This is a genomic window from Bacillus sp. 105MF, from assembly GCF_000374885.1.
GTDB lineage: Bacteria > Bacillota > Bacilli > Bacillales > Bacillaceae_G > Bacillus_A > Bacillus_A pseudomycoides.
On the sequence record NZ_KB895570.1, the window covers coordinates 1 to 56,079 of the forward strand.

General features: G+C 33.7%; 54 protein-coding genes and 8 pseudogenes. 41 read left to right on the plus strand and 21 right to left on the minus strand.

The genetic code is table 11. From position 1 onward, the window contains the following. Positions 1-168 precede the first annotated feature (168 nt). Entirely contained in the window at positions 169-531 is a 363-nt protein-coding gene (locus C564_RS0109645; RefSeq protein ID WP_018765170.1) for a MerR family transcriptional regulator, read from the minus strand. Between the two features lie 113 nt (positions 532-644). On the opposite strand from C564_RS0109645, the gene C564_RS0109650 reads away from it, so the two are divergent. The 3 genes from C564_RS0109650 (at position 645) to C564_RS0109670 (ending at position 3,091) form a co-directional block, all read left to right on the plus strand. Then, a complete protein-coding gene (locus C564_RS0109650; protein WP_006096864.1) occupies positions 645-1,406 on the plus strand; it encodes an SDR family NAD(P)-dependent oxidoreductase in 762 nt (253 codons plus the stop codon). 539 nt (positions 1,407-1,945) lie between these two features. Beyond that, the gene (locus C564_RS0109660) at positions 1,946-2,152 is read left to right on the plus strand and encodes a hypothetical protein (RefSeq protein ID WP_231382311.1); all 207 of its coding nucleotides are present in this window, start codon (positions 1,946-1,948) and stop codon (positions 2,150-2,152) included. A gap of 441 nt (positions 2,153-2,593) precedes the next feature. After that, positions 2,594-3,091 carry a DinB family protein gene (locus tag C564_RS0109670; protein ID WP_003207157.1) on the plus strand — a complete coding sequence of 166 codons (498 nt, stop codon included), beginning with the start codon at positions 2,594-2,596 and terminating at the stop codon, positions 3,089-3,091. A gap of 382 nt (positions 3,092-3,473) precedes the next feature. Here the strand turns inward: C564_RS0109670 and C564_RS0109675 are convergent, their stop codons facing one another. Continuing rightward, a complete protein-coding gene (locus C564_RS0109675) occupies positions 3,474-3,746 on the minus strand; it encodes a hypothetical protein (protein WP_018765174.1) in 273 nt (90 codons plus the stop codon). A 745-nt stretch (positions 3,747-4,491) separates the two neighbouring features. Here C564_RS0109675 and C564_RS0109685 point away from each other — a divergent pair. Both C564_RS0109685 and C564_RS37330 read left to right on the plus strand, forming a co-directional pair. Then, positions 4,492-4,872 (plus strand): BA_1872 family lipoprotein, encoded by a 381-nt coding sequence (locus C564_RS0109685; protein WP_018765176.1) that lies wholly within the window; start codon positions 4,492-4,494, stop codon positions 4,870-4,872. 30 nt (positions 4,873-4,902) lie between these two features. Then, a pseudogene (locus tag C564_RS37330) lies at positions 4,903-5,064 on the plus strand (IS6 family transposase); the annotation flags it as partial. Between the two features lie 258 nt (positions 5,065-5,322). On the opposite strand, the gene C564_RS0109690 reads toward C564_RS37330, so the two are convergent. Beyond that, positions 5,323-7,275, minus strand: coding sequence for a bifunctional metallophosphatase/5'-nucleotidase (locus tag C564_RS0109690; protein WP_018765177.1), 1,953 nt, complete (start codon positions 7,273-7,275; stop codon positions 5,323-5,325). 176 nt (positions 7,276-7,451) lie between these two features. On the opposite strand from C564_RS0109690, the pseudogene C564_RS33375 reads away from it, so the two are divergent. Further along, positions 7,452-7,873 (plus strand): annotated as a pseudogene (locus C564_RS33375) (IS6 family transposase); the annotation flags it as partial. A gap of 559 nt (positions 7,874-8,432) precedes the next feature. Here the strand turns inward: C564_RS33375 and C564_RS0109700 are convergent. Next, positions 8,433-9,491: an endonuclease/exonuclease/phosphatase family protein gene (locus C564_RS0109700; protein WP_018765179.1), complete on the minus strand. Its 1,059-nt coding sequence runs from the start codon at positions 9,489-9,491 to the stop codon at positions 8,433-8,435. Between the two features lie 155 nt (positions 9,492-9,646). On the opposite strand from C564_RS0109700, the pseudogene C564_RS37335 reads away from it, so the two are divergent. The 4 genes and pseudogenes from C564_RS37335 to C564_RS0109715 form a co-directional block, all read left to right on the plus strand. After that, positions 9,647-9,760: pseudogene (locus tag C564_RS37335) on the plus strand (IS6 family transposase); the annotation flags it as partial. Between the two features lie 181 nt (positions 9,761-9,941). Further along, positions 9,942-11,081, plus strand: coding sequence for a 1-deoxy-D-xylulose-5-phosphate reductoisomerase (locus C564_RS0109705; RefSeq protein ID WP_018765180.1), 1,140 nt, complete (start codon positions 9,942-9,944; stop codon positions 11,079-11,081). A gap of 217 nt (positions 11,082-11,298) precedes the next feature. Next, entirely contained in the window at positions 11,299-11,871 is a 573-nt protein-coding gene (locus tag C564_RS0109710; protein ID WP_018765181.1) for a histidine phosphatase family protein, read from the plus strand. A 188-nt stretch (positions 11,872-12,059) separates the two neighbouring features. After that, positions 12,060-12,443 (plus strand): hypothetical protein, encoded by a 384-nt coding sequence (locus C564_RS0109715; RefSeq protein ID WP_006097720.1) that lies wholly within the window; start codon positions 12,060-12,062, stop codon positions 12,441-12,443. Positions 12,444-12,651: 208 nt separating this feature from the next. Here the strand turns inward: C564_RS0109715 and C564_RS36130 are convergent. Both C564_RS36130 and C564_RS38025 read right to left on the minus strand, forming a co-directional pair. Further along, positions 12,652-12,735, minus strand: a pseudogene (locus C564_RS36130) (helix-turn-helix transcriptional regulator); the annotation flags it as partial. 5 nt (positions 12,736-12,740) lie between these two features. After that, a complete protein-coding gene (locus C564_RS38025; protein WP_018765182.1) occupies positions 12,741-12,869 on the minus strand; it encodes a hypothetical protein in 129 nt (42 codons plus the stop codon). 576 nt (positions 12,870-13,445) lie between these two features. On the opposite strand from C564_RS38025, the gene C564_RS0109730 reads away from it, so the two are divergent. From C564_RS0109730 to C564_RS0109800, 15 genes and pseudogenes are all read left to right on the plus strand, one after another. Then, complete coding sequence (locus C564_RS0109730; protein ID WP_003199325.1) at positions 13,446-13,640, plus strand: hypothetical protein; 195 nt, start codon at positions 13,446-13,448, stop codon at positions 13,638-13,640. Positions 13,641-13,693: 53 nt separating this feature from the next. Next, positions 13,694-13,978 (plus strand): annotated as a pseudogene (locus C564_RS34575) (DDE-type integrase/transposase/recombinase); the annotation flags it as partial. A 382-nt stretch (positions 13,979-14,360) separates the two neighbouring features. Then, complete coding sequence (locus tag C564_RS0109735) at positions 14,361-15,083, plus strand: response regulator transcription factor (protein ID WP_018765183.1); 723 nt, start codon at positions 14,361-14,363, stop codon at positions 15,081-15,083. Then, complete coding sequence (locus C564_RS0109740) at positions 15,080-16,474, plus strand: sensor histidine kinase (protein WP_018765184.1); 1,395 nt, start codon at positions 15,080-15,082, stop codon at positions 16,472-16,474. The genes C564_RS0109735 and C564_RS0109740 overlap by 4 nt, the downstream gene beginning before the upstream one ends. 86 nt (positions 16,475-16,560) lie before the next feature. Further along, complete coding sequence (locus C564_RS0109745; protein ID WP_018765185.1) at positions 16,561-17,475, plus strand: ABC transporter ATP-binding protein; 915 nt, start codon at positions 16,561-16,563, stop codon at positions 17,473-17,475. Further along, positions 17,475-18,215, plus strand: coding sequence for an ABC transporter permease (locus tag C564_RS0109750; RefSeq protein WP_018765186.1), 741 nt, complete (start codon positions 17,475-17,477; stop codon positions 18,213-18,215). The genes C564_RS0109745 and C564_RS0109750 overlap by 1 nt, the downstream gene beginning before the upstream one ends. Positions 18,216-18,227: 12 nt before the next feature. Continuing rightward, positions 18,228-18,974 carry an ABC transporter permease gene (locus C564_RS0109755; protein WP_018765187.1) on the plus strand — a complete coding sequence of 249 codons (747 nt, stop codon included), beginning with the start codon at positions 18,228-18,230 and terminating at the stop codon, positions 18,972-18,974. A 335-nt stretch (positions 18,975-19,309) separates the two neighbouring features. Next, positions 19,310-19,609: a TetR/AcrR family transcriptional regulator gene (locus tag C564_RS37340; RefSeq protein ID WP_018765188.1), complete on the plus strand. Its 300-nt coding sequence runs from the start codon at positions 19,310-19,312 to the stop codon at positions 19,607-19,609. A 9-nt stretch (positions 19,610-19,618) separates the two neighbouring features. Continuing rightward, on the plus strand, positions 19,619-19,918 hold the full coding sequence (locus C564_RS37345; RefSeq protein WP_018765189.1) for a hypothetical protein: 300 nt from the start codon (positions 19,619-19,621) through the stop codon (positions 19,916-19,918). Between the two features lie 12 nt (positions 19,919-19,930). After that, positions 19,931-21,217, plus strand: coding sequence for an MFS transporter (locus tag C564_RS0109765; RefSeq protein ID WP_018765190.1), 1,287 nt, complete (start codon positions 19,931-19,933; stop codon positions 21,215-21,217). A gap of 196 nt (positions 21,218-21,413) precedes the next feature. Beyond that, positions 21,414-21,833, plus strand: coding sequence for a VOC family protein (locus tag C564_RS0109770; RefSeq protein WP_018765191.1), 420 nt, complete (start codon positions 21,414-21,416; stop codon positions 21,831-21,833). A 281-nt stretch (positions 21,834-22,114) separates the two neighbouring features. Continuing rightward, positions 22,115-22,939 (plus strand): VanW family protein, encoded by an 825-nt coding sequence (locus tag C564_RS0109775; protein ID WP_018765192.1) that lies wholly within the window; start codon positions 22,115-22,117, stop codon positions 22,937-22,939. 605 nt (positions 22,940-23,544) lie between these two features. Further along, positions 23,545-23,742, plus strand: a pseudogene (locus C564_RS0109785) (DUF3238 domain-containing protein); the annotation flags it as partial. A gap of 154 nt (positions 23,743-23,896) precedes the next feature. After that, a complete protein-coding gene (locus C564_RS0109795) occupies positions 23,897-24,481 on the plus strand; it encodes a DUF3238 domain-containing protein (protein ID WP_003199348.1) in 585 nt (194 codons plus the stop codon). A gap of 67 nt (positions 24,482-24,548) precedes the next feature. Further along, entirely contained in the window at positions 24,549-25,175 is a 627-nt protein-coding gene (locus tag C564_RS0109800; RefSeq protein WP_018765195.1) for an FMN-dependent NADH-azoreductase, read from the plus strand. Between the two features lie 240 nt (positions 25,176-25,415). Here C564_RS0109800 and C564_RS0109805 read toward each other — a convergent pair whose 3' ends face one another. The 6 genes from C564_RS0109805 to C564_RS0109830 form a co-directional block, all read right to left on the minus strand. Then, positions 25,416-25,898, minus strand: coding sequence for a CcdC family protein (locus tag C564_RS0109805; RefSeq protein WP_018765196.1), 483 nt, complete (start codon positions 25,896-25,898; stop codon positions 25,416-25,418). A 13-nt stretch (positions 25,899-25,911) separates the two neighbouring features. Continuing rightward, positions 25,912-26,310, minus strand: coding sequence for a DUF2871 domain-containing protein (locus C564_RS0109810; RefSeq protein ID WP_018765197.1), 399 nt, complete (start codon positions 26,308-26,310; stop codon positions 25,912-25,914). Positions 26,311-26,365: 55 nt separating this feature from the next. Next, positions 26,366-26,740 (minus strand): HsmA family protein, encoded by a 375-nt coding sequence (locus C564_RS0109815; protein WP_018765198.1) that lies wholly within the window; start codon positions 26,738-26,740, stop codon positions 26,366-26,368. Positions 26,741-26,972: 232 nt separating this feature from the next. Beyond that, entirely contained in the window at positions 26,973-27,686 is a 714-nt protein-coding gene (locus C564_RS0109820) for an ABC transporter ATP-binding protein (RefSeq protein WP_003199354.1), read from the minus strand. Beyond that, the gene (locus C564_RS0109825) at positions 27,686-28,750 is read right to left on the minus strand and encodes an ABC transporter permease (protein WP_018765199.1); all 1,065 of its coding nucleotides are present in this window, start codon (positions 28,748-28,750) and stop codon (positions 27,686-27,688) included. The genes C564_RS0109820 and C564_RS0109825 overlap by 1 nt, the downstream gene beginning before the upstream one ends. A gap of 239 nt (positions 28,751-28,989) precedes the next feature. Continuing rightward, positions 28,990-30,402: a sensor histidine kinase gene (locus tag C564_RS0109830; RefSeq protein WP_018765200.1), complete on the minus strand. Its 1,413-nt coding sequence runs from the start codon at positions 30,400-30,402 to the stop codon at positions 28,990-28,992. An 881-nt stretch (positions 30,403-31,283) separates the two neighbouring features. Between C564_RS0109830 and C564_RS0109840 the strand changes: the two genes are divergently transcribed. The 5 genes from C564_RS0109840 to C564_RS0109860 all read left to right on the plus strand — a co-directional run bounded on the left by C564_RS0109840 (position 31,284) and on the right by C564_RS0109860 (position 39,243). Continuing rightward, complete coding sequence (locus C564_RS0109840; RefSeq protein ID WP_018765202.1) at positions 31,284-33,920, plus strand: collagenase ColA; 2,637 nt, start codon at positions 31,284-31,286, stop codon at positions 33,918-33,920. 1,096 nt (positions 33,921-35,016) lie between these two features. After that, positions 35,017-36,408, plus strand: a complete 1,392-nt coding sequence (locus C564_RS0109845; RefSeq protein WP_018765203.1) for an amino acid permease — start codon at positions 35,017-35,019, stop codon at positions 36,406-36,408. A 389-nt stretch (positions 36,409-36,797) separates the two neighbouring features. Then, positions 36,798-36,992 carry a hypothetical protein gene (locus C564_RS0109850; protein ID WP_018765204.1) on the plus strand — a complete coding sequence of 65 codons (195 nt, stop codon included), beginning with the start codon at positions 36,798-36,800 and terminating at the stop codon, positions 36,990-36,992. A gap of 341 nt (positions 36,993-37,333) precedes the next feature. Further along, on the plus strand, positions 37,334-38,770 hold the full coding sequence (pdxR, locus tag C564_RS0109855) for a MocR-like pyridoxine biosynthesis transcription factor PdxR (protein ID WP_018765205.1): 1,437 nt from the start codon (positions 37,334-37,336) through the stop codon (positions 38,768-38,770). Between the two features lie 50 nt (positions 38,771-38,820). Next, entirely contained in the window at positions 38,821-39,243 is a 423-nt protein-coding gene (locus C564_RS0109860; RefSeq protein ID WP_018765206.1) for a YfmQ family protein, read from the plus strand. 113 nt (positions 39,244-39,356) lie between these two features. Here the strand turns inward: C564_RS0109860 and C564_RS0109865 are convergent, their stop codons facing one another. Continuing rightward, positions 39,357-40,046, minus strand: coding sequence for a Crp/Fnr family transcriptional regulator (locus tag C564_RS0109865; RefSeq protein ID WP_018765207.1), 690 nt, complete (start codon positions 40,044-40,046; stop codon positions 39,357-39,359). A gap of 73 nt (positions 40,047-40,119) precedes the next feature. On the opposite strand from C564_RS0109865, the gene C564_RS0109870 reads away from it, so the two are divergent. After that, on the plus strand, positions 40,120-40,908 hold the full coding sequence (locus tag C564_RS0109870) for an HAD-IIB family hydrolase (RefSeq protein ID WP_003199369.1): 789 nt from the start codon (positions 40,120-40,122) through the stop codon (positions 40,906-40,908). Between the two features lie 76 nt (positions 40,909-40,984). Here the strand turns inward: C564_RS0109870 and C564_RS34595 are convergent, their stop codons facing one another. Further along, entirely contained in the window at positions 40,985-41,449 is a 465-nt protein-coding gene (locus C564_RS34595; RefSeq protein ID WP_231382312.1) for a CBO0543 family protein, read from the minus strand. After that, positions 41,361-42,572: a DUF2515 domain-containing protein gene (locus C564_RS0109880; protein WP_179877660.1), complete on the minus strand. Its 1,212-nt coding sequence runs from the start codon at positions 42,570-42,572 to the stop codon at positions 41,361-41,363. Before C564_RS0109880 ends, C564_RS34595 begins: the two co-directional genes overlap by 89 nt. A 224-nt stretch (positions 42,573-42,796) precedes the next feature. On the opposite strand from C564_RS0109880, the gene C564_RS0109885 reads away from it, so the two are divergent. Next, positions 42,797-43,186 (plus strand): VOC family protein, encoded by a 390-nt coding sequence (locus C564_RS0109885; RefSeq protein ID WP_003199373.1) that lies wholly within the window; start codon positions 42,797-42,799, stop codon positions 43,184-43,186. 129 nt (positions 43,187-43,315) lie between these two features. Here C564_RS0109885 and C564_RS0109890 read toward each other — a convergent pair whose 3' ends face one another. Beyond that, complete coding sequence (locus C564_RS0109890; RefSeq protein WP_018765211.1) at positions 43,316-43,960, minus strand: YczE/YyaS/YitT family protein; 645 nt, start codon at positions 43,958-43,960, stop codon at positions 43,316-43,318. A gap of 503 nt (positions 43,961-44,463) precedes the next feature. Here C564_RS0109890 and pepT point away from each other — a divergent pair. Further along, a complete protein-coding gene (gene pepT, locus C564_RS0109895) occupies positions 44,464-45,696 on the plus strand; it encodes a peptidase T (RefSeq protein WP_018765212.1) in 1,233 nt (410 codons plus the stop codon). 197 nt (positions 45,697-45,893) lie between these two features. Here pepT and C564_RS0109900 read toward each other — a convergent pair whose 3' ends face one another. From C564_RS0109900 to C564_RS0109910, 3 genes are read right to left on the minus strand one after another with little or no spacing between them, the layout of a single operon-like run. Next, a complete protein-coding gene (locus C564_RS0109900) occupies positions 45,894-46,997 on the minus strand; it encodes a DNA-3-methyladenine glycosylase 2 (protein WP_018765213.1) in 1,104 nt (367 codons plus the stop codon). 10 nt (positions 46,998-47,007) lie between these two features. Next, positions 47,008-47,529, minus strand: a complete 522-nt coding sequence (locus C564_RS0109905; protein WP_018765214.1) for a methylated-DNA--[protein]-cysteine S-methyltransferase — start codon at positions 47,527-47,529, stop codon at positions 47,008-47,010. 1 nt (position 47,530) lies between these two features. Further along, positions 47,531-48,127 (minus strand): bifunctional transcriptional activator/DNA repair enzyme AdaA, encoded by a 597-nt coding sequence (locus C564_RS0109910; protein WP_018765215.1) that lies wholly within the window; start codon positions 48,125-48,127, stop codon positions 47,531-47,533. A gap of 180 nt (positions 48,128-48,307) precedes the next feature. On the opposite strand from C564_RS0109910, the pseudogene C564_RS37350 reads away from it, so the two are divergent. The 7 genes and pseudogenes from C564_RS37350 to C564_RS0109945 all read left to right on the plus strand — a co-directional run. Next, positions 48,308-48,400 (plus strand): annotated as a pseudogene (locus tag C564_RS37350) (exonuclease III); the annotation flags it as partial. A 343-nt stretch (positions 48,401-48,743) separates the two neighbouring features. Continuing rightward, the gene (locus C564_RS0109920; RefSeq protein WP_018765216.1) at positions 48,744-49,709 is read left to right on the plus strand and encodes an iron-hydroxamate ABC transporter substrate-binding protein; all 966 of its coding nucleotides are present in this window, start codon (positions 48,744-48,746) and stop codon (positions 49,707-49,709) included. 19 nt (positions 49,710-49,728) lie between these two features. Then, positions 49,729-50,736: a FecCD family ABC transporter permease gene (locus C564_RS0109925; protein ID WP_018765217.1), complete on the plus strand. Its 1,008-nt coding sequence runs from the start codon at positions 49,729-49,731 to the stop codon at positions 50,734-50,736. Between the two features lie 22 nt (positions 50,737-50,758). Continuing rightward, complete coding sequence (locus C564_RS0109930) at positions 50,759-51,751, plus strand: FecCD family ABC transporter permease (RefSeq protein ID WP_371388593.1); 993 nt, start codon at positions 50,759-50,761, stop codon at positions 51,749-51,751. A 15-nt stretch (positions 51,752-51,766) separates the two neighbouring features. Next, on the plus strand, positions 51,767-52,585 hold the full coding sequence (locus C564_RS0109935; protein WP_003199311.1) for an ABC transporter ATP-binding protein: 819 nt from the start codon (positions 51,767-51,769) through the stop codon (positions 52,583-52,585). A gap of 25 nt (positions 52,586-52,610) precedes the next feature. Further along, the gene (locus C564_RS0109940; protein ID WP_018765219.1) at positions 52,611-53,432 is read left to right on the plus strand and encodes an alpha/beta hydrolase; all 822 of its coding nucleotides are present in this window, start codon (positions 52,611-52,613) and stop codon (positions 53,430-53,432) included. 207 nt (positions 53,433-53,639) lie between these two features. Continuing rightward, a complete protein-coding gene (locus C564_RS0109945; RefSeq protein ID WP_003199315.1) occupies positions 53,640-53,945 on the plus strand; it encodes a metal-sensing transcriptional repressor in 306 nt (101 codons plus the stop codon). Between the two features lie 329 nt (positions 53,946-54,274). Here C564_RS0109945 and C564_RS0109950 read toward each other — a convergent pair whose 3' ends face one another. Together C564_RS0109950 and C564_RS0109955 are read right to left on the minus strand one after the other, a co-directional pair. After that, a complete protein-coding gene (locus C564_RS0109950; RefSeq protein ID WP_003199316.1) occupies positions 54,275-54,547 on the minus strand; it encodes an HU family DNA-binding protein in 273 nt (90 codons plus the stop codon). 101 nt (positions 54,548-54,648) lie between these two features. After that, positions 54,649-55,464, minus strand: coding sequence for a formate/nitrite transporter family protein (locus tag C564_RS0109955; RefSeq protein WP_018765220.1), 816 nt, complete (start codon positions 55,462-55,464; stop codon positions 54,649-54,651). A 420-nt stretch (positions 55,465-55,884) separates the two neighbouring features. Between C564_RS0109955 and C564_RS36720 the strand changes: the two are divergent. Beyond that, positions 55,885-56,079 (plus strand): annotated as a pseudogene (locus C564_RS36720) (BC_2427 family protein); the annotation flags it as partial.

Consider the following 56,079-nt stretch of genomic DNA (forward strand, 5'->3'; position numbering starts at 1 on the left):
GCTACTTCCTAAACATTGTTCCTCATTTACCAACCTGTTTATGCTTTTTTCAAACTTTGCAACAGAACCCTCAATTTTTATATTTATTGGACAGATGATTACTCCAAAATCGATGGATGCTCCTTCTACCCCATGGAGATGTGGTGATTACCCTTATAGAGCCTGCATCTAATCTCGTTTACTGATGAAATCTTTATAAGCGGCAATTTTATATTCAAGCATCTCATCTGCAGATTTTAATGTTCTGATTTGTTTCTTAATAGCGTCTTTATGTTCTTCTAAAAGGCTTAATCGCTCTAGTGTAGTATGTTCTCCTTCTAAAACTAATGAAGCATACTTCTTTATTTTCGCGATAGGCATTTGTGTTTCTTTTAACTTGATAACAAATTGTAGCCATTTAATATGTGAATCGTTATATCGCCTGTCTCCGCTGGCATCACGAACCGGAGTTATAATTTTTTCCTTTTCGTAATACCGCAATGTATGTGTACTTATCCCTAAAATTTTAGCCACTTCACCAATGGTGTGCATAAGAAACCTCCAGATTAATTTTTTTCTTGACTTAGAGTTAACTCTAATCATTATAATCAACTCATAGTTCGTTTGCAATAAAATCAATTGGATAAAATTCAGGAGGGATTTATATGAAATATACAGTTATTACGGGTGCCAGTTCAGGAATTGGATATGAAACGGCTCTTGCTTTTGCGGCTCGCGGAAAAAACTTAATCATAGCAGCTCGCAGAACGGAGGAATTGGAAAAGCTAAAATCAAAAGTGGCTGACGTTAACGCAGACCTGGATGTTGTCATTCGAACTGTTGATTTATCTGTTACCACAAATGTTTATGCATTCTACGAAAGTCTTCAGGACTATCAGATCGAGACCTGGATCAACAATGCTGGATTTGGAAACTTTGCTTCCGTTGGGGAACAAAATTTAAATAAGATTGAGACGATGCTTCATTTGAATATTGAAGCCTTAACCTTGTTGTCCTCTCTTTATGTGCGTGACTATGCAGATGTTAAAGAAACGCAAATCATCAATATTTCTTCAGGAGGAGGATATCTGATTGTTGCCGATGCTGTGACCTACTGCGCGACAAAGTTCTATGTAAGTGCCTTTACAGAAGGGCTTGCACAAGAATTGAAAGGAAAAGGAGCAGCCATGCAAGCAAAAGTCTTGGCCCCTGCTGCAACAGAGACCGAATTTGCGAAACGCTCCTATGATGTTGATAATTTTGAATATGATGGTATTGTTCCAAAGTTCCATACAGCTGAACAAATGGCCGGTTTCTTACTGGATTTATATGACAGTGAGAAGGTGGTAGGAATTGTGAATGGAGAAACGTATGACTTCGAATTAAGAGATCCAATTTATCCGTATGTGACGCGGACAAGAAACTAGTCTTTTAAAATCCAAACATCACAAAAAGCCGATAGTTCCTTAGCGTATATTTTCGTTAAAATGTGGCGGTAATTCTAGTAAATCTTTTGCATTTACGATAGATATATTAAAAATAATCATTTAGCTTTAACACAATATTATCGTTGGTATCAAGTATATGAAGTTTCGCTTAACAAAGCTCGTCTAGAAAATCAGTTAGACATTTTAGAGGATGAAATTGAAATTTTATCAAGCTGGAACTTCGAAAGGTAAAATTGGTTTAGTAGACAGATTAAAAATGTTTGAAGGATGGAAAAATGCGCATCATGTTGAAAACATATCAATCAGTTGAAAGACGAGGAACTTTCATTAGAAGCTAATATTCTTTATCAAAATATACGTCCAGATAATAGTAGATAAAGCTGATTCATTATTCGGCAATTCTGAAACTTCTAGATAACGAATTACCTCTTTTTACAAAGGTGCATTTAGAACCAACAGGTACTGTAGAAAATCCACAATTTAAATCTGCCTATGCAGAAAATAGAGCAAAATCATTTATGCATTACTGGTTATATTTAATGAAAACAGCATCTGTGAACAGTGACAAATTCAAAGAACTATTAGCAGATCAATTTGAGTTAAATTTAAGTACGATTTCTAAAGTTAATACATTAAAAGGGTTTAATGAATGGTTAGCAACCATTTCTAACCAAGTAAAACAAAGCGGACATTATCCGGAAAATTTTCAGTTACAGAAAATGTAAACAACACGATGAATGCTTCTGTAGATTTTGAATGGGAAGGTGTTTCTGCTGAGAATAAGCCAATGATTGCGGAAACACATCATGAATGGGATACTTGAAAATAATTTAGATGAGCGATTTACTCGTATGAAAATGATGAAAGCAATTCAGACAAAGCCATTTCAAACAGTAGAATAATTTAAAATATAGCTTTTTTCTTTTATGATAGATAAAAGAAAAAGGCTACAGGCTTGATACGAACAAAAAAAGAATTAAGGTACTATTTAAATAAAAATCACCGATTTCCTGTACGTTAAGAAGTCAGTGATTCTTGTTATTTTTTTCTTATTTTGTTTTCTCTTAATGGTCGTAAATCTTCTATAATATATTTAGTGCATATAAAAGAGACGGAACCATAAAATCAGCAAATTAGAAAATAAAACAGGATGGGAGTCGGTTATTATGGAGCAATCAAATAAAGCGTTTAGCGAGGCATTAGTAAAATCGTTAAGAGGAGAACGAGGACATCTTCCTATCAAGAATGCTTTGTCGGATATAGACTTGGCGCTTGCGGGAAAACGCAGAGAGGAACTGCCTTATTCTATTTACCAATTAGTGAAACACATGACATACTGGCAAGATTTTCTCTTATTATCCGCTCAGGGGGAGAAGCCTGCATTGCCTGCCCATGTGAAAGAGAGCTGGCCTGAAGAAGAATGTCCTGGCAGTGAGGAAGAGTGGAAACAAATTATTCATTATTTTCTTCAAGGGATTGAACAGGCATGCACGATTGCCCAAACTGTTCAATTGGACAAACCATTGGAGAAATGGCCTGGTGAAACCCCGGGCGGTGTGCTACGCAATATTGCATCTCACAACTCCTACCATTTAGGAGAAATTGTGCTGATTCGCAGATTATTTAGTGCTTGGCCACCGCCAACAGGCGGATATCCGGTCTAAACAAGGTTATGGGTGGAACCCTTTCCTTTGAATTGATTCAATATAGTTATATTGCGGATATTAAGTGGATTTTGAGGGGAATGGAAAGTTGTAAGAAGAGTTGAACACTATTATGTGAAGAGACACCGCCTGTTAAAACAGGTGGTTTTTTGCTCTCGACCTATATTCTTTTAGGGGTTCTGTTGCAAAGTTTTCTAAATGAGACTACACTCTAGAAAAAAAGAGTACGGAGAAACACAAATGCGATATTTTAAGTAAGCGTCAAATCGTCCCCACATTTTAATATTCAATTAATGATGAGATAATCTCCTCTAAGTATTTATATACTTGAGGAGATTGAACATCTTTTGTAATTTTATTTAAAATCTATTTACGATTAGTCTTAATTCCTATTTCTAGTATAATGAGTTCCTCTTATTACAATAGTATTTGTGTTTTCGTCCTTTCCACGCTTAAGGTTTCTGGTAAGCTTAGCCATAATGAGCTGGGATTCTGCATCATCTGCACCTTCGATTTTATATAAAAATTTCTTTGCATTTTCACCTGAAAGTACTTTTATAAGCTTATCATACCAATAAATAAGCACCTTATCGTCTTTCTTAACATCATATGAAAAAATTATATCGTTAGTTTGATTCTTACCTTTATCGAACATAGCTATTCCATTCCTTTCGACCATAATGACTATTCATACTTTAGTGGGTGGTAAATAACTTTCTATTGTTAGTTTTCATAGTCGAATTCATGATTATATATATTCGTAATATCTAACCAAAAACCTTCACTATTAGACAAAAATTTCACTGTTATATGATTGTTTGAGCAAGAACTTCTTGATATCCTTGTTTTTGGTTAAAAGGTACCCATATCAAGTATCCAACATAATTGTCTTCTAGTTACAGCAAGTGGGGACAGTTTGATGCTTACGTATATACTTATCTAATGTTCCAAATTTGTTATGTTGCTTATTTAAAATAGAAAGATAACTTTTCTGGAACCAATCCTAGGAAAAATGAATTTTAAAAATTTCTTCGTTTGATTTACGTTTTTCATTTTGCATATATAAACATAAAATGAGAGAAATAAATGATTCGGAAGAACTAGATATGGAAAATAAAATTTATGTAAGTGACGTAATTACTACAGATGTGTATGTGTCAAAGTTCTATAATGAAAATGAAATCGAACGTTCAAGAGAATCTGTATTAAAATTTACAAAAAGAAATGTAGATTAAGTAAATTTACGGGAGTTTATTAGGCTGACAGGATGCGGATGTCATACAGGTTATCAGTAAATAACAATTTTTAATTTTGATGAGTATGTTGGCTTATCAAAAAATGATAAAATAGTTACCGCAATGGTAAAATTTTATCATGATAAAAAAGAAAGGGGAATCTCTATGAAATTGCTACGTTCATTTCTCATTCTCACTCTTGTTGTATTGTTAAGCGCATGCAATACAGCAACAAAAGTCACAAAGGTTCAAAAAAATGGCGAAACGACTTTAAAAATTGGCTCCCTGCAAGGATATCACGATGTGCAAACGATTAAAGCTGAAAAAGGAAATGTGGAAATTCCTTATGAGGCAGCCGTTGAAGAAGGTACGATTTTATTGCAAGTCACAAAAGACGATAAGGTCATTTATGAAGAAGAAGTCACTTCTCAAAAAGAAGGTTTGCTTTCTTTTGAAGCGCCAAAATCCGGATCATATGATTTAATTGTACGCGTGAAGAGTGAAGAAGAGAAAGCGAAAGGAATTCAAATACATACGAAGCTATGAAAAATCGGCAAGCGGAGTGTACCCGCTTGCCGTTTCGCTCGTTCCTTAGGATTTCACAGTTTTCGTCATGCCTCACGTACGATAAAAGGGATAGAAACGCTTCATGCTATATACAAACAAAGACGGAGTCTTCAATCAGACTCCGTCTTTTCGACGTATAACGAATTACAGAATTTATTATCGGTTTCATAAAATTTGACCACAATCTTCCCATGTCTCTATGTGTAAAAAAACTTTGCAACAGACCCAATAAAATTATCAAACTTTTTTATAAAGAAATGAATCGATTACATTAAATAAGAGCATGTTTTGATCAATCTTTTTTCAAAACATGCTCTTTAGACTTGTCTTTATATCAAGGTTATTAGTAATAATTTAATCAAACTTTATTTTAAAGCTACAAGTATATCCAAGTTTAAGAGATTTTTTTGCACCAGAACCAGATTTTTCTTATATTTTTTTAATAATCCTATTAAGTTTTTTGTAAAATTCACCTTTTGTTTTTACATGATTAAACTGATTCGGATTCATATTAGCTTTTTGAGAGAGTGCTACAATCTCTTCTTTTGTAATTGAATCTTTAGTATTTATAGATGCTATATTTGTATATTTTCCATCTTCTGTTTTTGGAATTTCTAAAATTCCTTTATTTACAAGATCCACTACAGCCTTATGCTCTGAAGAATGTGTATCTACACCGGTAATTTTCCAATTATGCATAACTTTTGGCGTGTATACACCATTCTTTACCTCTTTTAAATATGTAATAGCAAGGTTACGAATGGTTCCACCTGTTTCTCCGAATGCATTCTCTTGTTTAGATGACCAAATTTGTTCAAACTTACGTCCCTCTAAAGCTCCCCCTTTTGCCTGAAGAGCCTCCATTCTATATGCATTCATTCCCAGCGTCATAACATCGCTCATTTTGATTGGTTTATTTGTACGAATAGATCGTAAATTTGTAATTCTACTTCCATATGGTTTTGTTAAGTCAATTTCGTATTTTACGCCTCCAAAGAAATCGTTCGTACTGTATTTAGACGCACGGCGGGTTTTATCAAAGCTAACTGTTACATCTCCGGCACGAGATGAGTTAAAATACCCTGCCGCCCATTCCATGTAGTCTTTTAAATCATTCCCAGTTATCTTATATACTGTAATTTCTCCCAAAGCATATTGGTAATTATACGCAATATCTTTCTTCTTAATAGGACCTACATCCAAACGGGCATAATCGTTATCAATTTGATGGGCTACTACATCTGCTTTGCTGTAATAGAGCATGACTTCATGAAAAAAATCTGATAAAGGTGTCTCTTGAATTTGCACACTTGGAATACCCTTTATTTCATTTTCAGGAACAAGATTTCTACCCTTTAATTGAGCGACTACAACATTTGCATCTCCTCTCGCATACTCGTGAAAAGGTGTTAGTGTTGCTTCAAGTGTAGGATCAGATAATACCGTTGTTCCATCAGCATTTTTTACAGGTAAAGCGGTAGCTGTTTTATCTTTTAAAACCAGCTTCCCATCTTGCTTTGTAAAAGTAAGGTCAATACGTGAGATATGCGTTCCATATTTATCTGGTTCTGTAATAATAACACCATTTACAACTTCTTTTTTAACAAGTTTATGCATATGAGCTGCAAAAATAGCGCTTATTTCCGGACAAGCATTCGCAATATCTTGAACCCCAGTACCAGGGATTCCATTCTCATTTTCTAGTCCCATATGCATAACCCCTACCATTACATCTACTTTACCTTCTAATTCTTTAATTACCTTTTTTGTCTCTTCTACTGGATTTTTCACCACTAAACCAGCCAAATGATCTGTCCCTTTTTCAAAATCACTAATCATTGGTGTATTCATGCCAATAATCCCAACTTTAATTCCACCTTTTTCAACAATCGTATATGCAGGAAGAAAACGCTCTCCATTCTCCTTATAAATATTTCCTGCTAACGTCTTTCCCTTATATTGCTCACTAACTTTTTTCAATGTATCTAATCCAAAGTTGAATTCATGATTTCCAAATGCCCAAGCATCATATCCCATTGCGTTCATCGCTACCATCATTGGAGATTGTGGCTTATCATTGAATAATTCTACTGAGTTTCCTTGAATTGTATCCCCGGCATCTAATAATATGGTATTTGGATTTTCTTGACGTACCTTCTTTATAACCGTATAAAGCTGCGTTAAACTTCCACTCATATTTGCACCATCAAGCGCATAATCCCAAGGCATAAATCTACCATGAATATCTGCAGTACCCAATAATGTAATATTAACATCAGATTCCTCAGCTTTAGAGATAGCTGGTTTGACTGTTACTGCTGTTCCAAGAAGTATAAGAATAACAAAATAACATACATAGTTCTTCCATTTCATTTTTGGCATAATAACAATATTTCTCCCCTTTTTGTACTGTCATAAAGTTGCTTGAACTTTAAAAATGTAACTTATTATTTGGAAAACTTCAACTATAAAAGATAATTTTGGAGGTTCTGGTGCAAAAAAATCTCTTAAACTTGGACATACTGATATTACTACTCTAGAAAAGGTGTGTGATCAGTATGGAAAAGGAAAATTTGTTCAAATGGAAGCATTATCAGCCGGAACTAATCTTATTAACAGTAAGGTGGTACCTACGGTACAATTTGAGCTTTCGTAACCTGGTGGAAATGATGGAGGAAAGAGGCTTATCAATTGCTCACACAACGATTATGCGCTGGGTTCATCAATATGGGCGCCTCAATTAGAAGAAAAAGTACGATATCACCTTAAATCAATAAATGACTCATGGAGAGTCGATGAAATCTATATTAAAGTAAAAGGACAATGGTGTTATTTATATCGTGCCATTGACAAAGAGGGGCAAACGCTTGATATTCAACTGCGTAAAAAGAGAGAGACACAAGCGGCATATGCTTTTATGAAAAGACTGGTTCGAACTTATGGAGAACCAACGGTTCTGACTACAGATAAGGCTCCTTCTTGAATTTACGCATTTAAAAAATTACAGAGGATAGACTTTTACAAAAATACCTTTCATCAAAATTAATTATTTTGTGTGAATTTTCTTGAAAAATACCCTAAAAATGTTGATGATGTGGTAAGATTATAGATGAAAAAGAGTATGAATTCACGTTGTAGCGTGAATTCATAAGAAAGAAGCCAATTTGTATAGGAATTGGCTTCTTTCTTAAGTTCGAATAAAAACAGAATTGTCTTTAAATCTTTATTAGGGGAAAGTTTTAAAGAAGAATTCAGCTTGGTTATAGTTTCACATAATTGTTAGATAAAGTAAATTGATATTTTTCGAGCTGAATATTCAGAATATTAATTCGGAGTATATCCATCTACAAATAAGTAATTGATGAGTTTTATAAAAGTCAGGAAAGAGAAAACTGATGCGTTGCAATTTCTTTCATTCATCCATTAATGGAATGAATGAAAGAGCCGAGATTATTTACATTGGATAAGACTTCAGATAACATATGGTTACACTCTTCTTGCACACATTCTCTCTTGAACCATTCCGTTGTCTTCCCCTACTATTTTAACTTCAACACTGCGTTAACCGGGTTATGATCACTGTTTTCAAACTTCAAATCATGCCCTTGTACGCTCACAATCTCCACATTTGGAGACACTAAAAATCCATCGATAATCGTAACAAAGTTCTCATCTTCGACATAGCTCTTCACATTATCACGAACTGTCCAAACAGTATCATCAACAGCCCACTGGAACCCACCATCAGTGAAATCTTCTGGCAGCTGTACTAACCACTCTGGCCATTCTTCTTTAAACTTCGGATCTTTTAACTGCACATCAGATAATAGCTGATTCCAGTCTCCGCCAAGCACGAGATAATCGCCATTTTTATAATGCTTATTCATATACTCTTTCAAAAACTCAACTTGTTGCTTTCGAATGTTTCCGCCCTTATCATATGCAGATAAATGAACGTTCACCATTCGTAAATATTTCCCGTTATCAACTGGAACCTTATGCTCAACAATCGCTCGATCTAATTCGAATAATTGACGAAGCCACATTTCTCTTCCAGGAAGCTGATACCTCGTCACTTCTTCTACTTTATATTTTGAGAACGAACCAAGTCCACTGTTCGTATATCCGTGCGGCTTCTTAATTGGCACCGGCACCCACTGCGCATTAAAGTTATAACCAAACGTAGACGCATGATCTTTCAGTCCATCTTGAAACGCCTTATACTGATTCACATCAAATGAACGAAGTGACTTCTCATCCATCTCTTGCACTAAAATAAAATCAGCATCTTCCTTTTGTAAGAAAGATAGCATATTGCTGATATTCTTTTCTGTTTGCTCTTTACTACTAGAGCGTGAACCCGTCCCTCCGTCTAAGAAGAAATCTTGATCCTTATCTAAACCGCCGTAGCCAATATTAAACGTTGTCGCCTTAAACTCTTCCCCGACCTTAAGGACGCGCTCGTTATTATTTGCCACCTTCAACTTCTCAACATCCTTATGCTTCACATCCGTAATTACCACATACGTAATAAACGCCGCGAAAGTACCAAATATTGAGCCTGTACCCCATAATAAACCTTTCAATACCTTCTTCAAGCTCATGACTCCCTTATTCTCTTTATATAGTTTGCATACGTGGTTATTTTAACATGTTCTAGACATAAACATAAAGTAACTCTAAAATATACAATAAAAGTGGTTCTGTAGCAAAGTTTTCGAAATTCAAGTACACTTTGGAAAAAGATGACGGCACAATAAAAGGCATTGAAACCATTCATGCCCTATACCAACAAAGGCGAAGTCTTCAAATAGGCTCCGCCTTTTCGGTGTATAACGAATTACAGGAATTATTAATGGTTGCATAACCATTTAACGATGCAACCCTAGATTCTCTATGTTTTGGATAACTTTGCAGCAGAACCAATTGCTTTATATTCGCTTAATTCCTGTTGTTTCTTTTTTATAAAAGAAGGAATTTTATCTTTTTTGTCTAATTATATCTAGGTTTGTAAAAAGGGATTCTACAACTTTGGAGGAATTATCAGGGTGAAATATATTTCAATTCTTGGTTCAACTGGCTCAATTGGTACGTCTGCATTAGATGTAGTCACTTCTCATCCGGAACATTTTAAAATTATTGGTTTAACAGCAAATCACAATATTGACCTTCTTGAAAAACAAATATATACATTTTACCCTCGAATTGTAAGCGTAAGTACAAAAGAATTAGCAGATGCTCTTCGGAAGCGAATTCCTACAGATACAAAAGTCGATGGATTAATTGAAGTTGCAACTCACCCTGATTCTAATCTTGTATTATCTTCAGTTGTCGGTGTCTCTGGTCTCCTTCCACCAATTGAAGCATTAAAAGCGAAAAAAGATATAGCAATTGCTAACAAAGAAACATTAGTTGCGGCAGGACATATTGTGACAGAATTAGCGAAACAAAACGGCTGCCGCTTAATTCCAGTAGACAGTGAACACTCTGCCATTTTTCAATGTTTAAATGGGGAAAATAATCAAGAAATCGAGAGGCTTATTGTTACTGCTTCAGGCGGTGCATTTCGAGATAAAACGCGCGAAGAAATGGAAATCTTACAAGCTAAAGATGCCTTAAAGCATCCCAACTGGTTAATGGGAGCAAAACTAACCATTGATTCAGCTACATTAATGAACAAAGGCTTTGAAATCATGGAAGCACGTTGGTTATTTGATATCCCTTATGAGAAAATTGATGTTTTAATTCATAAAGAAAGTATTATTCATTCTTTAGTTGAATTTATAGATGGCTCTATCATGGCACAGCTCGGTGCCCCTGACATGAGAATGCCGATTCAATATGCATTTCATTATCCAACTAGATTACAATCGGACTATAAAAAATTAAACCTATTAGAGATAGCTAGCCTACATTTTGAAAAACCAAATTTCAAAAAATTCCCTTGCCTACATTATGCGTATGAATCTGGAAAAATTGGTGGTACAACACCTGCTGTCTTAAATGCAGCGAACGAAATTGCAAATGCGCTATATTTACAAAACGAAATTTCATTTTTTGATATTGAAAAAACAATTTATTCTACTCTTGAAGCTCATCAGAGCATTGCAAAGCCAGATTTGGAAACAGTATTAGACGCCGATCATTGGGCTCGTGAATATGCAAACGAATTATTAATTAGAAAATGAAAAAAGAGCTAGAACAGAACGCGTCTTTTTTAGCTCTCCATTTTACGTGTTCTTTTGTTTTAATACATTTACGTTCACGGAATTGTAAAGAAATGTATCTAAGATATCGCATACAGAAGGATTTATAGTGAGTATTAGTTATGGTCACTGGGAAAGTTCTTTTTAATTAATATAAGCTATATATGGAATACAGAAACCTAAAAAATTGGAGGTAATTATGAAAACTTTCATATATATGGTGAGACACGGAGATTCACCGAAATCTGGAAAAGAAAGAGCGAGAGGATTAACGGAAAAAGGAAAATTAGAAGTTCAACGAATAACAGATGTATTACAAGGTGAGGGAATTGACGTTGTTATCTCAAGTCCATACAATCGTTCAATTCTAACTGTTCAGCAATTAGCGAAGCAAATAGGACAAGAAGTTTTAGTATTTGAAGACTTAAAAGAGAGAATTTTTATTGCTGAAGAGGAACGAATGTCGGATAAAGAATTATTTCCTTTGATAACAAAGTCATTCTTAGAACCCGACTTTGCTTTAACGGGAGGAGAGTCTAATGTCGACTGTCAGAAACGTGCTATAAAAGTCTTAAAAGAATTATTAAACACCTATCGAGGGCAGAAAGTAGTATTAGGCACTCATGGAGCTGTTATGACTTTGATGATGGGGTATTATGACAGTAAGTATGATTTGAATTTTTTACTACATACATCAAAACCAGATATATACAGAATGGAATTCAATGGACAGGAATTGGTGGAGGTTAAAAGATTATGGGGAATTTCATAGATTGACTATATTCATCCATAGCGTCTCCCAATGACGTGTATTATAAACAATGGGGTTACTGCGGTAACTCTTTTTCTTATGGTACTAACGGGGGATTAAGTTCAACAATCTAAAAAATTCGGTTCCTTAGCGTACAAAATTCACGGTTTGTTCTTGCTATCCCGAGATGAAATGGGAGGGAATAGTTTTTGGGCAGGATACCTTTAAAGTTATTTTTTAAATCAATCCTATTTTTTTTCTTAAGCGGTATTGTTGTTTATTCTATATTTCAGATTATTTTTGTCTGGAGTGTTTCGACAGGATTAGGGAGGGATGATATAGTCGGATTTTCTGATAATAAGTATGTAATTGGTCGTCCACCTGTTAGCTATAACTTATATAAAAAAGATAGTGGGGAAACTATATTAGATAATGTTATTGGTTATAAAAAGGGAAAAACTAAAAGCTATGTTCGGAATGAAATTGAATTTGTAGTGATAAATGAGATAAAGGGTAGCTATGAACTGTATAAAATAGAAAAGGCTTCAGAAAAGGATATAGAACGGCTGAAAGAAATGAAGAAATTAGAATAAAAGAGACTATCTGAAAGGTAAAAATACACACTTGTTATTGTTAAATCTAAAAAATGGTTTAGACTGATAACTGAGTTTTATTTCATGAAAAGAGTCATTATTAAAATAAAGTATTAGGGGTTCAGTCCCATGCCCATCAACTTAAGAATTCAGAATTACCCCAACACGAAAAAAATTCCTAAATTAATAGGACTCTTTTTTCGTTTATCTAATCTTCAAATATAAATATTTCATCAATAGTTGTTTCTAAAATTTTTGCTATATCATGAGTTAATTGCAAAGAACGATTATATTACACTAATTTGTCGGTCTTAAAAACTTAAATACTAATAATAAAAGGCTAAATAAAATAAAAACTTGAGCATCTTGACTAGGATCACTATTATAACCATCTTGTATCTCAGTAATTAATTCATGTGTTTTCACTTATCCCATCTCCTTTTATATAGTTCACTTTGTAACAACTCTATAAATATAACTTAATATCATAATTATAATATATAAACTGAAAATACCTATAAAATCCACCTTAAATTAACCTTAAATAATTAGACCTTTTTTATCATTCATGAAAGTAAACTTTTCAATATTAGTTTACTTTCAAACCCCTTAAAATATCGAATTACAATTAAATTCCAGGTAATTGCTGTGAAATTTTTATTTTAGATCCAATAAAGATACTTTGCTAATTGTTTCATAGCAACTACACCTTAAATTTATTTATTCACTTTCTAATTATATCGTGCCTAAATAAGAAAAATTTAGTAATTATAAATCATAAAATTCATATATTTTTTATAGAAAGAATCCTTTAGGGCTTCCAACATGTTACCTCTAATATTTTATAAAAGAGGAATTATTTAACGATTTTCTCTTCAACTTAAAAAACTAAATTAATATAAATAAATAAATGAATAAATAAAAAGGAATTCCAATGAAAATAAAGAATTTATCAGTAATAAAGTTAATAATTGGTTTTTTGAAGGGGTAATTTGTGAAGCTATGGAGGGAAAAAAACTTTTAAAACAGTGGAAAGCAGATTTACAAACTATTAAAGAAGAGAAAAGAAAAAAGAAAAGGAAAAAGAGAAAAAGCACAAATAAGAAGTTTGCCATTCCTAGTAATACCGCTAATTTTATGAATGAGAATCATGTATATTATAAAAGAAACGGTGTTTGGAAACAAAGAGATAAATAGGTATTTAGAATGGGCGCAATAAATTTTGACTAAATATATAGTCAAAATTTATTGCGCCAGCGTTACTTTATGCATTTAAAAAGTTAAAGGAGAAAGGATTTTACAAAAGCACCGTTCATTGTACCCTTAAACATATGAATAATCGTATAGAACAAGACCACCGACATGTGAAACGTCGTTTTGCTAGGGCATCGGGATTTCAAACTCTCCGGCATGCTTCTCGTACAATAAAAGGCATTGAAACCATTCATGCCCTATACCAACAAAGGCGAAGTCTTCAAATAGGCTCCGCCTTTTCGGTGTATAACGAATTACAGGAATTATTAATGGTTGCATAACCATTTAACGATGCAACTCTAGATTCTCTATGTTTTGGGTAACTTTGCAACAGAACCGTGTGCTCACTTTTTTTCTCCTATTTTAGACAGGAAGAAAACTGTTTTGCCACATCCATGTATTTGCCTCCTCTCTTGTAAATTATGTTGCATAAACAAATGATCACTTCTTATAAATTGTGTTGTATTAGGTGACCCGTGTTTAACTTAAAATTTTCATAATAAAAGCAATCATATCGAAAAAATGATAATCCTCCTCTAAAATCAGTAAGAAAACTTTTAAATTACTATTTTACTGTAGAATGGAAATGATACATTAATAATTAAGGTAATACTGTTCACTATTTAATTTTAAACTATATAGAAAGATATTGAGGTGCAATAGATGATACATAATATTCCAGATGTTTATACAAAAAAAATTCTTATAGTAGATGATGAAAAAGAGATTTTAAATTTGTTGGAAGCAGTTTTAAAGAAAGAAGGGTTTCAACATATTTATACGTGTACAACAGGAGAAGAAGGAATACGCATGTGTAGGCAAGTACAGCCAGATCTTATCATATTAGATATTATGCTTCCAGATTTAGATGGATATAGTGTTTGTCAGCAAATTAGACAGTTTACATTCGTTCCAATATTCTTCTTATCGGCAAAAAATGAAGATTTAGATAAAATACTTGGATTAAGTATAGGTGGCGATGATTACATTACAAAACCTTTTAGTCCGAAAGAAGTAGCATATAAGATGAAAGCATTTTTTCGACGCAATCAATATCAAGAAAAGGCTCGGATTATGTATCAGTTTGGAGACATTACGATAGATGAGGCACAAGGGACAGTGTTAAGGGGTGATACATTACTAACTTTAACAGCAAAAGAATTTAATATATTACTATTTTTAATAAAAAACCCAAATCAAATTTTTAGTAAGGCCCGCTTATATGAAGCTGTCTGGGGCGAAACATATCTGGGGAATGACAATATTATGATGGTACATATGAGACATTTAAGAGAAAAAATAGAGGATAATCCTTCCAAACCTCATTACCTTGTAACAGTAAGGGGACTCGGATATAAACTTAATACAAAAGGTGATGCAAGATGAAGTGGAAGGTCACGAGACTATATATTACCTCATTAATAGGATTAATTATGTTTATCCTAATCGTTCAATTTTTTGCTTTTAGTTATTTAGTATTTACTTACAACCGTGAAGGAATGGACGATCCAGAGGGTTCAGTATTAGCTTTTCAAAAAGAAATCACAGTAGAAAATGGAAGTATTTCTATAACAAATAAAGGGAAAAAATTTTTGCAAGAACATGGAGCATGGTTACAAGTATTAAATCATAATAGTGATGAAGTATTTCAAATGTATAAGCCTAAAAATACACCAACTCACTATACTCCGAGTGATTTGATTTTACGCTATAAGTACGATATTGGGAATTATACAACGTTTGTGGGTAAGTTAGATAAAAGTACACAAGTAGAAAGTTACATTGTCGCTTTCCCGTCAAACCAAGCATTGCGAAAATCTGTCTATTTGAACTTCAATAATTTATCTAGCTTCTATCCATATGGGATTTTAATGTTAATAGGAGTAACAGTAGTTTGTATTTTATTATTTGCTTACATTGTGGCAAGGTATATGTCAAAACCTGTTGTCATGATAATTGAACATATTAATAAATTAAAACAAGGACAATATAAACAAGTACCGGAAGAAAAGGGAATCTATGCAGAGGTGTATACAAATCTGAATCAGTTATCACATCAACTAAAGGATATTAACGTTCAAAGAAAAAGACTAGATACGATGCGAGCAGAATGGATTATAAACATCTCTCATGATTTAAAGACACCACTTTCTTCTATTAAAGGTTATAGTGAAATTATAGGGAATCGCGAGTATAAAATCAATGTGCAAGAAATGTACCAATATGCAGAAGTAATTCAAAATAAATCAATTTATATTGAAAAGTTGATTGATGATTTAAAACTTACATATCAATTGAAGAATGCGTTGTTACCTATCCATAAAACTACAGTAGATATTGTGAATCTCACCCGAGAAACAATTATTGAATTTATGAATATGCCTCAATATGAGAATCGATTAATTGAATTTGAATGCCCTCAGGAAGAACTAATTATAAAAGCAGATCAGGGATTAATTCAACGTGTCACAGTAAACTTATTGAATAATGCGCTCATTCATACTGATGTTAAAACAGTAATACAAGTTCGTATAAAACAAACATCCGGATACATCATAGTTACGATTGAGGACAATGGTGACGGAATAAATAAAAATGATTTACCACATATTTTTGATCGATACTTCCGTGGTACAAATACAGATCCGAAAAGTGGTTCAGGTTTAGGAATGGCAATTGTAAAGGAAATCATCGTAGCTCACGGTGGAGAAATTGCAGTAGAAAGCACCAAAGGAAAAGGTACTAAAATTACACTTCAGCTTCCGTTAGAAAATTAAGCTAAACTTAAGGTCAGCTCAATTCAAGATTAAGCAAGAACTTTCATAATAAATGATAGCTTAATCAAGAAAAAGAGGTGCCAATAATGGGAACATATATCGTTGAAACAGAAGATTTGACAAAGACATATGGAGCTGTAAATAGTGTGAATCAATTACAAATGCAAGTTGGTAAGGGTGAAATTTATGGATTCTTAGGCCCAAATGGGGCTGGGAAAACGACGACAATTAGAATGTTACTGGGATTAATAAAACCAACTACAGGTAATATTAAAGTATTCAATCGAGATTTAAAAACAAATCGAATAGATATTTTAAAAGAGGTTGGCTCTCTTGTTGAATCGCCATCTTATTATGGACATTTAACAGGTCATGAAAACCTAGAAGTAATTCGGCAAATGTTACAAGTACCAAAAAAGAATATTGATGAGGTATTGCGTATTGTTCGATTAGAGAAACAAAAAGATAAACTAGTTAAACAATACTCACTTGGAATGAAGCAACGCCTTGGCATAGCGATGGCACTACTTGGAAATCCAAAATTGTTAATTTTAGATGAACCCACAAACGGATTAGACCCTGCCGGGATTCAAGAAATTCGTGAACTCATCAAACAACTGCCAAAGCAATATGATATGACAGTTGTTATTTCTAGTCATTTGCTAAATGAGATGGATCAAATTGCAACACAAGTGGGCATTATTAATAGTGGACAGCTTATTTTTCAAGACAAAATTGAAGTGTTACGCAAAAAAAGTCAGGCATCAATGAAAATACGTGTAAATGATGTAGTAAAGGCACATCAAATTTTAGAACAGCACCAAATTCATCTTGGACTTGAAGGTGATTGTCTTGTTATGCATCAACAAGAAGATCACCTTATTTCTCACATAAATCATTTATTAGTACAGCAGAATATATCAGTGTATCGAATTGAAGAAGAGAAGCATACGTTGGAAGAAATATTTCTAAGCTTAACAGAAAAAGGTGGTGTTTTATAGTGATTGCTGCCTTAAGAAGTGAATTATTGAAATTAAAAAGAAAGAAATTATTTTTAGTGGTATTTTTGATACAGTCTTTAGCATTACTTTGGTTATTTGCTATTGTGTCACAAGAAAAAAAGGAATTTCTAAATTGGGAGTCTCTTCTTTCAAGAGTAAGTATGATAAATGCATTATTTTTACCTATAATGATTGCGACAATTACATCTCGAATAATTGATTTTGAAAATAAGGGGAACACCTGGAAGCTATTGTGTACAATTCCCACATCTAGGCATCTAGTATATATAACCAAAATTATCTTTAGTCTCTTTTTTCTTGTATACGCAGGGATAATTACTATTTCTGTAATTATATTAATAGGAAAAATTCTTAATTTTGAAAGTGGAATTCCGGTGATATTATTACTGAAATACGGTTGTTTTACCATTATAGGATGTATTCCAATGGTTATTTTGCAACTCTGGATATCATTGGTAGTGAAAAATCAAGTATTTTCTTTAACGGCAGGTGTAATCGGCTCATTTCTTGGATATTTCGGGCAGATGGTTCCTTGGAAAACATGGATAATTTGGAGCTATTCATCTCTGACAAATCCAATTTCTTGGGCATTTTCCAATGGGAAAATAGTGTTCTTCCCAAACCAAGGAGTCATGATGAATCTTTTGTTAAGTTTAGGAGTTAGTTTATTATTTATCGTTCTTAGCACTGCTCATTTTTCGCAAAAAGATATTCATTAGGAGGATGCAGATATGTTATTAAGCTCATTTCGATGCGAATTATTAAAATTAAAACGTTCAAAAATATGGATTGTAATGACATTCATTCCGCTTATTTGTATTACGCTTGGACTCATAAACTTTCAAGTAAACTACGATGTCTTAATGACAGTCTCAACAAATGAGTGGGAGAAAGCTTGGACACAAGTTGGATTAATTTATGGATTATTTTTATTTCCTGTCGTAGTAAGTATTTATTGTGCGTTTGTATGCCGCTTTGAACATAGCGAGGGAAATTGGAAAAAAATAATCTCTTTACCAATTCCATTTCGATATGTGTATATGGCAAAGTTATTAGTAATCTTTATGCTAACTTTATTGACACAAGTATTTTTTTTAATTGCTTATATCTTAATTGGTAAGCTATTAGGTATTACAAGTCCTATTCCTTGGATTTCATTATTAAATTGGTCATTCAATGGATGGATTGGTACATTTTCAATTGCTGCAGTACAATTATTTCTCTCATCTTCTATAAAAAGTTTTGCTGTTCCAGTTGGAATGAGTTTTGGTTTTACATGTATAGGAATGATATTTCATTACTTAAATATCGGGTATATATGGCCATTTTCGCAACCAGGATTAGCAATGGACCCTATTCATCTAGAAGGCTTGCAGACTTTCTTTCAATTTAGTAGCTTTTATGTGTTAAGTTGCTTATTTGTTATTATATTTACTTTTGCAGGAGTTCAAAGATTTACAATAAAAGATATTATATGATGTTGATTTGAAATAAAGTCGCGATGTTTATAAAAAAGATGCGAAGCTTTACCCTTTTGGATATTTTTATCTAAAGGGGTGTTTTTATGACTAAAAGAAAAAGAACATCTGAATAAAAGGTGGATTAAGGAATTATTGAGTGACATAGAGTTGTTCTGTTAAAGGGCCATTTAATAGAATAACGACTTTTGAGCTGAATTTATTCGTTTGCGAAGTTCGAATATAACTAAATGTAAAAATATGAAAATAAATTCCTTCATCATATTGACAATGGAAACAAATTACAATAAAATCCGATTGATTAATCAATCATTTATTATGAAAGGAGCATCTAAATGGAACCTAGACTTACTAATGATGAAAAAAAGAAAAGAAAAAGATCTACTATCCTAAACGCCGCAATTAAATTATGTAGTGAGAATGGTTTTGCAGAGACAAAAGTTGCCGAAATAGCAAAAGAAGCAGGAGTTAGCTTTGGTACTGTATTTACGTATTTTGATTCAAAAGAAGCACTTTATGAGTCAGCGATTTTGGAGCCATTGGAGGAAATTAAACCATATTTTATTGAGATAGAAGAACACTTTAAAGGTGAGCCTCTTGAAGTTGTGAAGGAAATGATAGATTGCCATGTATAACTCTTTTCAATGAAAAGTGAATACCTACGTCTAATTCAGCAGGTTCTTGCGAGACCTGATCGATTTCCAAAGCTTTTTAAAGAACTAAACGATTTTGTAAATGTATTTATAGACTGTATTCATCCGGTTATTGAAGCAGGGCAAAGGCTGGGTTACTTTTATGAAGAATCACCTTCATTAGTTGCCGAGTCGTACTTATCCATCTTAAACGGAATGCGTTTAACGTTTATTGATGAATATACAAACTTGATGTGGAAGGATATAACGATACAAGCCCTGAGATTATTTGGACCTATCTCTAATAAATAAGGAGTGATTTATATGAAATTGAGAGATATACATCCCAACATCAAACTTCGCCTGGCTATGCAATTTCTAGGCAGCCTTATTTCCATGGCTGTTATACCTTTTCTGGCAATCTATTTTGCTCAGAAAATTGGAGCTACTGAAACAGGTATTATTCTTATAATAATTGTGATTAGTGGGGTCATTGGAGGTTTTATCGGGGGGCATGTTTCAGACAAAATAGGTCGGAGAAAAATAATGATTTATTCTGAACTTGGTATATTGCTTTCGTATCTGTTTATAGCACTTTGTAATTCCCCTTGGTTTAACCTTCCTTATATTTCCGTAGCATTCTTTATTATCAATATGTTTTGTGGAGGAATGTTTCAGCCAGCAGCACAAGCTATGATCATTGATGTTACTAATTCCGAATCGAGAAAGCTCGTATTTACAATTAGCTACTGGCTGGGGAATTTATCAACTGCTATTGGAGGAATCATTGGAGCATTTCTTTTTAAAAACCACTTGTTTGAGTTATTTATTGGGATTTCACTCATCTCTTTGTTATCTGTATTCATGACTATATTCTTCATCACAGAAACCTATACACCGGAACCTTCATCTACGTCTTCTAATTATAAGAAAAAATTTTCATCAATAGAGATGTTTCAAACCTATTCAAACGTTTTAAAAGATAAGCTGTTTATGTTTTATATTTTCGGAGCGATCTTGATCTTTTCCTTGGAACAGTCTTTAACAAACTATATTGGGATTCGTCTTGAAAAAGATATACCCCATCATTCAGCTTCATTGTTTGGAATAGATTTCATGCTTGATGGCACAAAGATGCTGGGTTTTCTCCGAACGGAGAATACAATTCTTGTAGTTCTCCTATCAAGTGTTGTATTATTCTTATTTAAAAAGTGGAGTGATCGCTGGACTCTAGTTACAGGAATGATGATCTTTTCTATATGCTTTAGTATTTTTGCCTTTACAAATAGCGTGTTGTTTCTTTTTATTGCCATGTTTATTGGAACAATTGGTGAACTGATGTATGTTCCTATTAAACAGGCGATGATAGGGGAACTTGCACCACCTAACGCTCGTAGCACCTATATGGCTTTTAATGGCTTGAATTTCTACGGAGCAATGATTGTATCTGCGTTGTTGATCATCGTTGGAGAGTGGATTCGTACCATATATATGGGGGGATTGCTTCTTATTCTAGGATTAACTGGTACATTTTTGTACTACATAATAACAAAAACGCTAGACTCTAAAGTTAGTGAAAAAAATGAAAGAAAAGTACCTGTTTCTTATTAAAGGGTTGTTTTTCCACTAATGCATGAAAAGAAACTAACTGGAAAACAATCTTCCGCAATCGGAGCATTTAATGGAGCATGTTTGTTGAACTAACGAAACATCATAAAGAAAATTATGGAATTTACAAAGGCAATAGGTACATAAAAAGAGAACATATTTATTAATGTTATTTAAGTTACTGAAAGGAGAAAATAGAATGAAAGATAAATTATTGAGGGTTGGAACTATTTATATTCCTGTTACCAATGTAGAACTTTCTTCAAAATGGTATGTAAACAAACTAGGTGCAGAGTTAGGCTATAAAGACGAAGACAAGGCTATTCTTAACTTTGCAAACCAAAGTTTTTTCCTGGTTAAATCCCAAGAAAATCAAAGCTTAAATTTCCACGGTTTTTGCGGTGAAGAGCGCTTCTCTTTAACATTTGAAGTTAATGGTTTAAATGCACTTGAATCAACCCATAGTGATTTTATTAAAAAAGAAATAAAAGTTGGAGAGATTGAAAACAGAGGACACACTGGAAAGAATTTTGTTTTTTATGATTTAGATGGTAATAAATTTGATGTTTGGAGTGAATTAAGTCCCATCTTCAGAGAAAAATACCTAATATCGCAATAAGAGATTTTAATTATTCAATAAACAGTAGATTTACAGAATCAGTCTGTCCAAAATCAAAAAGAGTTCATCCACCAAGTGTGTGGACTTATAGCATAAAATACGATCTCGCTAGAAATATATGCGCTATATTCTCTTTTAGTTTATCTTTGCACCAGAACCTTTATATGTACTATAAGGTAATACAGTAAGAAATACATATCAATTTGCTTAGTGATGATGAATAAGGTGTAAATTTGAATACAATATATAGATGAATAATATATAAAGGAGCTCAACTCTCAATGGCAAGAAAATTATTAACACAAAGGTTTCCTCTTTTAATTCCTATTAGAATCAGACAACGTAGGATGTTTAAAAAAATAAGAGACCGTCTTGAAGGTCATAAGTTTTCAAAAACATTTGAGCAAAATCCATTACCTTACAGGATTTATAAACATAAATCTTTGCTTATTAGAAAGTTAGGTGATACGGATATACAGCTGCAGTATAACAAAATCACCAATTTAAAGCTAGCCATCTGCAAAATAAACCAGGTTGTAATTAAACCGGGAGAAACATTTTCATTTTGGCATCTTGTTGGTAATTCCAGTGAAAAGGCTGGATATAGAGAAGGAATTATTCTAATGAATGGCGAAGCGATAAAGGGAATAGGCGGTGGTCTCTGTCAGTTAGGGAATCTTCTTTACTGGATGTTTCTTCATTCAGAGTTGGAAACAGTGGAAAGATATCGTCATAGTTTCGATCCATTCCCTGACTATGGACGTGTGATTCCATTTGGAACAGGCGCCACTTTGATGAATGGTATTATTGATCTCAAATTGAGAAACAATTCAAATATTTCCTATCAAGTCAATCTACATCTTGACGAAGAATACATCTATGGAGAAATTAGGGCATCCCAGTATCCTCCATATAAGTATTCTATCGTTGAAGAAGATCATCGTTTTGCAAAAAAAGTAGATGGCCAAGTATACAGACAAAATAAAGTTTATAAAAAAATAGTTGATCGTGTCACAGGTAACTTAGTTGACAAAGAACTAGTCATGGAAAATGATTGCTTAGTAAAATATGAAGTAGAAGATGAGAAAATTGTGGTTTCTTTATAGACAAGGATTTTCACTTATCTAAAGATATTTGAAAAAACTGCGTAGATAATTTTAAAATAAAAAGAAGACTCAACTAGATTGTTTTCTAGTTCGGTCTCCTTTTATGTATAAATTATTTCATTATAAAGGATAAAATCCCAGCAATTATGCATGTAATTCCGCCTAAAAACTGTCCTATTCCAGTGAGTTTGTCTAAAAATGATTCGTATTTTTTCGTACTATATATACCCCATAATACTAAGATTACTCCAAAAAGTATAAACGCTAGTTTTAAAATCATCGTATGGTTACCTCTGTATAATATATTTTTTTATGTATGCATTTCTTATACTTTTATTATTACATTGAAATAATAGTTAAACTATCTAATAGCCTTACATAAAGGTGACAGTTTTGTAAGATGTTTTTGAACAAATTTTATTTCAAAGCAACACGAATTGCTTTTTTTATAAGTTTGTTAATTCTACTATTAGGAAAAGTTTAACCTTAAGAATAATTGAGAAGCATTATTATATTTGTGGATTTAAAATAAAGTTTGATTAAAAATATCGTGTTAACCCGTATTCCATGATAGATAAAAAGAGTCCATTTTGAAATACTATGTAATATTAACAATACGTGTTAATAAAAGTGGTGTTGCGCATATTGAAGGTTCCCATGATGGGTTCCCTTGCTATGAATTTTATAAGCAAACAGATTTTGGTCCATTTGAGTTAATATATACACATGATTTCAGAAAAACTGGTGACACTCCAGCAGCACTAGCTGGAGAAATGGAATACAGTTTTAAAATAATAATCTAGATATAAATATGAATCAGAAGAATGTCACTATTTAAATCAAAAGCAGAAAATATTAAAGAAAAAACAATTGAATATGCGAAAGAAATTGCGATTTGTTTTGCTCAAGGTTTTTCTGTATTACCCAAAAAAAATTAGAATTACAGAGGTGTGTCTCATGACTAGTATCGTTAAAATTAGAGCAAGCGTATTTATTCCAATGTCTTGGACTGAGCCTAAGAAGGACATTCAAACGGGCAATGTGATCCAATTTGAAGGTGACTCACGTGAATTTACACCTTATGCTGTAAACGCTATGCGTTCCAGAATTGAACAAGAAGTAGTTGTAGATTTTTACAAAAAAGAAATTTTCACATATGGAAATACAGGTATAACCACAGAAAGGGTTACAACTTCAGATGGTTCCGTTAATAAAAGAACAGGAAAAGCTAGTACAGAAAATATTTTGTGTATTGATATTGTATGGAATTCTGATGACGTCAAATTTCAAATGAGTGCGAGTGCTAGCAATCCATTAAATGTATATGCACCTCCCGTTGACTACCTATTAACCGTACAGGTCAAAAAAGATGGCACTGTCCATATTGAAGGTGCACATGATGGATTCCCTTGTTATGAATTTTATAAACAAGTAAATTTTGAGCCGTTTGAAGAAATTCATACACATGATTTCAGAGAAACTGGTGATACAGCTGAAGCGCTAGGTGGAGAAATGGAGTATAGTTTTAAAAAGATATTGTAAAGGCAATATAACGCGGTTTTTAGTGAATATATAACAACGTAAGAGTAAGTAACAGGAGAAACAGAGAATGACAACAGTTTTATTTGTAAAAGCAAACAATCGCCCGGCAAACCAATCAGTTAGTGTAAAATTATACGAGGCTTTTTTAGCGAGCTACAAAGAATCACATCCAAATGATACAGTAGTAGAGCTTGATTTATACAAGGAAGAATTGCCATATGTAGGAGTAGATATGATTAATGGTACATTTAAGGCTAGTAGAGGACTTGATTTAACAACAGAAGAAGCAAAGGCTGTAGCTGTTGCTGATAAATATTTAGAGCAATTCCTTGCAGCTGATAAAGTTGTATTTGGTTTCCCGTTATGGAATTTGACAATCCCAGCTATACTACACACATATATTGATTACTTAAATCGTGCGGGCAAAACATTTAAATATACGCCAGAAGGTCCAGTAGGTCTTATTGGAAATAAGAAAATTGCATTGTTAAACGCAAGTGGTGGTGTATATTCTGAAGGACCAAAAGCTCAAATGGAAATGGCTGTTAAATATGTAGCAAGTATGATGAGCTTCTTTGGTGTAAAAGATATGGAGAAAGTAGTGATTGAAGGTCACAATCAGTTCCCTGATAAAGCAGAAGAAATTATTGCTGCAGGGCTTGAAATGGCTGTTAAAGTAGCAAGTACGTTCTAATTAATATAACATTTGTTACTCTATATAGCAGTACCAACATTTTTATAGCGGTGGTACTGCTTTTTTAGTCGCTTATCTCGCTACTTTTTTACATTTTATCTATACAGAACCAAAAAACTGAACAAGAAGTAATAAATATAGCTTTGAAAGAAATTTAAATTAAATTTCTTTCAAAGCTATAATGAATCATTTTGTAAGAGCTAAGAAACAGCATCCAACATTAGAAATGTGCTTTTTCAATTAAAGACCTTTGCCTACAAACTGCATTTCCCGCTGCAATTTCATAAACGAACGGTACATCCCAATTCTCCAAGAGACGATCATCGCAAAAGCGAGTAAGAAGAACATGCCGCTTAATTGTCCTAAATCAATTGATTGACTTAAATATGATTTGAAAGCAATACGGACAACAAGTAAACCGACTAAAATAAATATAAATGCTTTAGAAGGTATTAAATAGATGTCTTTTCCACGTATTTCAAATTTTGACGTTTTAATAAGAAAAATAGAGAAAAATAAACCAACGATAACTGCTTCTAGAATTTCTGTTGTTGTTAATCGGAATTCTGGTAAGAAGTACATGGATGCTCCCGTACTCATAAAAATTGGCGGGAGTATAATTTTTTTAAGTGTTATAGGTTTTTTTGCTGATTTTAAGCGAAGAAACATCATTCCAACAGCCATACAAAGAGCAATAATACTTGATAGAACAGCTAAGTTCATGTTTTACCTCCTTTTATCCTTTGTATGATTTTTTTAATAGAATCATAAACCAAACAAGACCGACACCGATGATAGAATGAGACATTCCTGTCATATGACTTAATCCATTAAAATCGGTTCCATGTATTTGAAGAAGTCCACGGGCCGCCATTGAAGCAACTGTTAAAACCAATCCTATATTATAGACGATGAACCACATGTTAAAACTTTTTGCTTCATGGAATGCAAATGATTTTGATAGGGCTAAGGCAATTAAGAAGAATAAAAATCCAAGAACTAACACATGTGTGTGCAACAGGTTCAGTAGAGTAGTACCTTGAATTCCTTGCGCTTTTGCATATTCTCTCGCGAATATACCTGATAATAAACCGATAATTAAATAAGTGAATGCTGCATTATATAACTTTTTCATCATATACCTCCTAAGGTAGTTTTAGCAATGTTGATTTTTGGTAATGAAACTTTATTTAAAAGCTATTTGTCATTCCGTATATAAGTCCAGAAATATATGGAATTAGCCAAATGAACCATACGATAACGCTTAGTGTGTGGAATGTTGTCATCATTTTTGTATCTTTTTTTATTAACACAATTGTTGCCCAAACAGCATGGAATAGCATAAGTAAAATGGCTGATAAGCCTGTTATGCCATGGACGCTGAACAGGGATCCTGCTTCTGCCATTTTCTCCATTAATGTGGTCCCGATCGTATCACATACGAGTCCAAGCCAGAAAATAATGACATGCCAAAATTTTAATGTCTCTTGAAATTTTTCACTCCATACTCCGATTGTATAAAAAATGAGTGCAGCTGTAATAAATGTAATAGCAGATGCTAACACGTTCATCATTCCTTTCTAACAGTCAGTTGCTTTATATAAAGCATGTTACATGAGAATTATGAATAGAATATGAACGCAATATTACATATGAATTTCGCTGGATTATTACATTTGAATTCAATTATGTTGTAAACAAAAAATTAAAATGTGCTGTTAATTAAAGAAGACTTTCTTATCCCCTAAATAGGGGATAAGAAAGTCTTTTTAGGTCATCGCTATTGTACAGGTGTTCTTATACTTCGTTTTCTCGTAGTAATTTTCCATCGCGAAGTATTAAAATTCGATCACATACATCAAGCATTTTTTCATCGTGTGTAATCATAATTGCTGCTTTTTTATTTTTCTTAACTTCATGTTTCATTCGTTCAACTACTTCTCTAGCACGTTTTGAGTCAAGACTAGCAGTAGGTTCATCAGCTAAAATTAAGTCTGGATTATTCATAAATGCACGAGCAATGGCTACACGTTGTTTTTCACCACCTGAAAGTTGATTTGGATAATGATTCATTCGATGTGATAATCCAAAAGTTTTCAGCAATTGTTCTGCAAGTTTACCAGCTTCTTTTTTATCTTCTCCCTTTAACTTAGCGATATATAAGAGTTGTTCTTTCACTGTTAAGAAAGGTACGAGGTTTGCAAATTGAAATATAAATCCGATTTTTCTTAAACGAATATCGGTCATCTCTTTTTCTGATAAGCTTGTTATATTTTGACCAGAAATATAAATATTTCCTTTAGAAGGGGATAAAAGTGCACCTGCGATGGAAAGCAATGTACTTTTCCCAGAACCAGACGGACCAACAATGCCGATAAATTCGCCTTCTTTTATATCTAACGTAATTGGGTGCAAAGCTGTTACTTCTGTATCTCCTTCTCCATATACTTTACTTACTTGATCCAACTTTAATAATGACGATGGGGTATCCCATTTTAATTCTGTTACCATTACATGCCACCTCCGATTGCTTCTAATGCATCTACTTTTAATACTTGATATAGAGAGATTAGTGTACCGAATATACTAATTAAGATAAAGATACCTGCATATTGCAAGATTGTTGTTGTTGTTAATAAGAACGGCATACTAGCTGGTAAAACAGCCTGTACTGCAAAGATTAAGCCAATGCCGATTATAAGAGCAACACCAGATAAGAATATAGACTGTACAACTAAACTATTTGCTAAATATGAGTTTTTTGTTCCGATTGCTTTTAATACACCTAATTGATGTGTTTTTTGTAATGTAATGACATAGAAGAAAACGCCAATTAATAATGCTGAAATTACAAGTAAAAACGCAATAATCATCGTTAATGTTCCTTGTTCTTCTTTATAACCTGGAATACTTTGCAGTACTTCTTTTTTATCAACAACTGTTGCATTATCAATTTTTTTATCAGTATTTAGGGCGATTACACTGTAATCTTTTTGATGTGGCAGTGCAATGCTGTCCCATACATTTTCATTCATATGAACAACAGGTGCATGACTAAACATTTGATTTTGTGTAAATCCGACAACTTTGAAAACCTTTTGAGAAACAGGATCTACTAGTTCATCTCCAAGCTTTATCCCTTTTTCCTTGATGGATTCATCAGCAATGATTTCATTGTTTTCTAAAGTACCGTTTTTTCCTTCAATAACTTTTGGGGCAATGAATGAATCTTGTTTACTTGAAAAAATAGCAACATCAACTTTATTTGAACTGCCTTCTTTTTCAAATGTTGCGACCTTAATATGCATTGGAACCGCATCTTTTGCATCAACCTGTGCCAATACTTTATCTACATCCTCTTTCTTAATTTGGGAGCGTAATAATTTACCCTCTGCATCATTTGATAATATAAACTTGTCTGCTTTCATTTCGATAATAGAAGAGGCATTAGCATGAGATAAACCATTTGCTAGACCTGATATAATAAGTACAAGAAATGATAATAACATCATGATTGTGCCGATTAATCCGTACCGTAATTTCGATTGTTTTAATTCTTTAAGTGCTAAAAACATTAGGTTCATTCCTCCTTGTTTCATTCTATGTTCTTATCATAAAGAGGAAATATGAACGGAATATGAACAAAAGGTTACAAAAGACGGGTATACAGTTTATATATAAATATGTTACAGAAAAAGAAGATAACTCCCTATTGTATAAAGGAAGTTATCTTCTTTTTGATCGCTGTATATTAATAAAAATTTTGTTTTTTGTTCAAAGTAGGTATTTTTTCAGTAGGCTTAGTGAATGCAGGTTATTTTTTATTTTGCATATGAATAGTCCCTTCTTGTTGTTTCGGAAGGTAAATAGAAAAAATCGTTCCTTTTCCAAGTTCACTATCCACTGTTATTGCTCCGCTATGAAGGTCAATGACTTTTTTTACAATAGAAAGACCTAATCCACTTCCATTTACATTTCTGTTTCGGGCAGTATCGACTTTATGAAATCGATCAAATATTTTTTTTATTTCATTTTCAGGTATACCAATACCCATATCAGTAATCGAAATGCGCCATTCTGTTTCCAGCTCTTCTGCTTCAAATGCAATCGTTCCGCCGCTTTCTGTAAATTTGATACTATTGGTAAATAAATTCATCCATACTTGATGGAGCAAGTTTTCGTCTCCGTAAATTTGCATGTTGGGAACATCCATTTCAACTGCAAGTTCTTTCGTTCTCCATTCCCATTCAAGCATAAAAATAGTATCTTTTATTTGCTTCCCAAGATCAAAAGATTGCTTACGTAAAGTAAGATCTTCTTTATCAAGTGATGCAAGTATTAATAATTGTTTGCATAAACTGGACATGCGTCGACTTTCTGATTCGATGATTTCTAGGTAATGTGTCTGCTCAGATTTCGTTAAATCATTAGTTTGTAATGTTTTTGAAAATCCTTGAATAGATGATAATGGTGACTGAAATTCATGTGAAACATTCGAAACAAATTCTTGTCGCATCTGCTCTGAATTTCGTAATCTTTTGGCCATTTTACGAAAGCTAGTTGCAAGCGTTCCAATCTCATCTCGGCGATTTTCTGGTAGTGCTAAATCATAGTTACCACATGCAACCTCTTTTGTCGCATGTGTAAATCTTTGAATAGGACGAACGACAAAGCGGGTAGCTATCGCGATACAAATTAGACTGATTATGATAATTAATCCTAATAAAACAGCATAGAAAATACGTAATTCTCCAAATTGCTGTTGAATATCCGGACGAATAAATAGCGCATACCCCTTACCATTGTTTTCGATAGGGATCCCAATACTATTCAAAAGTGTATTATCAAAAAAGCCAGTAGCAAATAAACGATTAGGATACGTTGCAATTCCATTGTATATATTTCCTTTTAATACATGTTCAATTGTCTCTTTACTAATATTCATTTTCTTGAAATTATCATCGTACTGCTTGCCTTGTTTTTTATCGTCTACTACGTAAATTTCAAAGCCAAGGTTAGAAATAGACTGTAAATAACCATCTTTATTTTGTTCTGTATTTTTCTCATATAAATATTTTACTTCTTGTGCGTATTTTAAAATTTTCTCGCTGTTATATGGTTTTAAATAAACATGATAATATACATTTGTAAGTAAAAATGCCAATATACTACTAACCAGCATAATAAAAACTGATATGATAACAAATCTAGCATATAATGAGCGCATATTTTTTCACCTCTAATTTATCGTTCTATTTTTTGAAAGTAAGACCTCCCGTATCAAGATTTTGAGAAAACACAGAAGATAGGAGGGAGTTGACTGCTGGCATGTGCCTGAGCAGTAGGGGGGAAAGAAAAACTTCCACTGATGGAAGTTTCACTTTATATAAAATGATGATCACAAATGATATAAGGAATTGGAAAATCCAACAAAGTGAAAAATGTAATAAGCATAAGTGTTCCTTCTTTCACTTTTATAGAATAAGAGATGTTTATGAACAGAAGATGAACATGTTATTACAATTTCTAAGAAAATGAAAAGTGTGCTGTCAATAAAACTGACAGCACACTTCTCGTTTCATTAAAACGATGAACCATTACAAGATAAATATGATTTTTTATATAAAAATACAATTGATTTGTATGAAAAAACGGAATGATTAGTGAAAAAGGATGCACAAATATATTATTCGTTTTATGAAATAACTTGCCAAAAAAGTAAAAAAAGTGTGCAACTAATTCAAAGAACCCTGTTCTTATGTGATTTGTCAGTAGCGGGCTTTTTTCTTTTTTGACAGGGGAGTTTTATGTCAAATAAAATATACATTACTACATTGTTTATGTATATTTTATTATACAGTATTAATAAAGAATAGTTGCCTATTCATAAGATATAACATTGGCACAGTTTTTGCTTATATTACATTAAAGGAAGGGGGAAGTAAATTCAAGCAATAAGTATGATGTATCATTAGTAGTAAAAAAGTGACTTACCATTATATCACTAATTTTACTAGTATCAATAGGGGGGCTGTTTAATAAAGACAGATTGAACAATTCATTTTTAAAAAGTCTGAATTTTCGATCTATTAAAAAGGAGGCAACAGCATGGTGAAATACTCGAAATTTTATAAATTGATGCTGGGCGTTGGACTTGTTACTATATCATGTAATGGATTGCAAGTTCAAGCAGAGACAAAAGAGAAATATACGAAGAATACATTACAAATGGAGCCGATAGGGTTAAGGCAATCTCCTGATGAGTTGGCACACTCTTCGAACATACAAGAAAGTACTTCATTTACAAAACGGTTAAAGTTAGCAGAACTATCGCAGCGTCCACCAATGCCAAAAGAGAATACTAAACAGTTAGTTGAAGAAAGAAAATATTCGATGGCTGAATTGAATCAATTAAGCAACAAACAATTAGCCGATCTTCTTGTGACAATTAAATGGAATCAAATTCCGGAATTATTTCAGTTTAATAATGATAGTTTGAAATTCTATCAAGATGATAGCCGTATGCAAGCACTCATTGATAAACTAGCAGAACAAGGTCAAACGTATACGAAAGATGATTCAAAAGGAGTTGAGACATTAGTAGAAGTTATACGCTCGGGTTTTTATTTAGGCTTTTATCATCAAGAATTAAGTAAACTAAGTGAGCGTAGCTATCATGACAAATGTTTACCAGCGTTAAAAACAATTGCGAAGAACCCGAATTTTAAACTTGGTACATCAGAACAAAATAAAGTAATTTCGTCGTATGGAATGTTAATTGGAGGCGCGTCGGCTGATGTTGAAATAATTCAATATGCTGCTGGAATTCTTAAACAATATAATGATAATCTTTCTACGTTTATTGAAGATCGGACAAAAGGTGATGCTATATATAACTTGATGAAAGAAATTGATTATGATGTTCAGTCGTATATGTATACTACGGACAAAGAACCAAAAGATACGATGTGGTATAAGAACATCGATAGCTTTATTAATGAAGTAAGTCGTTTTGCACTAATTGGTACGGTAACGGATAAAAATGAATGGTTAATTAATAATGGCATTTACTATGCTAGCCGATTTGGCAAGTTTCATAGTACACCAACAAAAGGACAGCAAGTTGTTACAGAAGCGATGCGTATTTATCCATATTTAGGACAACAATATTTTGTTGCGGCAGAACAAATCACTACAAATTATGGCGGAGTAGATGCAAACGGAAAGACAATAAATTTAGATAAAATTAGAGAAGATGGCAAGCAAAAATATTTGCCGAAAACGTATACATTTGATGACGGGGCAATTGTCTTTAAAGCGGGAGATAAGGTTACTGAAGAGAAAATTAAACGTTTGTATTGGGCAGCAAAAGAAGTGAAAGCACAATTTTATCGTACAGTTGGTAGTGATAAGCCACTTGAAAGTGGACATGCTGATGATATGTTAACAATGGTGATTTACAATAGTCCGGATGAATATCAATTTAATCGTCAATTGTACGGCTATGAAACAAATAATGGTGGAATTTACATTGAAGGAATCGGAACTTTCTTTACATATGAACGTACACCGCAGCAGAGTATTTATAGTTTAGAAGAATTGTTCCGTCATGAATTTACACACTATTTGCAAGGAAGATATGAAGTGCCCGGGTTATGGGGACAAGGAGAACTATATCAAAATGAACGCTTGACTTGGTTTGAAGAAGGAAATGCGGAATTCTTTGCAGGTTCAACTCGAGTAGATAGTGTTGTACCGCGAAAAAGTATAATTGGTGGATTATCCAATGATCCAGCTAAGCGATACACAGCTGAGCAAACATTAAATGCAAAATATGGAGCGTGGGATTTTTATAACTATTCGTTTGCATTGCAATCTTATATGTATAATAACCGCCCTGATATGTTCGATAAAGTACATGATTTAATTCGTGCAAATGATGTCCCAGGCTACGATGTATATCGCTCTGCATTAAGTAAAGACAATAAATTAAATGAAGATTACCAATCTTATATGCAAATGCTTATTAATAATCGTGATAAGTATACAATTCCGCAAGTATCAGATGATTATTTAGCAAGGCATAAACTGAAAGCGCTTTCGGATGTTGCGGCGGATATCACAAATGAAGCAAAGTTAAAAAATGTGAAGGTAACAAAGAATAAATCACAATTCTTTAATACATTTACACTACAAGGAACATATACAGGAAGTACGTCAAAAGGAGAAAATGAAGACTGGAAAGCGATGAATCAAGCAACGAATGAGATGCTTAAACATCTTTCGCAAAAAGAGTGGAGCGGATATAAAACATTAACTGCTTATTTCGTAAATTACCGTGTCAATGCAGCTGGGCAATTTGAATATGATATTGTGTTTAACGGAGTGAATACTGAGGAGGATACTAGTGTAGAAAAAGAACCAAATAATTCATTCGATACAGCTAACCCTCTATCTCTGAACACGTTATTACGAGGTAGCCTAAATAATCAAGATCAAGTTGATCGCTTTGTAATTGATATAAGGGAAGCGAAGGATTTACAGATTACCGTTACGAATGAGCAAAATCTTGGATTGAATTGGGTATTATATCACGAGTCAGATTTGAATAACTATGTTACTTATGCAACAAAGTACGAAGGAAATAAATTGATGGGAAGCTATTATGCGAATCCGGGGAAATATTATTTAAGTGTATATAAATATGGCAGTGGAACAGGGAATTATACAATAGAAGTAAAATAATAGAAAGGGGCTGTTTCGAAAGCCTCTTGTTAATTATATAACCACCTGCTGCTAATTTTTTCATAACACAGTACTTGGAAATGATATGTTATTAGCCTTTTGTGGATTTAAAATAAAGTCATGATCTTTAAAACAAAGTCGCGACGTTTGTAAGGAAGTCACACTGTTTTGAAAAAAGTTAAACTGTTTATAAAAAAAATGAAATTCCTTATCTTAAGAAGGGATTTCGTTTTTTAAATTATACTAACGGGACCAACTGTTACTTACTAATTTAGACATTAAATATCTATTTCACAAGTAAAGCTCCGAGGCCACCTTCAATGATTCAATCGTTACCATCCTTTCAGCCTTGGGGGAGCTCTCTGATACACTCCTAACCATCTACTCTCCTCTTCATCGCAAATAAAATCATGGCAAATTACAGTTGTTTAAGTTATTATAACGGATTATAAAAAAATACATGCTATTTTGTCAATACATTTTTAATCACGCTATTTACGGACAGTAAGACTCACTTCTTACGACAAAGAAGTTAAATTAGGAATCAACTGCTCGTAAAAGCCTGATTCATGAGGGAGAAAACTCTCAACGATTAAAGTTTCACTCTATTATGTTTTCCTTGTAACTCTACGATTAAAAGGCGAAACACTTTTTTATAAGGTTTCATTTCATGCTGATTATGCTACAAGATAGAAATTAGAGTTCGCTATTTACTCTTAAGCTCGATTATGGGTAACTACTCACCTAGATTTGCTACGATGATGAAGTGTTTTTATAATAATCGGGTAATGGTGTTTATTTCTAATCTAGTTATTATTTTCTAATTAATTTATATATAATAATTTTCTGAAAAAATAATTGTATTTTTCAGACAGATAAATTATTATAAAATAAGTAATTTTGTAATTTTATGACGAAGGGAAGATAGGGTGAATTTTCCGACTATTGCGAATGGTTAATAGGAAATGGAAAATGATTTTAGGGCAGCTTTTAAAAGAGAGAAAAAAGTGACGCTTGCTGCATCATTTTGATACCTAATAGAAATTGTAGTATAGTGTTCAGCTTGGGATTTAATAGCGCAAGAGGGGGAAATAAAGTGGAAAACAAAGAACTAAAGAGGGGTTTAGAAGCGCGTCATATTCAAATGATTGCTTTAGGCGGTACAATTGGTGTTGGTTTATTTATGGGTTCAGCAAGTACGATTAAATGGACAGGTCCGTCGGTAATGCTTGCTTATGCAATCGCAGGAATTTTTATATTTTTCATTATGCGTGCGATGGGAGAAATGTTGTATGTAGAGCCAGGTACAGGTTCATTTGCGACATTTGGCCATAAGTATATACACCCATTAGCAGGGTATATGACGGCATGGAGTAACTGGTTCCAGTGGGTGATTGTTGGAATGTCAGAAATTATAGCGGTTGGGGCATACATGCAGTACTGGTTCCCGGATCTGCCTGCTTGGGTGCCAGGTATCATCACAATGGTGATTCTTGGTGCGGCGAATTTAATTTCTGTTAAATCATTTGGTGAATTTGAATTTTGGTTTGCGATGATTAAAATCGTTACCATTGTGTTAATGATTATTGCGGGGGTTGGACTTATTTTCTTCGGATTTGGTAACGGAGGGAATGCAATCGGTTTATCTAATCTTTGGGAAAATGGCGGCTTCTTTACAGGTGGCTGGTCAGGGTTCTTCTTTGCTCTATCACTAGTTGTTGGGGCTTATCAAGGTGTCGAATTAATTGGGATTACAGCTGGCGAAGCAAAAGATCCGAGAAAAACGTTAACTAAAGCGATTCAAAGTACGATTTGGCGTATTTTAATTTTCTATATTGGGGCAATTTTTGTTATTGTAACTGTTTACCCTTGGGATCAACTAAGCTCAATTGGTAGCCCGTTTGTGGCAACTTTTGCGAAAGTTGGGATTACAGCAGCTGCTGGGCTGATTAACTTTGTCGTAATCACAGCTGCAATGTCTGGCTGTAACAGTGGTATTTACAGTGCAGGACGTATGCTTTATACACTAGGAATGAATGGACAAGCACCAAAATACTTTGCAAAAGTCTCCCGTAATGGTGTGCCTTTATTTGGTACGATTGGCGTGTTAATTGGCTTAGCGATTGGCGTTATTTTAAGTTATATTGCACCAAAAAACTTATTCGTGTATGTATACAGTGCAAGTGTACTTCCTGGTATGATTCCGTGGTTTGTCATTCTGATTAGTCAAATTCGATTCAGAAAAGCAAAAGGAGCTGAAATGGACAATCATCCGTTCAAAATGCCATTTGCGCCTGTTACAAACTATGTAACGATTGCCTTTTTAATCATGGTACTAATCGGTATGTGGTTCAACGAAGACACACGAATCTCACTTATTGTAGGCGTTATTTTCCTGGCTATCGTTGTCATTAGCTTTTATGCTTTTGGAATAGGTAAGCGTGTTCCAGTAGAGGTTCAAACAGAAAATGAAGTGGGTAACCGATAATTTACTTTGTTTGGTTAACGTTTTTCTAATTGGACAATAATACGAAGAATTTTTGATGAGGTATCAAGACAACCGAATGTTTCATAGTGCTAATAAAAAGCAAACAACCGATGAGAAAGACTCAGTAGGTTGTTTGCTTTTTTGTATTGTTCTTTTATTTTTTTAGTGGTAGCAATAACTTAGAAACACTATTTTTCACTCATAAAGTGGATGAGTAAAAAGTTGTGAAAGTGGATGGTCCTTTTGAAATAAATATCCCTTATTATAAAAGAGAAGGGTAGTATGCTTTAAGTATCTTGATTATGCTCTCATCCAAAAAGTATAAAGTTTTTAAGTCGAACGACTAGATTTTCTGTTCAAATAGACTGGTTTTAGAGAGGAGAAAGCCAATGGAATTTGCAATTTCATTAGTTATTATTATTGTAATTGTATCACTTTTGGGAACGATGTTAGTTGCAAGAAACACGGAGGAAAATTACGGTCAGTCTACGAAGCAGAATGTGACGAACTTGTCTGTTATTTATATCGTCCTTTTATTAAGTCTTCTTATAGGAGTTACGTGGTATGCGGTTGCTGTCTTGTAGTCTTTGTACTTTAGATAAGTAGGTGGCCTAAATGAAATGGAATGTTTATTTTTTAACACTATTCTTTTTTATAAGGATATAGAGACATCACCTTTTAATGTAAAGAAGCTCCATTCCTCAAATATGTGAATGTACAATAGGAGTGGGAATTCAATTCGTATATCTATTTAGTTACTACTATTCACATTGTAGAATGAGTGAATATCTTCATAGTTGGGAATGAATAGGGCAAACTATGCTAAATTCAAACAGCGAAATACTTAGTATATAACAAACAGAGGTTAACACCTTAATTTTATTTTAATCAATAAAAAGTCTGCTGATAAGGGGGAGGGAATTAGATGGAATGGAGACCCAATCGTGCAGATAAAACGCCAGTCTACAAACAAATTGCTGACTATATAGAACAGGGGATTTCTTCAGGAGAATTTTCTTCAGATAGTATGTTACCTTCGGAACGTACTTTAGCAAAAGAGTTGCAAGTGAACCGCAGTACGGTAGTAGCGGCATATGAGGAACTGAAATCACTTGGGGTAGTAGAGAGAATAAAAGGAAGTGGAACGCGTGTAAACACAGATATATGGGGGATATCGCGTAAACGTACGCCAAATTGGGGGAGATATGTAGAAGATGGTTCATTCCTCCCGAATCTACCGCTAGTTCAAAAAATTCGAACAGAAACTCAGAAGGATGATTTGATTAATTTAGCAAGTGGTGAGTTGTCACGGGATTTGTTTCCTGCTGACCAGTTTCGCAGGATTCTCTCAGAACAAATATTTATGGAGAATCTAGGATATGATCATCCACAAGGAAATGAAAAGTTAAGGGAAACGATTTCTTCACATGTAGATAAATATAAAAATATCGATGTTGATCCACGCTCTATTTTAATTACATCAGGGGCGCAGCAGGCACTTAATCTTATTGTGCAGTGCTTGCTTAAGCCAGGAGATGCCATTGCTATTGAGAATCCATCGTATTGTTTTTCGCTTCCGATGTTTAAATCTGCCGGGTTAAAAATATACCATTTACCTGTGGATCAACATGGCATGAATCCGGATGATTTGATAGATTTACACAGAAAGCACCGAATTCGCATGGTATTTCTAAATCCGGATTATCAAAATCCAACCGGAACGGTCCTTTCATTGTCTCGTCGCAAAAAGATTTTGGGATTGTCATCTGAATTTGGTATACCAATTGTGGAAGATGATCCTTATAGCTTAACTTCTTTCAATGGAGAAGTAAATCCAACCTTAAAGTCTATGGATACGAATGGAAATGTTCTATATATTAGTTCATTATCGAAAATCGTAGCATCTGGATTGCGTATTGGGTGGGTGATTGGTCCACCTCAGGTCATTGAGCGTTTAGCAGATGCAAAGCAGCAAGTAGATTTTGGACATAGTGTCTTTCCTCAATGGATAGCGAATCAATTCTTAGAATCAGAAAATTTTCATGCGCATATTTCTATGCTTCGTAAACAGCTGAAACAGAGAAGGGATCAATTAATCACAAGTCTTGGGGAACTTTTAGGGAATCAGGTTGAATTTCATGTTCCAGAAGGCGGTATCCATTTGTGGTGTCAAGTGCAGGGTTCAATTGATGAATATCATTTATTAGGAAGAGCGATACAAAATGGTGTAGCTTTTGTTCCAGGGAGTGTATTAGGTTCGAAAAAAGAATATGTACGTTTTACTTTTGGAAGAGCGAACACAGATCTTATTCATGTAGGGATTAAAAGATTTGTAGAGACTCTAAATAGTATTCGACGATAATAGGAATCATGTAATAATAAGAATTTAGAATGTAGTGGAGATGATAAAATATGACGACCTGGTTTATAGTTATGTTAGTTCTTTTCGGTGGTCTTAAAATAGTAGTGTCAAGTCTTCCAACCTCTGTTGTGGAGTCTTTTGTCAGTAGATTTGAATTGCATCCACAACTTAATGGTGAGGCTGTTACCGTAACAATTGACGGAAACCGATTAGCAGATGAAGATAAACTTCAAATTATTGATTACTTTAACGAAGCAATATTTTTAGAGAAATATTATTTTCCACCAGAGGGCAGTGAGACTCCATTGATCATTGATACGAAGAGAGGAAAAAACGATGTTAGGTTTTGGGTTTATAGTTACAACGATCATGTTGATGTAGTCAAACAGTACAAGAGGAAAGTAGTCGCGTATAGTCTGCGTTCCAAAAGCCTTCAAAACCATTCTATGTTAGTAATGGGAGAGGTAGTTTAACAGATTTTTAAAGGGACAGTCTAAAACCCATTACAAAGACAAATCATAAAGAGAAGGAGCAATTGGAATGAGTTGCTCCTTTTTGGAATGCAACAATATTTAGTATAACGATATTATTCGTATCTTAAACCATTAGAAATACGTTCAATAGATTCCCAATCTTTTACGATAATTTGTTTGTTTTCTTTGCGAATGACATTCGTTATACTTAATTTTTCGATAATGCGATTTAGATGTCGAGTTGTAGTACCGATAAGTGAAGCGATCTCGTGATGATCTGTTGTACGGATTTCTCTCCCGAATAGTTTAGAGGTATTTCGTATTGTGCATAAGTAACTTGCAAATCGTGTTTCCACTGAAGCTAACAAATTAATACGTGAGGCAGTCGTACATGTTTGTAGTTTGTAAGTCACATGGTGTAAAAGTTCTTGTGAAAAAGCAATGTCATGTAAAAGTACATTATTAACATAGTGTTTATTGATAAAAATAAAATCGGTTTTTTCTTCAGCGCTTACATGCGATTGTATATTTACATTTTGAATGAGTTCAATATCACCCATAATGGAAACGGCAGAACAAAATCGAAGTAATAATGCTTTTCCTGTAATTACACTCGTCGTAATTTTTGTACGTCCAGATATTTGAATGTATAGACCGTCAATAGCTTCTCCTTCGTGTAACACAATCTCTTTTACATCATATCGTCGAATTTGAAATGGGTGATGAAGATGTGTAAAAAGTTTCTGTATATGTTCATTTGCTAAGTAAGTTGATAGTAGCAAGTCGTCTTCAATTTTTTTCATGATTTTCCTCCTTTTTCGGACATCTGTCCTGTTCATTATAAAAGAATTTTTTTACATTAAAAAGAAAGGAGTGATGTATATGAAATTTATTTTTGATATTGATGGTACAATTTGTTTTAAAGGAAACCCATTAACGGAAGGTATAATTCAAGCATTAGATACTTGTCATGCTAGAGGACATGAAATCATATTTGCATCTGCTAGACCAATAAGAGATTTATTACCTGTAATACCAAGGCATATGCATCACTATTCAATGATTGGTGGAAATGGGGCATTTGTTGTAAAAGAAGGAAAAGTCATTGAGGTTACACCATTTGATAAATCAACAATGAAGTCTATTCGGTCATTAATAGAGGAGCATCACCTTGCTTATTTGATTGATAGTCAATGGGATTATGCTTATACTGGAAGTGAAAATCATCCAATTTATCGCAACATAGATCCTGATAAATTAGCTACTAATGTATCGATTGATTGCATCGATGAAATGGTGAAAGTTGTGTTGTTCCCTGATGGGAATGAAGAAAAATTAGTGGAAGTGTTAAATGAACTACCTGTGCAAATGTATGCACATCATCAAGAGGACATAATTGATATAAGTCCATTAGGGATTGATAAATGGAAAGGATTACAAAAGTTAGGAGTAGAAGAAGGATCATTCATCGCTTTCGGTAACGATGCAAATGATGTACCAATGTTTTTGCATGCGAAAGAGGGAGTTTGTATTGGTGATCATAAAATGTTGCGCTCCGTTGCATCTATGAGCCTACAGAGTAATGAGCAATGTATTATTGAAAAAATTATTAAGTTATCAGACATAGAATCTAGGAATATATGGGACTTAATGAGGAACCTTTAAAGCAAATTAGAAGTTGGTTTCTAATTTGCTTTTTCTTTATATAGTAACTTTGTTTTTATTAATCTACAACTACTACTTAGTATTGTAGCCACCGATAAATCTTCCACATAAAAAACATGAAAATCATATATCCAAAGAAAGAATAATAATGATGCCAGTTTTCATTGTGAGTAAACAATCCTAAGCTTTCAGCAAATTGTTCGGATATACTTGCACAAATGCCGATTAGCATAATAAATAGAATTCTTGAGAATGTAGATAAAGCTTTGGCAATATGTAAAAAGAAAGCAGTAAAGGTTGGCAATATAAATAATGTAAAAGCGATATTGACCGAAAACATATTTGGAAATGGTCTGACTGGAAAAGCATATATTTGTTTACTAACAAATAGATAGTCTAAATATGTTCCAATGAAACAGGAGAAAATGATGGCGACTATAAATGCTAGGTGATTACTCTTCTGTTTCTTCTTCTCTGAGAAGGATATTTTTTTTCGTAAGAATTGCAAGTTCAATTTTTTCCATCGTTTTACAATAGTCATCCTCAATCTTCCCATTTGTATTTTCTCCTTTATCAATGAAATAGTCTACGATACGCCAGTCTTCAAACCAGTCTCCTTTTTCTGCCTCTTCATGTTTCAAATCTTTCCATGCGTATATTAATTGAGGGCTGTATAAACGATTTGCATCTTTTCTGAGGTGACATTTTTTTATTCTACGTTTATAAAATTCACGAGAAAATGACTCATTTACATCAGAAAACAAATGAGGCCAGTAGTCTTTCCGTGAAGCAGTATGCGAATGATCGTGAGCCCAATTTATTACTTTGGATAACGTATGTTCGTTGCGAAACAATAAAGAGTATAATCGTTTGCCTAGTAGAATTCGTTCATGTAAGGAGGTAAAGTGTTTCATTGTATCACCAAATAACAATGTTTTTTGTTTGGTCTCATCTTCATAGTATGGAAAAAGGATATGATTAAAACGGAAGAAGTCAAAGAGCTTAAATCCAATACTATCTAGTACGGTCTTTTTAAAGTGATCATTTTGAATGACTCTTTTTTCTAAATAGCTTTGTTCATTAATAATCGTTGCTATAGCTAATGTATAGTGATTGCCCGTTTTCCAAAAATGGTTCCACATCGTTTCCATAAACGTTGAGACATTGAGATGGGGTAGGAGGTAAAAGAGAGTTTTAGATCTTTTAAGGCTTTGTTCATATAGTAAAAATTGTGGATACACATCTTGGAAGATTAACCAGTTTCCCCGTTCTAAAAAAGAGTAGTAGGTAAGTTGGTCTTTTTCTGATAACAATCTTGTATATAAATCCCCTTTTAAATCTGTCATATTCCAACCGCCATTACGTGATACCATATGTCCGAGTAGAGCCCAGTGTATTTCAGGATGCTGAAGGTAAAACTGATAATAAGCACGTGTTCTCGTCACGTTATTTTTGTTCAGTTGTTTTGTTTGTTCTGTAATGTTATAAATAAGCATTTTCTCTTCTATTGTTAATGCAGCCTTTTTAAAGGAAGCGGTACTACTTTTGCTTTTTTTCTTTAGTTCATTTTTTACATCTAAAAGAGAAAGCGGGATCGCTTTGGAAGACCCGTTCCATTTTCTTTTTCGATTGTTTTCATACATTTTATTTCCTCCTGTTAACATGAATTTCAACAAATAGTTTAATAGAACGGTTACCATCATTTTATTACACATATTCTGAATAAATGTGGACTGTTTTTGGGGGACATAAACAGTGTAATATTTTTTACTATAAGCACGATAAGTCTTTTGTACTATTTCATCTTCATACGAATGAGGGATTCAATAAACGTGGAACTCGATTATATTAACAGATAGGAGCATAAAAAATATAAGGAGAGAAAAGCATGAAGAATTGGGTTCAAATTAGAATTGCACGCCCGACAGCTAAATTTGAAGAAGTTATCGCATTTTATGAAGAAGGATTATGCTTAAAACGGATAGGGGAATTTCATAATCATGAAGGTTATGATGGAGTTATGTTTGGATTACCTGATGTAGAATATCATTTAGAGTTTACAAGGCATATCAACGGCAGTCCATGTCCAGCTCCAACAAAAGATAACTTACTTGTGTTTTATATGACTCATAAAGCTGAGATTGAAAAAGTAACTAACAGGTTACATGCGATGGGTTATGATGAAGTTGAACCAGAAAATCCATACTGGAAAGAAAAAGGTATTACAATAGAAGATCCTGACGGGTGGAGAATTGTACTCATGCATATAGAGAAATAAAAGTAGTATATTTATAAAAAAGAGGTCATTTGTTCTAGTTTCCCGTTAAAAATTCAAATATAAAAAGAGTCTATTTTGATGATACTGTCTTCAAAATAGACTCTTATATTTTTGTTAAGTTTTATATATTTATAAATTCGCACTAATGTGGTCTTTCTTTTTCCTCTCTAAAGTATTTAAAAAGATTTGAAATACTTTAAATGATTGCTGGAATATTGGACTTTGGATAAAAGTGTATAAGAATGTTACGATGAAAACGGGACCTCCTAGAATGTATCCAATTACAAGCACAATACTCTCCACAATGATTCTAGCACGACTTACAGATAATCCAGTTTTATCCGAAATGGCAAGCATAAATCCATCCCGCGGTCCTGCACCAATTCCGGCAGCGACATACATGCCACCTCCAATGCCTGTAATTATGATTCCAGCAAGTAAAATAAGAAGATTTATCCATAAATACTGAGTAGCATGAGGAAGGATATTCAATCTCAAGAAAAAATCCATAATAGGACCGATTAGCAGTGCATTTAAGAATGTCCCTACGTTTATGTATTTTGGATCTACTACTAAAGAAACCAGAACGAGAAATAAACCGCATATAACACTCCATGTGCCGATTGTCCATCCGAATCGCTGAAAGAGTGCCATATTCAGAACTTCCCATGGATGCAGACCAAGGAATTTAACTTTTACCGCAATGGCGTTTCCGAGTCCAAAGAAAGTTAACCCTAAGAAAAAAAGAAAATACCGAAAGAGTGTGAGTCCCATCTTTAATCCCCCTAATATTATATATAATTACGTATATTACATGTAGAAATTTAATTATACAAATATTTTTTCTTTTTAATGAAAATGAATAATTTTAGTTTTTATGTGTGTGTAGTAATCAAAAGGTGAAACTACTCTTAATATAGGGGTTGTTACCAGTGAACAGACGAGTACTATTGATAATATACTTATTTCAAGCTATTTGTTAGTTTGTATATTATGTAAATATCATTCATTAGTAAAATGAATATTTTTGATTTTATAAATAGGGAATACTAATGTATTTTTGTACTTACAGTAAAAAAATCTATATAAGATCTGTTACTAATTTAAGAGGAAAGTATATATTTTTATATCTTCAAACAAGGGAGAACATACGCTTTTTAATGGGGGCGAAATACTAAATGTAATGAAAAAACGACATGGTTACAGTCAAAAACTTTAAAAAATTTCACCATGAGGATTATAATAAAGAGAGGTTCATGAAAAAGGAGTGAAATAATTTGAAACAAGAGCTTATAGAAAGATTTACAAGATATGTGAAGGTAGATACACAATCGAATGAAGAAAGTCATACAGTACCATCAACACCGGGGCAAATTGAGTTTGGAAAATTACTAGTTGAAGAATTAAAGCAAATTGGTTTGACAGAAGTAACGATGGATGAAAATGGATATGTCATGGCAACGCTTCCTGCCAATACGGAAAAGGATGTTCCTGTAATTGGTTTTTTAGCTCATTTAGATACAGCAACTGATTTTACAGGAAAGAATGTGAAACCGCAAATTCATGAGGATTTTGATGGGAAGGCAATTACATTAAATCAGGAATTGAATGTTGTTTTAACACCAGAGCAGTTTCCAGAACTGCCATCATATAAAGGGCATACCCTGATTACGACGGATGGAACAACACTTCTTGGTGCGGATGATAAAGCAGGCCTCACAGAAATTATGACGGCTATGAATTATTTATTACATAACCCACAAATTAAACATGGAAAGATTAGAGTGGCATTTACGCCTGATGAAGAAATCGGTCGGGGACCATCTCACTTTGATGTGAAAGCTTTTGGAGCATCTTTTGCTTATACAATGGACGGAGGTCCGCTTGGAGGATTGGAGTATGAGAGCTTCAATGCTGCAAGTGCAAAACTTACTTTTAAAGGAAATAATACGCATCCTGGAACAGCAAAAAATAAAATGCTAAATGCAAGTAAGTTAGCGATGGAGTTTCATGCGAAGTTACCAGTAGAAGAGGCACCTGAATATACAGAGGGGTATGAAGGTTTCTATCATCTTATTTCTATAAATGGTGATGTTGAGCAAAGTAAAGTTCATTACATTATTCGAGATTTTGATCGTGATAACTTCGAGACTCGTAAAAATACAATCACGAATATTACGAAACAGATGAAAGAAAAATATGGTGAAGAAAATATCATTCTTGAGATGAATGATCAGTATTACAATATGCTTGAGAAAATTGAACCGGTCAGGGAAATTGTTGATATTGCGTATGAAGCGATGAAAACTCTAGATATTGAACCAAATATTCAACCAATCCGCGGGGGGACCGATGGCTCTCAATTATCATATATGGGCTTGCCGACGCCAAACATTTTTACTGGTGGGGAAAACTATCACGGTAAATTTGAATACGTTTCTGTAGATAATATGGAAAAAGCTGTTCAGGTTATTATAGAAATAGCAAGATTATTTGAAGAGCAGGCATAAAAAAATCCAGGTAGTGAAAAAAGACTATCTGAATTTCTTTTTAATTGCTCAATGATATACTTACTTGTAATTGCATTTGGCATTCTCACGTTAGTAGATATCAGTAGGGAATATAATTCCTGGTTTCACTTTATAGTATGAACAATAGATAGGTTTTACTTATTGAAATGAACCTATCTATTGTTGTGCTGAAGAATTTAATACAGAACTCGCCATAAATAAAAGGTCGCATAGGATTCCCAATTCTTCCATGCTGAAGCATACTCTCTTATTTCTTTTTTTGTTGGTTTATGATCTGACCCTGTTAAAAGTTTGATCACATTTTGTAGGCCAACATCATCAATTGGAAAAGCGGAAGGGAATCTTAGACAACGCATTAAAACATAATTTGCTGTCCATGGTCCAATACCACGTATGTCGGTTAATGTTTTCTCAGCATCTTTTAGGTCGCTTTTTATGAACGATTCTTTACTTAGGTTGCCTTGTGTAATGAGTTTTGCGACACCAATAAGATATTCACATTTCCTCGTAGTCATTTTTAATTCTGTTAGATCTTTTACTGTTAGATTTGCGATGAACTCTGGTGATGGGAATATCCAATATTTCTGTCCATTCCATTCGATATGTTCGCCGAAGGATTCAACAAATCGTCTTTTTAACGTATATGCAAATGTGAGATTAATTTGTTGACCAAGAATACCCCAACATAGTGCCTCAAATAAATCAGGGATTCCCATATTACGGAGTCCGTAATAATCGTTGATTGGTGTAGACAGAAGTACATCGTCTTTTGCTAAATCGTAAAATGGAGTTAGATCCGTATCTAAATCAAACCATTCTCTTACATATCTCGCTACTGTAGCGCGAACCCATTTCTCAGGTGGCGTCTCACCACCTAAAAAGCGAACATGGATGTTCCCCTCATCATTTACACTTGTCTCGATTAATGGGTTTTCTCCCTCAATCGGAATGACTCTATAAATTTTATTATTTTCAATGTGAAACATACATTCATTTTTGGAACGTGAAAGATAGTGTGAATTTTGTTTAAAGCTAAATTCTTTCGGAACAATTAATGTTATGCTGTCATTTTCATCTTTCCACGCTGTATATGGAAGCTCAGGACAACAATTTTTACAAGGCTGATAACCAGTTTGTTCCGCTTCTTTTCTAGATTTAAATTTTCGATTGTTTCTTGGAGACTGTTTTTGTTCGCACCAAGGGAAGCAGTAGTTTTTCGTTGTTTTGTTACCTATAAAATAAGGAGCATCCCATTCAAGAGGAATTGTAACATTCTTCATTTTCAACCACCTACAGTAATATTTTTTCTAATGTTAACAATTCTTTTTTCATTGCTAAACCACCTCTAAAACCAGATAATTTCCCATTCTTCCCAATCACACGATGGCAAGGGATTGTAATTAATAGAGGATTGGCTCCAATCGCGGTACCAACAGCACGTACTGATTTTGGTTTTTGAATAAGCTGTGCAATATCTGAGTAGGAATAGGTTTTTCCATAAGGAATTTCACGTAATGTATTCCAAACAGTTAATTGGAAAGGCGTTCCGTGAATGTCAATAGGACATGTAAATACTTCACGTTGTTTTTTTAGATACTCTACTAGTTCTTGAACATACGGTTCTAGCTTTAAGGGTTCTTGAACGAAAGTATGTTTCGGAAAACGTTTTTTCGTCCAAGTGGCTAATTCTTCAAAAGTTTGATGTTGAGATCCTACAAAGCATAATCCTGTTGATGTTGCGGCAATATACATATGCCAATTTTCATGAACAAATAGCGTCCAATATATAATTTGATTTGTTTTAGCTTCCATGTTATTGTACCTCGTTTATAGGATTCATTTTTCGATATTCAGTAGGGGTATATCCCGTTTTCTTTTTAAATAATGTTGCAAAATGTGCAGTGTTGGGTATACCCATAGTAAAACCAATTTCCATAATTGTTAGATTTGTATCCGCAAGATAGTGCATAGCTTTAGCAACCCTTATTTGTTGTATATATTCTAGTGGAGTGATGCCTTTCATTCGCTTAAAAGTACGCTGTAAATGATAAGGACTGCCATGACACATATCTGCAAGTATTTCGAGAGTTAATGCTTCACGATAATGTTTATCGATATACGCTGTAATTTGTGTTACCCAGTCTTCATCAGGTAACTTGCTTCCATTTGGCTTACAACGTTTACACGGACGAAACCTTTCGGATAATGCTTGTTTTGCATTGAGAAAAATTCGCACATTATTTTTGTTAGGTGTTCTAGATTTACATGATGGTCGGCAAAAAATACCAGTTGTCTTTACAGCGTAAAAAAATTTGTCATCATAAGAAGAATCGTTGTGTATAATGGCTTGCCAATGTTCATCCGTCAAATTATTTACACTTGTTTCTAATTGTAATCTTTCATTTTGCATAGGATCACCTCCAAAATTAGTATACCCTGAAAAAAGTACACATGTACGCATTTACGAATGTAAGAGCAAGATTACAAAGGTGAAAAAATGATAGTCTCTTTATTTTGTGTTAGCATGTAAGCAGAAAATAAAAATATGAGGCGAGTATTAATGCTATGACATCAAGAAGGGGAACAAAAAGTGAAATTTATTTCGTGGAATGTAAATGGTTTACGAGCAGTTATTGCAAAAGGTGGTTTTATAGAATACTTAGAGGAAGCGGATGCGAAAATCAATCGTGAAGTAATGGGGTCAGATCATTGTCCTGTTGAATTACATATGGAATTTTAGAAAAAATAAAAAAGCAGTATCTATCTTGGATGAAGGATAGATACTGTTTTTTTATTTGTTTTGTTAAAATTTTTCAAATCATTCTTGAAATAATTCATTTATAACTATATACTTAATAACGATAATCATTATCAATAGATGGGGAAAAGATAATTTATTATTAGGGGAAGTGAAATAAATGAGTTTTAATTTTAAATAGATGTATTGTAAGGGGATACATGGAAAGAATATTTCACTAAAATACTATATTTAAAGATTACAAATTTGGAGAGGAGTATTTATAGACATGAATAAGAAATTATTTACACTAGGAATGGTCACAGTATTAAGCGTAGGTCTTGCAGCATGTAACAGTGCAGATAAAAGTTCAGGAGAACAAAAACAAGAATCAAAAGCAGCTGAAACGAAAAAAGATGAGAAACGAAAGATTACATATCTAGGAAAAGAATATACAGTACCCGCGAAAGTAACGAACATTGTAACTGCTAGTTTAGAATCAATGGAGGATGCGGCGGTACTTGGTATTAAGCCAGTAGGAGCAATTACTATAGGTGGAAAATTACCAGCGAACGTTGCGAAAGATTTAGAAGGTGCAAAATCTATCGGAGAGAAAATGCAACCGAATTTTGAAACATTACTTCAATTAAAACCAGATGTCATTACATCTAGTACGAAATTCCCACCAGAGGCCAGTGAAAAGTTTACGAAGGTAGCTCCAACGTTCCCAATATCACATGTTTCAACAGATTGGGAAGATAATTTAAAGCTGATGGGGGAACTTTCTGGTAAAAAAGATAAAGCAGAAAAAATTATTAAAGATTATAAAGCTGATGCTGCAAAAGCAAAAGAAAAGATTGGAGATAAATTAAAAGATAAAAAGGTGCTTGTAATAAGACTAAGAGCGAATAACTTATACCTTTATCCAGAAGGAGTATACTTCAATCCTGTAATTTATAAAGATTTAGGATTAACTGTTCCAGAACAAATTAAAGCTGTAAAAGCACAAGAAAAAATTTCTTTAGAAAAACTGGCTGAAGTCAATCCAGATTATGTATTCTTGCAATATGAGGCAAGCGAAAATGATAAACCAAAAGTGTTAGAAGAATTAGAAAGTAATCCAATTTGGCAAAGTATGAATGCCGTAAAAGATAAAAAAGTATTTGTAAATACTGTTGATCCAATCGCGCAAGGTGGTACTGCTTGGAGTAAAACAGCATTTTTAAAAGAAGTAGTGAAAAATTTATCTAAATAAGTAAGGTGCGTTGAATGATATGCGGAAAATAAATGCAGTACCAATGATAATTTTATGCTTAGCGCCCATATTTATTTTATTTACAGTTATGCTATCTATTTTATATGGGGCAAAAAATATCGATTTTGAAACAGCTTGGAATGCATTGTTTCATTTTGATTCAGGAAATGTAAATCATAATATTATTATTACTTCTCGTTTACCAAGGGTAGTTGCAGCTCTTTTAGTCGGAGCATTTCTAGCCATATCAGGAGCACTTATGCAGGGGATGACAAGAAACTATCTTGCATCCCCTTCTATTATGGGTGTGACGGATGGCTCAGCTTTTGTTATTACGATGTGTATGGTATTTCTTCCAGGAATGTCTTCAGTTGGTATGATTTTATGTTCTATGCTTGGCTCGGCATTAGGGGCAGGAATTGTTTTTGGTTTTGGTTCACTGATTCGGAATGGATTATCACCAGTTCGATTGGCGATTATAGGAACTGTTATAGGGACGTTTTTAAGTAGTATTTCTGCAGCTATTGCTTCCTATTTTCAAGTTTCGCAAAATATTAGTTTTTGGTATAACACAAGATTAGATCAAGTGGATCCGAATGTACTTAAGTTAACAATTCCTTTCGGTATAGTTGGCATTATTTTATCCCTTCTAATTTCAAAATCTATTACGATTCTTTCGTTAGGAGAAGAGGTTTCTATTAATTTAGGACAGCGTACAAAGCTTGTAAAAGCTACTGCAATTCTATCCGTTGTGTTTTTAACAGGTACTGCGGTTGCTTTAGTCGGGAAAATTGGTTTTGTAGGACTCATTATTCCTCATATTACTCGCTTTTTAATCGGGGTAGATTATAAATGGATTGTACCTTGTGCCGGTGTAATTGGTGGTATTTTTCTAGCTTTATGTGATGTGTTAAGTAGATTTGTAAATTATCCATTTGAAACGCCAATAGGGGTCGTTACCTCGTTAATTGGAATTCCTTTCTTCCTTTATTTAATTAGAACAAGAGGAGGGGAGAAGCATGCTTAGAGATGCACTGTCGCGTTATGTAATGACAATGAGTATTATCATACTTTTAATTTTGAGTGCAATTTATATTAGTTTAACGAATGGTACGTTTGATATTACGATTACAGATGTATTTCGAACGCTATTTCGAATTGATCCTGTACCTGAACATGATTTAGTTATATTTGATTTCAGGCTTCCGAGAATCGTAATCGCAGGATTAGTAGGATTAGGTCTTGGGATTGCAGGTGCTGTTATTCAAGGGGTTACAAGAAATGGTTTAGCTGATCCTGGTATTTTAGGGATTAATGCGGGAGCGGGTACTGCAATTGTGATCTTTATGTTTTTCTTCCAAGGACAAATGAAAAGCACAGATTGGATTTCTATTATGATGATGCCGTTGTTTGGTCTAGTCGGCGGGCTAGGTGCCGCTATATTAATTTATATGTTTTCTTGGCGAAATGGAAAATTAGATTCACAGCGTCTTTTGTTAACGGGGATTGCGATAGGTTCAGGCTTCGGAGCATTTTCTATGTATTTATCATTGAAGATGAAAGCAACTGACTTTGAAATGGCTGCTGTATGGGTTTCGGGAAGTATATATAATGCAAACTGGAAGTATATTATTGCTATGTTGCCATGGCTCATTATCTTAATTCCAATTATCAAAAGAAAAGCGTATTTACTCGACTTATTTCAATTGGAAGAGACGAGTATAACAAGTTTAGGAGTTTCAGTAGAAAGAGAAAAATCGATTTTATTATTAAGTAGTATTGGGTTAGTGAGTGCATGTGTTTCTATTTCAGGAAGCATTGGATTTATTGGTCTAATGGCACCACATATTGCGAAACGTCTGGTCGGCATTCATCATAATCATGTAATTCCTGTATGCGGTGCAATTGGAATGTTACTCGTGATTGCTTCGGACTTTATTGCAAAAACTGTTTTTGCACCAGCTGAATTACCAGTTGGGATTGTAATTTCGATTGTTGGTGTACCATATTTCCTATATTTGTTATACAAAGCAAAGGCGTAAGAGGAGTGATAGAAAGTGAAGGTTCTAAGCGCTGAGAATTTAGAAACGAGTTATGAAAAATTTACGGTTTTTCGTGATTTAAATGTAGAAATACAAGAAGGAAAAGTAACGACAATTATTGGACCAAATGGATGCGGGAAATCTACATTGTTAAAAACAATGGGCCGAATTTTAAAACAAAAAAGTGGTAAGGTATATTTACAAGGACAAGATTTACATACAATTCCTACAAAACAAATTGCGAAGCAGCTAGCATTACTTCCGCAAAACCCAATTGCTCCGGGAGAGCTTAAGGTAGAAGAATTGATTTCTTATGGACGCTATCCACATCGAAACAATGTAAATAAATTATCATCTAAAGATAAAGAAATTATTGAATGGGCGATGGATATTACAAAAACGACTGCTTTTCGCAAACGCCAAATTGCAAATTTATCCGGTGGACAAAGACAAAAAGTATGGTTAGCGATGGCATTAGCACAAGAAACGGAAGTTCTATTATTAGATGAACCGACTACATATCTTGATATGTCTCATCAATTAGAAGTATTGCAAATTGTTGAACGATTAAATAGGGAGCATAATTGTACGGTAGTTATGGTACTGCATGATATTAATCATGCAGCAAGATTTTCTGATGAAATTATTGCAATGAAGGAGGGGCAAATTGTTACAATAGGAAACCCAATAGAAATTATTACGAATGAAGTGCTGAAAAATGTATTTCATATTGATGCACGCGTCATGATAGACCCGTATAATGGGGCTCCTGTATGTTTCGGTTATGATAGTGTGTTCCAAGAAGAAAATACTGAAATATATGTAACTAGCTAAAATGATAAAAGGAGGGGAGAATTACATGAATACTAGTATTGAAAAAACGGATGTTACTATTTCGAATATAGAGCAATGGAAGATGTATTCGAGACTAGGGAATCGTGAGTATCAAATTTATATTTCGAAGCCAAAGCAACCTGCTCCAGACTCTGGATATCCCGTGATTTATGTATTAGATGGAAATGCATTTTTTCAAACGTTTCAAGAAGCTATGAACATTCAATCGGTAAGAGTAGAAAAAACAGGGGTTGCGCCATCAATTATTGTTGGTGTTGGTTATCCAATCGAAGGAGTTTTTGCGGCTTCTGAAAGGTGCTACGATTTTACCCCTTCTTCACCTTCGGTGGATGCACCGCCGAAACCTGATGGGAAACCATGGCCTAAGTCAGGAGGAGCAAGTGAGTTTTTAGCATTTATTCAAGATGAATTGAAGCTGCAAATTGAAAAGAATTTTGAGATTGATAAAGAAAAACAAACAATATTTGGACATTCGCTTGGTGGATTATTCGCTTTACATGTATTGTTTACAAATACAAACGCCTTTCAAAATTATTTCATCAGTAGCCCATCGATTTGGTGGAATAATAAGTCTGTTCTTGAAAAGGAAGCAACGTTTATAAATGAACTGAGTAGAGCGAGTTCTGAAGTCGGAGTCTTTCTGACAGTGGGAGCATTAGAAAGAGATCATATGGTTCAAGATGCAAATGCATTATCTGAGCGTTTAATGAACTTGCAACATAATAAGTTTCGATTTGCATTTTATGAAGCTGAGGGAGAGAATCATGCATCAGTAGTGCCAACTGTTTTAAGTAAGGCACTGCGCTTTGTAAGCAATTTATTCTAATCGTTGTTTTTTTAGTAGAAGTGAATTTGTGTGGGAATTGCTTTCGTAGTTGAGTTTTGTCATATAAGTAACGAATAAATAGAGGATATAGGTTGTTATTTGATTCTTATATAGGGTATCACCATATGTAAGTTTAATGCTATAATTGGTATACTCATGGGGGCATTGTTCCCTATGGATGGGGATAAACTTTAAGAAGGTGATAAAATGGATCATAATGAAAAAACAGAGGTTACTACCCATAGATCGGATAAAGAAAAAGAACAAATCATGAATAGGTTAAAGAGAATTGAAGGGCAAGTACGTGGTATCCAGAATATGATTGAAAATGATCGCTATTGTGTTGATATTTTAGTGCAGATTTCAGCTATTAATGCTGCAATGAAGAAGGTTGGTATGGGGATACTTAAAAATCATACAAATCATTGTGTTTCTAATGCTATTAAAGATGGTAATGGAGACGAAGCAATTGAAGAATTAATGAAAGTGTTTGAACGATTCTCAAAAGCGTGATAGAACAAGCTAGTATTGGAGCTAGCTTGTTTTTTATTTTTTCATGGAAAAGTTTTTTATCTGTGTTGATACTTTTATGCACAGTGTTATTTCTAAATTTAATTTTAGTAAATGTACCTGGAAATGTTGTTTATCCATGGGTAGTTCCAATGTTATTTAGCTCACATGAAGGGGTAGGAAGGGCTTTTATTAATTATCCAATTAGGATTATAAGTTTGACGAGTCTTTTTATAATGGAGTTAATTTCATTAATTAGAGAGCATAAACGAAGAATATAACATTTTAAACATAAAAAATAGCCTTCTCATAAGCGAGAAGGCTATTTTTCATTATTTTACTGCTTCTTTTAGTTCTTTACCAGCTTTAAATGCAGGTACTTTTGAAGCTGCGATTTGCATTTCTTCACCTGTTTGTGGGTTACGGCCTGTACGAGCAGCTCTTTCACGAACTTCAAATGTACCGAATCCGATAAGTTGTACTTTTTCACCAGCTGCTAAAGTATTTGTGATTGATTCTACTACAGATTGTACAACTACAGTAGCTTCTTTTTGAGAAATTTCAGCTGTTTGTGCTACATTTTTAATTAATTCTGTTTTATTCATATCTTCACCTCATATGTAAATAATGCTATTTAAGTTGTTATTATAACGTATAAAAGAGAAGAGAACAAGTGTACTATAGGTTTTCTCTTAAATTCTTTTTGTTAAGCAGTTATAGATTCTTTCTTTAATTCCGTTGTTTTGCTATTAGACTGCTCTCGTTTGTTATAAGCCAAGAAGTAAGGGAGCGCTACAAATAGCATACCGCCGACTAAGTTTCCAAAGAAGACAACAATGAAATTTGGTAAGTATTCCATCCAAGTTAGATGCCCTGCAAAGATGGCGGCTGGAATAACAAACATATTGGCAACAACGTGTTGAAAGCCAATTGCAACAAAGGTCATAACTGGGAACCAAATGCCAATTACTTTTCCAGTGAATTCTTTGCTACCCATACTGAGCCAAACTGCTAAGCAAACAAGCCAGTTACATCCAATAGCAGAGACAAATGCTTGTATTGGTGTGTCATGTAGTTTTGCTTGAGCGATAGATACAGTTTTGGCTAAAAATTGCCCTTCTGTTAATCCGACGATGTGGCCGAAAAAATAGGCCACAAATACAGCGCCAATAAAATTGCTAATCGTAACAATTGTTAAGTTTTTTAATACTTTAAAGAAAGAGATTTTTTTTGAAAACCAAGCGATTGGTACGGTCATCATATTACCGGTCACTAGTTCGCCACCGGCAAGAATAACTAGAATTAAGCCAATAGGGAAAACAGCAGCTCCTAGAAAACTAGTAAAGGATCCCCAAGATTTTGGCATTGTTCCAATGACGTGAATATCGAGTAAATAACCTAGTGCTATGAAAGCCCCGCCAAAAAAACCTAAAATTAACATAGGTAGTAGCGGCAAAAGTGCCTTTTTTTGACCTGAACTTGCGGCCAATTCAGTAATTTCTTGTGGTGCATAGACAGACATGAATAACCCCTCCATATTTTGATAAATGACTCTATTTCCATTAATGAGTTTTTCTGCCTTATTAATGGTTAAATTGATAAATTCGGGGGAACGAGTAAGGTCCCTCGATTAAGCGTTTTCTTTTCTCAGAACATGAAGATGAGATTTTTTCAGAATGAAAACAAAAAACACCAAAAATGCTACTCATCTTGGTAATTAAAAGTAAAAATTACTTAAAGTTGTTCTGTAGAATCTTTCATCAACAATGAAATATGAATAAAAAGTATATACATTGCATATCATGTTGACAAAATTATGTTACATAATTTGAATAATTTTGTCAATTCGTGGTAAAAGTAGGAGGATAGAAGTTAGGATATTCTATGAAAAATGATAGACATATAGTTTTAACGTTTCAATTCATCAGTTAGGAAGTGATTGATGATGAATAAACCGTGGATCGCTAATAAACCGATCGGTAATAAACCAATAGATAAAATTTTTTCTAAGCATAAAATAAGCACTGAGCTGAAGGTGGGGAAAAATGCCTCCTCATGGATTGGAATAGAAGAAAATTCATTTTCAGAGAGTGGAGTGGAAAAAAATGCCTCCTCATGGATTGGAATAGAAGAAGAT

Bases quoted from the DNA above. Each gene is read 5' to 3' on its own strand.
- C564_RS0109645 (WP_018765170.1), bottom strand. From the start codon at position 531: ATGCACACCATTGGTGAAGTGGCTAAAATTTTAGGGATAAGTACACAT.
- C564_RS0109650 (WP_006096864.1), top strand. From the start codon at position 645: ATGAAATATACAGTTATTACGGGTGCCAGTTCAGGAATTGGATATGAA.
- C564_RS0109660 (WP_231382311.1), top strand. From the start codon at position 1,946: ATGCATTACTGGTTATATTTAATGAAAACAGCATCTGTGAACAGTGAC.
- C564_RS0109670 (WP_003207157.1), top strand. From the start codon at position 2,594: ATGGAGCAATCAAATAAAGCGTTTAGCGAGGCATTAGTAAAATCGTTA.
- C564_RS0109675 (WP_018765174.1), bottom strand. From the start codon at position 3,746: ATGTTCGATAAAGGTAAGAATCAAACTAACGATATAATTTTTTCATAT.
- C564_RS0109685 (WP_018765176.1), top strand. From the start codon at position 4,492: ATGAAATTGCTACGTTCATTTCTCATTCTCACTCTTGTTGTATTGTTA.
- C564_RS0109690 (WP_018765177.1), bottom strand. From the start codon at position 7,275: ATGCCAAAAATGAAATGGAAGAACTATGTATGTTATTTTGTTATTCTT.
- C564_RS0109710 (WP_018765181.1), top strand. From the start codon at position 11,299: ATGAAAACTTTCATATATATGGTGAGACACGGAGATTCACCGAAATCT.
- C564_RS0109730 (WP_003199325.1), top strand. From the start codon at position 13,446: ATGGAGGGAAAAAAACTTTTAAAACAGTGGAAAGCAGATTTACAAACT.
- C564_RS0109735 (WP_018765183.1), top strand. From the start codon at position 14,361: ATGATACATAATATTCCAGATGTTTATACAAAAAAAATTCTTATAGTA.
- C564_RS0109740 (WP_018765184.1), top strand. From the start codon at position 15,080: ATGAAGTGGAAGGTCACGAGACTATATATTACCTCATTAATAGGATTA.
- C564_RS0109745 (WP_018765185.1), top strand. From the start codon at position 16,561: ATGGGAACATATATCGTTGAAACAGAAGATTTGACAAAGACATATGGA.
- C564_RS0109755 (WP_018765187.1), top strand. From the start codon at position 18,228: ATGTTATTAAGCTCATTTCGATGCGAATTATTAAAATTAAAACGTTCA.
- C564_RS37340 (WP_018765188.1), top strand. From the start codon at position 19,310: ATGGAACCTAGACTTACTAATGATGAAAAAAAGAAAAGAAAAAGATCT.
- C564_RS37345 (WP_018765189.1), top strand. From the start codon at position 19,619: ATGAAAAGTGAATACCTACGTCTAATTCAGCAGGTTCTTGCGAGACCT.
- C564_RS0109765 (WP_018765190.1), top strand. From the start codon at position 19,931: ATGAAATTGAGAGATATACATCCCAACATCAAACTTCGCCTGGCTATG.
- C564_RS0109770 (WP_018765191.1), top strand. From the start codon at position 21,414: ATGAAAGATAAATTATTGAGGGTTGGAACTATTTATATTCCTGTTACC.
- C564_RS0109775 (WP_018765192.1), top strand. From the start codon at position 22,115: ATGGCAAGAAAATTATTAACACAAAGGTTTCCTCTTTTAATTCCTATT.
- C564_RS0109795 (WP_003199348.1), top strand. From the start codon at position 23,897: ATGACTAGTATCGTTAAAATTAGAGCAAGCGTATTTATTCCAATGTCT.
- C564_RS0109800 (WP_018765195.1), top strand. From the start codon at position 24,549: ATGACAACAGTTTTATTTGTAAAAGCAAACAATCGCCCGGCAAACCAA.
- C564_RS0109805 (WP_018765196.1), bottom strand. From the start codon at position 25,898: ATGAACTTAGCTGTTCTATCAAGTATTATTGCTCTTTGTATGGCTGTT.
- C564_RS0109810 (WP_018765197.1), bottom strand. From the start codon at position 26,310: ATGAAAAAGTTATATAATGCAGCATTCACTTATTTAATTATCGGTTTA.
- C564_RS0109820 (WP_003199354.1), bottom strand. From the start codon at position 27,686: ATGGTAACAGAATTAAAATGGGATACCCCATCGTCATTATTAAAGTTG.
- C564_RS0109825 (WP_018765199.1), bottom strand. From the start codon at position 28,750: ATGTTTTTAGCACTTAAAGAATTAAAACAATCGAAATTACGGTACGGA.
- C564_RS0109830 (WP_018765200.1), bottom strand. From the start codon at position 30,402: ATGCGCTCATTATATGCTAGATTTGTTATCATATCAGTTTTTATTATG.
- C564_RS0109840 (WP_018765202.1), top strand. From the start codon at position 31,284: ATGGTGAAATACTCGAAATTTTATAAATTGATGCTGGGCGTTGGACTT.
- C564_RS0109850 (WP_018765204.1), top strand. From the start codon at position 36,798: ATGGAATTTGCAATTTCATTAGTTATTATTATTGTAATTGTATCACTT.
- pdxR (WP_018765205.1), top strand. From the start codon at position 37,334: ATGGAATGGAGACCCAATCGTGCAGATAAAACGCCAGTCTACAAACAA.
- C564_RS0109860 (WP_018765206.1), top strand. From the start codon at position 38,821: ATGACGACCTGGTTTATAGTTATGTTAGTTCTTTTCGGTGGTCTTAAA.
- C564_RS0109865 (WP_018765207.1), bottom strand. From the start codon at position 40,046: ATGAAAAAAATTGAAGACGACTTGCTACTATCAACTTACTTAGCAAAT.
- C564_RS0109870 (WP_003199369.1), top strand. From the start codon at position 40,120: ATGTATATGAAATTTATTTTTGATATTGATGGTACAATTTGTTTTAAA.
- C564_RS34595 (WP_231382312.1), bottom strand. From the start codon at position 41,449: ATGACTATTGTAAAACGATGGAAAAAATTGAACTTGCAATTCTTACGA.
- C564_RS0109880 (WP_179877660.1), bottom strand. From the start codon at position 42,572: ATGTTAACAGGAGGAAATAAAATGTATGAAAACAATCGAAAAAGAAAA.
- C564_RS0109885 (WP_003199373.1), top strand. From the start codon at position 42,797: ATGAAGAATTGGGTTCAAATTAGAATTGCACGCCCGACAGCTAAATTT.
- C564_RS0109890 (WP_018765211.1), bottom strand. From the start codon at position 43,960: ATGGGACTCACACTCTTTCGGTATTTTCTTTTTTTCTTAGGGTTAACT.
- C564_RS0109900 (WP_018765213.1), bottom strand. From the start codon at position 46,997: ATGAAGAATGTTACAATTCCTCTTGAATGGGATGCTCCTTATTTTATA.
- C564_RS0109905 (WP_018765214.1), bottom strand. From the start codon at position 47,529: ATGGAAGCTAAAACAAATCAAATTATATATTGGACGCTATTTGTTCAT.
- C564_RS0109910 (WP_018765215.1), bottom strand. From the start codon at position 48,127: ATGCAAAATGAAAGATTACAATTAGAAACAAGTGTAAATAATTTGACG.
- C564_RS0109920 (WP_018765216.1), top strand. From the start codon at position 48,744: ATGAATAAGAAATTATTTACACTAGGAATGGTCACAGTATTAAGCGTA.
- C564_RS0109925 (WP_018765217.1), top strand. From the start codon at position 49,729: ATGCGGAAAATAAATGCAGTACCAATGATAATTTTATGCTTAGCGCCC.
- C564_RS0109930 (WP_371388593.1), top strand. From the start codon at position 50,759: ATGACAATGAGTATTATCATACTTTTAATTTTGAGTGCAATTTATATT.
- C564_RS0109940 (WP_018765219.1), top strand. From the start codon at position 52,611: ATGAATACTAGTATTGAAAAAACGGATGTTACTATTTCGAATATAGAG.
- C564_RS0109945 (WP_003199315.1), top strand. From the start codon at position 53,640: ATGGATCATAATGAAAAAACAGAGGTTACTACCCATAGATCGGATAAA.
- C564_RS0109950 (WP_003199316.1), bottom strand. From the start codon at position 54,547: ATGAATAAAACAGAATTAATTAAAAATGTAGCACAAACAGCTGAAATT.
- C564_RS0109955 (WP_018765220.1), bottom strand. From the start codon at position 55,464: ATGTCTGTCTATGCACCACAAGAAATTACTGAATTGGCCGCAAGTTCA.